The organism is Pseudoalteromonas nanhaiensis, assembly GCF_051235485.1.
Lineage (GTDB): Bacteria > Pseudomonadota > Gammaproteobacteria > Enterobacterales > Alteromonadaceae > Pseudoalteromonas > Pseudoalteromonas lipolytica_C.
The window spans coordinates 1-57,671 of the sequence record NZ_JBPNYQ010000023.1 but is presented as its reverse complement, the minus strand read 5'-3'; the positions used below and the strand labels follow the sequence as shown (position 1 = coordinate 57,671).

Below are 57,671 nucleotides of genomic sequence, written 5' to 3'. Positions count from 1 at the left end.
AGGCACCTGCCAGCTCGGTTTGCGCAACCAAACGGGCAAAATTATAAACTTGGCCTTGAGGTGTAACACCACGAAGATGGTTATCAACCACATCGGTGTATTGGTCTTCACAGACAATTAAATGCCCATTAGGTGACACGGTTAGGTTATCGCCAAAGTTGTAGAGGGTTTTACTGGTACTTTCTACAAACAACGAGATTTTACCGGGTTGCTGTGCTTCTTTATCGGTGCCTTCAAATTCTGATGGTTGATATTTCATAACCTGACCAAGTTGTTTTTTACCACCATTGGTACAGCAAAAATAAAGCTCTTTATCACCCCAATGAATACCTTCACCGCGAGCAAACAGTGCCGCGCCTTGCTTGTATCCACGTAATCGTAAGTCGTCTTTCGGGCTTTCTGGGTTATCTAGATTTACCCACTCAACCTCAAGCTCTTGATGTAGCCTCATGGCTTTATTGTTCCAGTTACGGCTATCGAATTGTGGCTGACCTTTTACCACCATAGCCTGTAGTTGCCCGCCTTTATGCAGCTTGCCATACTCTTTTGGAATAAAGCGATAAAAGACGCTATCACCCTTGTCTTCAGTTAAATAAACAATGCCTGTGCGCGGATCAACGGCAGCCGCTTCGTGGTTAAATCGACCCATGGCTTTTAACGGCTCAGGTTTAATTAAGCCTTTGCTACTTGCGGGTACTTCAAAAATATAACCATGGTCTTGGTTAAATCCATCGGCTTTAGTATCGGTGGTTTCTTCGCACGTAAGCCAGGTGCCCCATGGCGTGATACCGCCAGAACAGTTACGAATAGTGCCGACCAATGACAAGTATTCTTGCTCTTTTTGATGGGTTTTTAGGTTATAAATGATATGACTTGTGCCACCCGGTAACGCCACACCGTCACTGTTAGTATCAAAAGCCAGAGGTGTTTTATGATTGGCAATACTTGCTTCAGCTTTCGCTAAGTCTTTTGGCTTTAGCTCATGGTTTCGCACTAATGCAACACGGTCATTACCAAGCGCTAGACAGCCCATGCCATCGGCTTTATCGGGTACAGTAAAGCCATCAGACATTTTCTCACCTAGGCTTGAAACTACTTGATAACTAAAGCCCTCAGGTAAGTCGAGCAATTTATCTGGATCAGGAATTAACGGGCCAAAGCCGACAGCCGTTGTTTTTAAATCACCTAATGACACCTTTCCTATGGCACTTTTTGATAATCCTAAAAAAGCTAACGTGCCCGCCCCTACTAAAAAATCTCGACGTGAAACCATACTAACTCCAAGCTAAACCCAAGTTTATCATACAAATAAAATGGCATTATAAAGCAAAGAAACGATAAAAAGTTACATTATCACAATCTTCACGAAATTGTCATAAAGCTTGATTTTAGTGATTGAACCCGTGCAGCATTAAAAAATATTGATTTAGAGTTTGCGTAAAACGTGCTTTCTAGACGGCGCTTGCATTTAACACACGTTTTGAAAACTTACGTATAAAAGTTGAAGATGGCGACATGGTAGTCCCAATGACGGCTAACGTTTTGATGCAAATTCAGTAACTGAGACATGGCTATGTATCTGCTTACTGCTGCCTATATGTTTTTATAAATCAGTAATAACAACTAAAAAGCTTAAACTCTGTCGTTATGCACGTTCATCTTTGGGTGATTCCATTACTACATGCGTTGTAATGGTGCGTACTTGTGGGATAGAGCCGAGCACATCAGCATGAAACGCTTTATAAGACTTAAGATCTGCCGTCTCGACTCTCAGCAAATATTCAAACGAGCCAGTAACATTGTGGCACTCTTTTACTTCATCAATAAACTCAAGGGCTTGCTCGAATGCTCGCTGAGATACCGTTGAGTGCTCATTTAAACCAACCCCAACATAAGCTATAAATCCTAGGCCCACAGCCTGATTATTAATAACCGCCCGATACCCCGCAATAACCCCAAGTTTTTCTAATTCTTGCACTCTACGAAGGCATGCCGATGGCGATAAACCCACTTTATCTGCCAGCTCCGCATTGGCAATTCGACCATTGCGTTTAAGCTCATGCAATATTCTGTCGTTAATTTTATCTTTTTTCATTTTATGTTGTGAACTTTGAATACATATAACAACATTAAGCGCAAAAATTGCGCTCAATTCAACTTATAATTGCATAAAATTAAAGTGGAGAGATAGCAATGAGTTTTGAAATTATAACAGCCCTGGCGTTATTTGCCTTGGTGTCATCAATTACTCCTGGACCGAATAACTTAATGTTGATGAGCTCAGGTGCCAACTTTGGCTTTAAAAGAACCACACCACACCTACTTGGCGTGACGCTTGGCTTTATGTTGATGCTGGTTTTAGTGGGCCTTGGCATCATGCAACTATTTGATTTATTTCCACCAAGCTACTTGATATTAAAAGTGTTTTGTATTGCTTACTTACTCTATCTGGCGTTTAAAATTGCCACAAGTAGCGCTCAACAAAAAGCTAATAGTGAAAGTAAGCCGTTTACCTTTATTCAGGCTGCACTTTTTCAATGGGTGAACCCAAAAGCATGGGCAATGGCATTAAGTGCAGTAAGCTTGTATGCCCCAGACAAAAACCTCACCTCAGTGTTAGTAGTAAGCCTCGTATTTGGTTTAATTAACCTGCCATGCGTCAGCTCGTGGACTCTACTTGGCGACAAGCTTCAACACTGGCTTGCCAGCCCAAAGCGCTTAAAAGCATTTAACTACTTAATGGCAATACTATTAATCGCTTCAGTGATGTTTAGTTTGTTTTAAATGAGCAAGATTTGCTAGGAAGTATTACGTACATAGCCTTTGGCAGTCGTATTTTAAGATTTTAAGATGAGAAATTTACCCTGTGCTAAGATTTATTTATCTAGATCTTTTCAGTGCGATTCATGGCTAGTAACGTAGAGAATTACTTTTACCACGGCTTTTTCGTCTTCTTACTTATTACGGTAGTAACCTGCTCCATTATAGCTACGCGCCTGATGCGCAGTAGTTTTAATAACCGCTCAATTTACCTATTTAATCTATTCTTTTACCTCGGTGTAATTGGCTTTGCATGGCTTTGGATCCAAGATCTATTCAACCTTGCGCCGAGCTTTCGCTCTGGTGTGGTGATTTATATGATCTCCATGACATTGCTGCAATTATCTATTTATAACCACGACGAACCCTGTCGATTTAATAAGATAATTATTGCTCATGGGGCTATTTTTTCTGTATTTGCCATCCTTACTCAAAATATTAACCAACTGGCCTTAGTCGAAGCTTGTTATACATTAAGCGTGCTACCTGCACTGATTTACTACACAACAAAGCGTGCTGTATGTGAGAAAAATATAGGCAATACTGTGTTGTCGATGGCGCAATGTATCTTACTGTTAGTGCCCATTTCACAACTGAGTATCATTACCCATGAGCACAACTTAGCAACCCTTTATTCACTTACTGTAATTGCCCATGCAACCGTATTTGTTATGACAGGTCTTGGACTCATCACGACACTATTAGTTGACGAAAAGAAACGTTATTTGGAGCTGTCTTTAAAGGATCCGCTTACCGGACTTTATAACCGCCGCGGACTGCAATTTATTATCGAACAACAGCAATTATTCAGCCCGAACCAAACTTCTAGCCTTTATGCCTGCGTTGTTGATATTGATTACTTCAAGCAAATTAATGATAGATACGGTCACGATGGCGGTGATCTAGTACTCGAAGTGTTCTCTGATTTAATGAAACACCATTTAAAAAAAGAAGACTTATGTTGCCGCCTTGGTGGTGAAGAATTCTTACTGCTATTCTTTGCAGCCGACATCAGCTCAGCAAGACAATTTTTAGACAGTCTTCGTAAAACCATTGAAGCCAGTCAAATAGCTTTTCAAGAGCATCGTATATCGGTTACCGCTAGTTTTGGATTAACTAACTGGCAAGTAAATGACAGCTTTGAAAGCTTAGTGAACCGCGCAGACAAAGCGGTTTATAAAGCGAAAAATAATGGCCGTAATCGAGTCGAAATCAACACCTAAAACCAGAATAAAGAACCAAATATACTAAATGGGCAAATGCTTTTGTATTAATCTTGTAAATTCAAACTCTACCACTATAATTAGTGCGTGCTTATACTTAAATTGCAATATGTAGTGCTATGTCTTTAAAAGTATTATTAAATTTTAAATTAAACTGGTTGTTTATTTGTGCCAGCTTATGGCTTTTTGCCCTGCCGATTCAGGCTAAATATGTTGTTGCTGTTGTGGGTAAAACCAAAAACGATAGCTTCTATCAGCAAGCCTTTAAAGGGTGTGAGCAATTTGCAAAACAGCATCTCGATTTTGAATGTATTTACGATGGCCCTAAAGACTTTCAAGATATCCGCACGCAAGTATTAGTGATCACCGACCTCGTGCGCAGAAACAACATTAGTGGTTTATTAATCGCTACTACAGACTCTAATTACCTTGTTGAACGCGCTTTAAAAAAGCTTAAAGACAATAATATTCCTGTAATTACCTTTGACTCTGATTTGCTCGAAGATGATCAGCAGTATCGTTTAGCCTATGTGGGTACTAATAATTTTGATTATGGTGTGGCTTTAGGGAACGAACTAAAAAAATTCACTGACAAAGAAATTAACCAAGTCTGTATTCAATCTGGACATTCCACAACACCTAATTTGAACAAACGCATTGAAGGTGTTCGTTATGCGTTATCAGGGCAAAAAGATAAACGCTTAACTGGTGAAAATGGCTGGAGCGAGTTTGACCGCTGCCCTTTATATAGTTTAGGAAAACGTGAAGTATCACTGGGTCAGCTCGACAAACTACTTAATATTGAAAACCCACCACTATTTTTAGCTGTAGCAGGTTTTGCCCAATTTAATCCTAACTACGCAAAAGTGATTGCTAAACAGAAACAACGTATTGCCAGTAAAGAGGTGGTCATTGTTTCTGCCGATACAGAACAAATGCAATTAGAAGTATTAAAACAAGGATTATCATCGGCTAATATTGGTCAAAATCCATTTGAAATGGGACGCCTGTCTGCCGAATTGATGTATCAATACCTAACAAAAGGTGAGCGACCAGCTAAGTCTCACTACTATCTAGACTTTCATTATTGTCAGCAAAGTAATGCAGGTACATGCACAGTTAATCACTAAAACTTTGATCTCACTAAAGTGCAATTAACTCGATAAGCGCTAGACTTACCACAGCTTGATTAATTGTAAGGATTTAGCCATGACACACCTAGTTAGTGATTTAATGACGCCAGACCCATTCGCCATTAGCGCGCAAAATACCCTGCATGATGCTCATAATCTAATGAAAGAGAAAAATGTCCGCCATATTCCAGTGATCAATGAGCACGGTGGTTTAGTTGGCATGTTAACGCAAAAAATCATGATTGCTCAGGTAATGAATATCATGGCGAATTACAGCGCCAGCGCCCTTGAACGCAAAGAAAAGCAAACTAAAGTGGTTGATATTATGGCCACTGATTTTACCAGTATCTCGCCAGAGCAGCCGCTACACGAAGTTGCTAAGTTTTTTGTTGAAAATCGTCATGGCTGCATGCCTGTGGTTGATAAAGATAACAACTTAGTGGGAATTCTAACCTCATCTGACTTTGTTCGTTTAGCGGCGGCATTACTTTCTTAAGTCGTAAATTTGTATCTGCACACTGAATTTTTTACAGAAGGTGTGCAGAGTTTTCATACTCATACCTCATCACAACCACTCCACCTCAAAACAAAACAAAATTAACCCTTTAAATTCAATTGGTTAATAAAATACCATTTTAGGCACAACGTTTGCTTCAACCTAATCAAGCGCGCTTTTAAACTAAAAGCGAAAGGAAATTTATAGATAATCTCGGAGGAGTAATGAGTAATTCATCATCAAAAATCGCAGAATTTACAGCACCCGGTGTTAAAGACCAAGCTGCAGCTGACACGATTGCAATTTTAGACCAGCGTATGGTCGCTTTAATCGATTTACACCTCACTTTAAAACACATTCACTGGAATGTTGTTGGTCCTAACTTCATTGGTGTACACGAAATGCTAGACCCACAAGTAAGCGCAGTGCAAGAGATGACTGATACGATTGCAGAGCGAATTGCAACCATGGGCGGCGTACCTGTTGGCACACCGCAATCAATTGTTGATCGTCGCACTTGGCAAGACTACTCAATTGGCAAAGGCTTAGTCACTGACCATCTAACAGCGCTTGATAAAGTGTATAACGGCGTTAATAAAGATCACCGTGCAGCTATCGAAAAGCTTGCTGAGTTAGACCCAGTTTCTGAAGATATGATCACCGGCCAACTGGCTGATCTAGAACAATTCCAATGGTTTGTTCGTGCGCATATCGAATCGTCTACTGGCGAATTGAAAGGCTAAAACCCCCTAGGTCTATCCGAAGACCCCTTGCCCAGCATTTGCTGGGCTTTTTTATGCTTTGCTACAGCCAACCTTTATGTTTAAAGAACAAATAAGGTGCAAAGCCAGACAGCAACATGATGCCAATCGCAAACGGGTAACCCCATGCCCATTGCAGCTCAGGCATGCTATTAAAATTCATCCCATAAATACTGGCAACGACGGTCGGAGGTAAAAACACCACAGAGGCAATTGAGAAGGTTTTAATAATTTGGTTTTGTTCGATATTAATAAAACCCTGAGTCGAGTCCATTAAGAAATTCACCTTATCAAACAAAAATGTACAGTGAGACATAAGGGTATCAATATCGAGTACAATTTCACGTAGTGACTCGCGGTCTTCAGTTGGTGCACCTAAATGACGCAGTAAAAACGAAATATTTCGGCGCGTATCCATCAAACATAAACGCACCTTACCGTTGTTATCTTCAAGGCGCGAGATCCGGCTGACGGCTTCTTCTAAATCTGAGTCGTCCTCTTCAAGTACATAGGCACTGAGTTTTTCTAACTGGTGATGCATATCTTCAAGCATATCAGCGTGGTTTTCGACTTTTTGGTCAAACAGAGTCACTAAAAGTTGCTTGGGATTATCACACGCCACTTGCCCTTTACGAGCGCGAAGTCGTAATAAACGAAAATCGGCTAATTCATCATCGCGGATTGTCAGCAAACAGTTGTCTTTTAACAAACAAGCCACTGTCACCGTATTAAAGCGCCCTTCATTTGGTGACATAAAAAGCGCATGCACATGTAGGCCTTCGTGGTCGATAAAACAACGGGAAGATGCCTCGATTTCTTCAACATCATCAGCACCGGGTAAGGTGATATTAAGGGTGCTTGCCAGCGCTTGTCGCTCTTCTTCAGTCGGATTTATCGTGTCAATCCAGTGGGCATTTTTAATAGAAGTAACAAGAGGCGTATCTGCAGCTGGCTCAGTTTCTGTGATCACACCTTGGTCTATAGAAAAAAAACGTAACATTTGCCCTACCCTGATAAATCAATTTAAAACAAATACTATAGCTGTTCACGTTAATGAACAATGACAATGCAACGAATTAAAAGGTAAAGTAGAAAATAATTAAGACCTTACATCATTTACTTATTTCGTTTTTTGAAACGCACAATAATCATACCTATGAAGATGATGCCAAGGCCTATTAAGCAAGGTACAAAAGCGCTTTGCAGGGCAACATCAAACGCTAAAAAGTCAGGGTAACCGGTTTGCCAAAGCGTCCATTCATAACCGAGTTTTGATGCAATATGTTCACCACCGTTGCTAAGTACGATGATTGCATCATTGTTATCGGGGTTAATGCGAAGCGTGCTATTTATTGCCGGCTCATTTGCGCCATCATGACCAAAGACAAAATCTCCCGATGCTGTTGGTGCATAAAGCATGGTACCTAGCCCCCAAATTGGTGCCCCAAAGCTAATTGCCAAAGGCGCTCGCATGGAGCTGATCATTTGTGAGCTTAACTGTCCTTTTTGAGGTGATGTTAATGCGTTAACTAAAGCTATGAAATCATGGCTACTTGCCAGTAAACCTGTTGCCGCTGCCGATGCGTATTGAAAATGCCCAGCAGCTTGCCCGCTTTTATCATAAGCAGGTGCGATGCTATCTAACTCAGTTAGTACATCGTAACTAGCATCAGTCATATTGACTGGCTTAAAGACATTATCATTCATCCAAGTTGCAAAGTGTTGATTGGTTTTCTCTTCTACCAGCAGCTCCAGCATCAAATAGCCGCCCCCAGAATACTTAAAATCGCCCACAGGCTTGGTGACTTTAATTTCACGCACACCCGTTGATGATAGCGGCTTGTTTAGCGACTCAAGCAAGCTTGGTACGGTTTCATTTAGCTCAATATCAGCAAAGCCTAAACCATCACCAAGCCCCGCAGTATGCGATAACAGATGTGCAATGCTAACAGTTTGATTATCAAACTCTGATTCAGGTAACTGCCAACCCGTCAGTTGCTCATTAATCGCGTGATCTAAACGAATTTGCTGTTGCTCTGCCAGACTCATCACGCCATAGGCAGTAATAAATTTACTGAGTGATGCCACTGGGAACAGAGTATTGGCGGTTATTTCATCTTTGCTTTTTGAGTAATCTTGAAAAACCACTTGGCCATTTTCAATCAAAACATAAGCGATGTTTGCGTGTTTGTTGGCAATCAGCGCCTGACTGTTGGCAATAAATTGCTCAGTGTTGCCCGTTTCGGCGATGGGTTTTAAAAACCAACCACTAACACCACCATACACACAGATTGCAGCCCAAACAGATGACAAAAATAGTGTTAACAAAATTGTTTTAAACCAGCCCATACTCTATCCCTTGTATCTCAAAGCGACCTTAAACTACTTCGATTTGTTCAGGTTTTTTGATAAAGAACACCATTAAAATTAATAATGCTGCTGGGAATAAAAACACATTCAAATAAGCAAAAATAACCGTTAGCTGTAAGATGCACATCAGTAACAGTAGAATAGAAAACACCGTTAGCAACGACGACATTCCATGGTGTTTTGTCAGTAATAACGCGGCGGTGATCAAACCCACTAGCGCATACAAGCCTAAACTCCCAGCCGAGACCACCATGGCAATAATTGAAATACTTTCAACCACATCGCTCGATGCTTTATCGCCAGCAACGGCAAGATAAACATCGCATAACACAGTGGCATGAAAAGCCAATACCAGCACGGCTAACACGCATAACAAGATGCGAACGCCTTCAACATCGAACATATCTTTTAGTGCCTTGCGTAAACTCAGGTACACATAGATTTCAAGTGCACCAATGAGTACAAACACAAGGTCTGAAAAGTTTAAGCTTTGCAAATCGAGCTTAAGCGCTTCGCCTAAGCCAACAAGTGTTTCGCCAAATACTGAAATCCAGTACATAGGAAAAATTATGGCAAGTAACCCCGCTGCTATGCCGGGTAGTAAATAGTCACGGTTGAGCATATGCCCTCCAAAATCCTGTTGCGTTGTAAAGTTATTCGCTATCGCGTTCGTACACCAAAATATCGCCGGGTTGGCAATTAAGCTCTTCACAAATAGCTTCAAGGGTACTAAAGCGGATCGCTTTCACTTTTCCGTTTTTTAGTAATGATAAATTGGTCATAGAAATACCAATGCGCTGAGATAGCTCCTTCAGCTGCATTTTGTTCTTTGCCAATTCTATATCTAGGTTGATTCGTATTTTCATAGCCTAAAAAGCACTCAATGGATTTATGATTGTCAAACTTTATTTTATGATTATCGTAAAATAAAGAATGAAAAGCATAATTAAAACGCTTGTATTTAACTCCTTTTTAAGACTAAAAACCCAGTTAAATAAGCAGTAGGTTCATTCATTGTTGTTTTTTGTAACACTTCTCACATTTTCTTTTCGGCGCGAATCACCTAACCTGAGAAAACACATGCAAGGAGAGAACAATGAAAGACTTACAAAAATTAGTGGGTAATTTAAATAAATCAGGTGCGCTGAGTGGTTTTTTAGGAGGTGTTGCTGGCGGCGGACTAACGAGCTTAATGGGCGGAAAAACTAAAAAGAGCAGTAAAAAAGCCGTAAAATATGGTGCGCTTGCTGCTGTTGGTGGCCTTGCTTGGAAAGCCTATAAACAATACTCAGAACAAAAAGCGGCTCCAGTTCAGCAAACGAGTTCAAGTGGTTTTGATTTTACCCCCGCTACGCTGCCTGAGCAGTCATTTACTGATGCAATCGACGATAATCACAGTGATGGGCAATTATTACTCATGCGCGCTATGATTGCAGCCGCCTATGCTGATGGCCACATTGATGAAACGGAAAGACAAAAAATTTTCGCACAAGTAGAAACAATGCAATTGTCTATGCAAGAAAAGGCCATGCTGTTCGATGAGCTAAGAAAACCAATGCAACTATCAGAATTAGTTGCCGCTGTGCCAAACGCAAAAATGGGTATTGAAGTCTATGCAGCTAGTGCCAGCGCAATTGATTTAAGCCAAGCAATCTCTAAACACTACTTAGATACGCTGGCTAATCAATTATGTATTCCTAGAGAATTGGTAATGAGCATTCATAGAGAACTTGCCGAGTACCAATAAAAATGGGGCCTACTAGCCCCGTTTTTAGTATTAAGCCTTTGCTAATTAGTGCGGTTTTTTAGTGCCGTAACGCACCATATCTTTACCGTTTTCATACACATCATTGCTTACGTAACGGCCAAGTAAAAGTTGATGTTTATCATCAAGTACCGCGATAAATGGGCGGCCATCACTATTGTTGGTTGCAAGGGCTACACCGGTTACATTCTCAAGTCCTAAACCGCCATTTTCAACTAGGCGTAAAAACGTTTCTAATTCGTCTAATGTTTCAATTACATCGTTATCGTTAATCATCTCAAATACTCAGTGATTGCTAATGGGCGTAGCATAGCAGGATTAAAAATAAGGTGCGAACCAGTGCGTAAATTTGCCACCATAAATGTCGTTTTTTTGCAATATTTCGCCTATTGCCATCGTTACACTTATTGCTCTTCAAACAGCTTAGGAATCACCATGAACCGAGCCAATTATTTTGCTTTACAACCTCAATTAACAAAACATCTAATTGATCAAGAACAGTTAATTAAACAAGCAGCCGAGGCAACTTTCGGCTTAACGACTTGGGAGCTAGTGAAATTAAGAGTATCCCAGCTAAATCAATGCGCGTATTGCATTGCTATGCATACCAAACAAGCCAGAGAGTACGGTGTAACTAACAACCGTATTATTGCTTTAAGTGCTTGGCAAGACATGCCAATTTACTCACAGCACGAGCGACTAGCCTTAGCATTGTGTGAAAAATTGACACAAGCACACACCATTGATGATACTTTCTACCAGACCCTAGAAAATCAATTTACAGAGCCAGGCTTGGTTGCACTCACCATTGCTATTAACGCGATTAATAGTTGGAATCGTGTAGTGAAGATATTTAAGCCTACTGTGGAGTTTAATGAATAACCATTTAACGCTAGAACTAAAAACCCCAGAGGGCAATCTTGCCGATAGTATACAGGCTATATGGTATGCCAAAGCACACTTAGCAGGTGAACAATGGCTGGCTTGTGATGGTGCAACTGGGGTTATTTTTCCCGTTACAGGTGAAGTTTTATTGGATGATGAATCTCTTGCGCATCCCTATGCATTTCAACAAACCTCAACTCATGCTTCTAAGCTCAGCTTTTCTAAAGGTGCTCAATTTTGTGGTATTCGCTTTAACCCAACCGTATTGCCAGAGCTAAAAAGAAACGACCATCCGCTGATTGCTACGCCTTCACTGTGCGCCATAGCTGAAGGCCTGCAAGATAACGCCAGCTTAGCAGCGTTTGTTGCGCTTATTAGTCGCCACTTTACTAATAATAAAAACATAAACCAAAGTAACAAACACTCAAAACACTTAATTCGTAACCTTATTGAGTTAACACCACTTGAAACCGCTTATCAACTTGCCCCTCTCAGTCAACGCCAGCTTGAAAGGCAAGTAAAGGATCAATGCGGTGTCACCCCTAAGTATTTTGAGCGAATATACCGGGTAAAACTTGCTAAACAAGCGATTAAAGATAACCCCGAAATGAGCTTTGCAGATATTGCACTAGAATGTGGCTTTGCCGATCAGCCTCATTTAATCAAAGAATTCAAAGCAATAATGCACATCACGCCAGCAAAATACCGCAAGTTATTAAAAGACTCTCAAACTAAACAAACAAAGCTCATTTTGCGTTAATTCCTATATAACGAAGACAGCTAGAAAAGTGCCACTCAACTATTTCACTTTCTGTGCTAGACAGACTTGATACTGAGCGATTTTATTTGCGCTCGGCTTTTATCCATAGGATAGTTAACGCAAGCCTACTAAACGTGCTGTAACTAAATAGGATAATCATGAAAAAAGTTTTACTTGCCACCGGCTTAATTGCCTCGTCATTTACTGCATTTGCAGCCAATTTAACCGTTGAAGAACTGCGTATTGAAAAAGCCAGCAAAGCAATGCCAAAAGTGTTGAGCACTTTCTCTGATCAAGTAAATCATTTTGAAAAGCAGTGGCAAGCTGCCACCAGTTATCAGCAGGCAAGTGACCTTATTGATGCTTACGCCAAACAATTATGGCGCGACGCCAAAGCACGTATCATTAAAACCAACAGCTTCGACGACCGAGAGCTGTACTGGGCGCGTTTACTTTCAAGCAAAATTATTCGTACCAGCAAACCCCAGTTTGCAATGACCGATAGTGAACAAACCGCGTTATTAACAATGCTTGAAAATGGCAGTCGTGGCCGCACCGACCTTGATTACAGTAAAAAAACCGACAAACGCATTTTAATTACAGGTTTTGATCCGTTCCTTTTAGATAGAAATATTAATCAAAGTAACCCATCAGGTGTTGCGGCATTATTACTTGATGGCCAAGTGATTAATTACAATGGCATTAGCGCTGAGATCAATACGGTGATGGTGCCAGTACGCTACGAAGACTTTGACCAAGGTATTATCGAATCATTACTTGCGCCATATTACGCGCTTAACAATGTCGATATGATTGCCACTATCAGTATGGGCAGCAAAGACTTTGATCTTGAACGCTTTCCGGGTAAACGCCGCAGTGTAACGGCACCCGATAACGCCAACATAGTGTATGGCGGCACAGCCACTGCACCGAAAATTTCGAGCCTAAACGACCGCCCTCTTCCGGGCAATGAGTTTGTGACTTTTAGCTTACCAGTTAAGCAAATGCAACAAGCCAAAGGGCCATTCCCAATCAACGACAATCATAAAGTTGTGACTCTAGAGAAAGCATTTGAGCCAAAATCACTTAAAGAGTTAGAAGGTGCGATTGCGGTTAAAGGTGGCGGTGGCGGCTACTTATCTAATGAGATTTCGTACCGCAGTATTCGTCTTCGTGATGAGCTTAATTCAGACATCCCTACAGGGCATATTCATACCCCACGTATTCAACAATTTGAACCAGAAACAGAAGCTAAAATTGTTAAGCAAATTAAAGCCATGCTTGAGCAAAGCTTAGTTGCAATTTAAAGCGTGAAGCTCAGCTATAAAGCAATAGCTGAGCTTCACCCTGCAACACAGCAGTTGCGGCTTTGCTTTTTCGCTTTATAAAGCGCGTCATCCGCTATTTTAAACAAGCTATCTGAATCAAACGCCTCATTAGCAGCCTTACTGGCAACACCTATCGATAAAGTAACAAACTTAACGTCACTTCGTCCTTCATGCACAATAGCTGCAGACTCTACCGCTTTACGAAGTGTCTCAGCAACACCAAGCGCTCTCTTTGCATCGGTGTTACTAAGCACCATTACAAATTCTTCGCCGCCATATCGAGCTACAAAATAATCCTCGGGCGCTGCTATAGTCATTAAAACTTTGGCCACTTTACACAACGCTCTATCACCCTGTTCATGGCCATAATAGTCGTTATAGAGTTTGAAGTGATCAACATCAGCTACGATAAATGATACTGCGGTCTCTTCACATTGCGGATCATTAGCAAGATCTTCTAAATGCTTATCCAATGCTCGACGATTTGCCAGTAAAGTCATTGCATCTGTATTACTGATTTGCTCAAGTTTTGCATGGCGTGCAAACAGTTCAGCGCGCTGTGTTTCAATTAATGAGAACAGTTCATTAATACCTTGTCCTAACTGGTGTAATTCATTGTCACCATGGTAATTAGCACGGATACTAAAATCGTTGTTACTGATTGCCGAATATACCGACACTTTCACTTTACTAAGGGGGCGTAAAACTTGTTGATTAATGTAAAGATAAAACAATATAAACACAGAACCAGATATCATTAATCCGGTTAGCAAAGAACTATCAAATAAATTTTTATCATAGGTATGTTCTCTGGTAGGAATTGATAATACAAACAGAAGGTTAGAATATTTATCTTCAACACCAATATAGAGTTGATCATTGTAAGTGATCGGCTGAAAATCTGTATTTTTTTTGCCAAAAACTGTGGTTAAATAATCAGAGTAACGTTGTGCTTCCTCACCTTCGTAATAGCCAATATCCTCGGCAAGCCCGGGCGTTAAAGTCTCAATAAATGCTTCATCAATAAAACTCCACAACATTAAAGAGCCGGTCGGTTCGCCCAATCCATCTGACTTAGTAACATTATAAGACACAGTTAATGCAGGCTTGTTATCAATTTGTATAAAGTGAACTTTAGAAATTAATGGCTCTGATTGACTATTCAAATCACTCGGTAAAACAATCAAATCATTATCTATCAGTAGTTTTGGTGTCTCAAGAATGACTGGAGAATAGGCTTGGTACTCATTGTCAAAGCTTCCTCCTGCAATAATTACAGCTTCAGTATCGTACAAATACCAACCATTAACGTCTAATCGTTGAAGCGCATCTGCAATAATATAATCATTGTTGAACCAGTCTGCATTGCGCTCTTTGGCTGCATTATACATGACGTCCCAAGCCGAGCTGTCGAACACCATTTTCGATAAAGCATCTATTTCTTGTTGTAGTTGTGATTGAACTCGTTGAATATCAATTTTGTCGTTTTGCTTAGCCATTGCCTCGAAAGAGGGCAAAATCCAAAAATGCCTAATAATGGTCTGCGCACCTAAAATAGCAAAGCAAGCAAAGGTAAAAGCAAGAAGTAAACGTTTTTTCAGTCTCGTTCCTATAACCATAAAGCAGTACACCAACCACAAAAGAACAACTTAAGCACTACCAGTATAATCCCCTTTTGCCTGTTTGCTTGTTAGTCAGCTAATAATCTGTCAATAAAGGATAAAGTACGATGCCCCTTACTCGTATGAAATTGTAAATCTAATTTTTACATCTAAACTCTTATTATGAGGAATCGTTAGATTTACGCATGAAAGGTATTATTTTTACTGAATTTATAGATATGGTTGAACATGAGTTCTCATATGAACTAGTGGATAAAATAATCACAGAAAACTCACTGTTCACTGATGGTGCTTATACGAGTGTGGGCAACTATGATAATAAAGAATTGATCATGCTAGTCACTTCACTAAGTAAACATATTGATAAGCCTGTTGATGAGCTTGTACATGCCTATGGTAAGTACCTGTTAGGTCGCTTCTTTGTATTATTCCCACATTTTTTCAAAAACGTCAGTAACACCTTTGACTTCCTTGATACTATTGACCGTCACGTTCATATCGAAGTCAAGAAGCTATACAGTGATGCAGAGCTGCCAAGCTTTTGGACACAACGTATTAGTGATACACAAATGCAAATGTTCTATCGCTCATATAACCCTTTTGCTTGTTTAGCTGAGGGGTTAATCGAAGGAGCATGCGAACATTTTAATGAAACATTGACCGTTAAAAGTGAGATTGAACCTGATTATCAATCGGCCATTTTTACCCTAACAAAAGTAATCTAGCGTGGATGAGAACCTTTTTAAACGTCGATTAGAGCGAGAGCGCCGAGCTAGAATAGAGGCTGAAGCGCTTCTTGAGCAGAAGTCATTAGAGTTATATGAAGCGAATATGACTCTAAAAAAAGCAGCCGAAACACTAGAGCAAGAGGTTGCCAAGCGCACTGATGACTTAAACAAAGCCAAAATAGCTGCTGATACTGCAAATAATGCAAAATCAATGTTTCTAGCTAATATGAGCCACGAAATTCGCACTCCGATGAATGCTATATTAGGCATGGCTTACCTTGCCTTAGATACTGAGTTAACTGACAAACAATATGATTACATTGAGAAAATTCAATTATCAGCTAAGTCTTTACTAGGGATCATTAACGATATTTTAGACTTTTCAAAAGTCGAAGCGAATAAATTAGAATTAGAAAGTAATGATTTCAATATTAATGACCTTTTATCCACTTTGGCTAACTTAGCCAGTAGCTTGATTGAAAAACATAACATTGAGGTCATATTTGATATTGATGATAATATTCCCGAATACCTCATTGGCGATACGTTAAGGTTAAATCAGGTACTGTTAAACCTACTTAGTAATGCAATTAAATTTTCAAATAATAAAAATGTTAAGTTAACACTCTTATGTGTATCGCAAACTGATGAGAATATTCAAATTGAATTTAAAGTCACTGATCAAGGGATTGGTATGACTGAGGAGCAGGTCAAGACGATATTTAAGCCATTTTCTCAAGCTGATATTTCAACAACAAGAAAATTTGGAGGTACAGGCCTTGGCTTAGTGATCAGTAAAAAAATAGTTGAATTAATGGGTGGCAATATTCACGTTGATAGCCAGCTAAATGCTGGCAGCTGCTTTAGCTTCACCGCATCTTTTGGTAAGTCTGCTGTAAAAAGTAACTATAATACAAACGATTACAAAAACAAAAGTGCGCTAATAATTGAACAAGAACATGTAAAAGAAAGGCACCTTTTTAAATTACTCGAAAAGTTGGGCATAAAAGTTGATAGTATTTCTTATCATGATGACAAACTATTAAACATAGATCCCTGCCAAGACTATGACTTTATTTTCCTTGATTGGCATATTTTTAATGATGAACACAGCTCCCTTCTCAATAACCTAAAAAAACAACTTACTATCAATATTAAGAAAATAATTATTCTTGCCTCATTTGAAAATCAAAAAGTAAAAAGTAGCTTAACTAAGCTTGATAAAAATATTGATGAAATTTTATTAAAACCAATTATCAAAGCTAACTTATGTAAATCACTGGATCACGTCTTAGGTATTGAGAAAAAGAAAACAAACAAAATTGATACCAGCTGTTTTAAAAAACTCGCTGGTTCAAGGATTTTATTAGTTGAAGACAATCCGCTTAACCAACAAATTGCATCACAAATACTGCGCTCAAATGGCTTTATTGTTGATATTGCCGAAGATGGTATTGCGGCCATTGAAGCTGTCGAAAAAGACACATTCGATTGTATTTTGATGGACTGCCAAATGCCAAGAATGGATGGTTATACCGCAGCGAATAAAATTAAAGAGCAGCCAAAGTTTGCCCATATCCCTATTATTGCCATGACCGCCAACACCATGGAAGCCGACCTCACCAAAGCCAAAGAGTCAGGGATGCAAGGTTATATAGCCAAGCCTATAGAAGTACAAACTATGTTTGAGGTCATTGCAGAGCATTTAACTCAAAAACCACTGTGAACGCTAATCAGTAAGCTCCACGATTTGTTGTTCAACTAATGAGTTGTTCTGCTTACGAAACTCATTAGGGTTTACCCCAACAATGCTTTTAAAAACACGGTTAAAGGTAGCAAGCGAAGAAAAACCACTTTCCAATGCAATACTAAGAATACTCCAATGACTTGCTTCATCTTTTAGTAATAGCGTTTGTGCGTATTGAACTCGGTACTGATTTATAAATAAATTAAAATTAGTGGCTTTAAAATGATGGCGAATAGCGCGGCTAATCTTGTACTCAGGTACTGCTAATACTTGTGCAAAATCAGAGATTTTTAAATTACTTTGTAAGTAAAGCTGCTTGTTGATCAGTGCTTCTATACCCGTGATAATCTCAGGCTCTACCTCTTTATTTTCAGACAACTCAGTTTGTTTGTGGGCTGTGCTTGCATCTTCAGAGTTCACTACTTCAGTATCAACTGATTCAGGCACGCTACTATGAGCACGTTTTTGCAAAAACATCACTAACTGCATCGCAAGTACAATCAATAACGCAGATGAGGTAATTATAAGCGGCTCAAAGCGTTGAAATTCGCTTTCACTAAATAAAAACTTAGGCAAAATGCTGGCATTAAATACCGCTAAAAAGTAGCAACTAGCAAAAATTTTTGCCTGCAACTTTTGTGTGTCGGTTTTATCTTTGTAACCTCGTAATGCTTCCCAAAAAGACAGCACCAGAATACTTGAAGATAGCAGCACTGTTATTTCGGCCATACCTTGCTTTAATCGCCACATAAATTGGCTATCAGGGAAAACCTGCACATCAATACTTACTAAATAATGCCAAGTTTGGTTGAACATAATTAACCCCGCAATCGCGCCTGCCACTGCAATATGTACGGTAGAAATAGGTTTGTGCTCACGAAATAAAGTACGTGAAATCAGCCAAGACATATTACAGGTAGCACAGGTAAATAAGCCAATTAAATAGCTGTAAACACCTATACTTGGTGCACTGATTTTTTGCACACCAACCATGCAAAGCGAGCCACAAAATACAGCAAACAGATAATGAATGAGCTGCTTATCCTTTTTCATGCCATTTAGCAGCATTAGCCCCATACAGACAAAAACGAGCACGTAATAAGGGGAAGTATTTTGCATAACTCGGCATACCTTAAATTGGGTGTTTGATGAATTATTTACCAATCAGACAAGTTTACTGTCTCAAAATCAACATAGCAAAAAGAGTTTGTTAGTGAATGTGTCAATCCCTGTTTTAGTAGTCATAAATAAATACAGTTTTTCATTGCTCAAATTTCGAATTTGAGAAGAAATCTTGCTCTAGCCCTTTATATTTGCGGTATTAGAAAAATGTAATGGAATTGGTTATGTCTAACAGAAATAGCAAAGTCACGCCTTTGAAGGCGCTCGAATACAGTAAAAAACTTTGGTTTACTAGCCTGCTAATGGCACAAATTTGCTTTGTGGTTTACCTCATTCTTGGTTATGGAATGACAGGATTAACAACAGGCCTATCAGGTTGGAACCGACTAAATAACACCGCCTATGTTGCCAATGATGCTACCGGGAATTTAATGTATGCAGTGCATGTATTATTTGCAGTCGTGATGATCCTTGGTGGAAGCTTACAGCTCATTGAAAAATTGCGAGCAAAATACAGAACATTTCATCGTTATAATGGCCGTGTCTTTGTTGTTTTAGCTTGCTGTATTTCATTTGCGGGCATGTACTTAATGATAGTAAGGGGCACCGTTGGTAATACCTTGATGCATGCACTGACGATGTTTGGCGGCTTTGTGGTTATTGTATCAAGTATATTCGCGGTTAAAACTGCGCGGGCTCGTGACTTCAACGCGCATAAAACTTGGGCGATACGCTTATACCTTGCAGCTAATGGTGTGTTGTTTTTTAGATTAATGATATTTGCATGGTTTTTAGTATTTGGCACCTTAGGCGTTGATACCGCGACCTTCACAGGGCCAGCAGTGATTGCCGTAAGCCTTTGCTCTTATTTAGTTCCTCTTTTAATCGCTGAGCTTGTCCGCTATGCAGAGCAAACTCCCCATACATCTATCACTCTCGCTACTGCATCTTTGATGGCGTTAATATCTGTCGTATTTTTAATCGGCTTATTTGGGGTGACGCTGGCAAACTGGTACCCTGCCATCACCGCTTAACCAAGCTTTAAAGCTAAAAAAGCCACCTATATAGGTGGCTTAATACTTTTAATCTGCATTACAGTAAATTAATACAATTCAAATAACGGGCGGCCGTTTTCGTCGAACTTAACTTCCAGAACACGAGCGTGGCGGTTTGGATCGTAAAGCGGATCTTTTACAATCTCTTCAAGTGGACGCGTATCTGTTTTTGGCACCACACTTGGCTCACCTACTGCGTGCTCATAGTCACGGGCATGGTAAACACACAGTGGTGTTTCTCCATCTTCAGCAACAGTAAAACAGTTATGACCAGGGCCGAAAATTTTCTTTTCAACACTTGTTTCAAGCACTGGCATACGTGTTTTAGTCCAAGAATTACGATCAAGCAAGTCACTGTTTTCGTCAGCTTCCATATAGCCCATGCAGTAACATGCACCAGTTGCGCTTGCAGAAAAAGCAATGAAGATTTTCCCGTTATTTTTAAGCACTGCTGGGCCTTCGTTTACCCAAAAGTCGACACGTTCCCAATCATAATCAGGGGTTGTTAGCATAAACTGTGCGGTTTTTAGCTTAATTGGCGATTCCATTTCAGCTAAATAAAGATTTGATGCCGCAAATTGGCCACCAGTTTTCTCTGCCCAGCAAAAGTAACGCTTACCGTTATTTTCAAAAATGGTGGCATCTAAAGAAAAATCAGTGAACGACTTTTCATCGCCGTCAGCTGCTTGCATCATGCCAAGCTCAACCCATTCGTCATTTAATGGATCTTGACCCTTACACTCAAGTACATACGGGCGTAGTGCCCAGATATCTTGTTCTTCGCTGGCTGCAAAATAGATATACCACTTACCATCGAGGTAATGAATTTCAGGTGCCCAAATATGTCGGCTCATTGGGCCGCTGTCGTGTTTAAACCAAATATCAAAGGTCTCAGCGTCTTTTAAGCCCTCTAAAGTCGCAGACTTACGAAGTTCAATGCGATCATAGGTGGGTACAGAACCGGTAAAATAATAAAAGCCGTCGCTGTGCTTATGCACAAACGGGTCGGCACGTTGCTCTACTAGCGGGCTATTAGTGTGTAATGTCATATTGAAACCTGATCATTGATTTTTATTTGTATTATTTTATTACTTTTGTAAGAACCACAAATATAGCATTATTTTTAGCAAACGGTAAAAGGAAATGTAAGGTGCAGCAGATTTTTAGAGGTAAACTCAATATAGACAAGAAAAAGCAAGCTTAAAAACGCACAATTTAGACGACTCTAAGCTTGCTCTAGAATAAAAAGGGGGACATCACTCCACCCTTGATTTAGGTATCGCTATTGCGATTTGGCTTTATATTCTTCAGGTTTTTTCGATAACACAACATCAACGGGCATAACATCACCCGAAACTTTCTTAACGGTTAAAGTATGTGGCCCCGCTGCCAAGTCATGCTTTTCAAAAACAATGCTTTGTACTTGTCGATAATTGTTACCGTCAAAAATTGAATACGTCCCTTGTGATTGACCATCCAAGATCACTTCTACGTCACCTTGGTTTGCAGCTTTTGAAGTAGCAAAGACAATACTCGAGCCAGTAAACTGGTAACTAAAATAAGCTCCATTTACTTCGGTTATGTGCATATCTTGCTTATACTCTCCAGTATTCGTTTGGCTTACAGATTGCCAGTTCCCATTCTCACTGTATTGGATACGTGGATCATCATCGTTGACTAATTCAAGGCCTGAGTAAGTTGTATCTTGCGTTGTACCCACTGTATTACCGACTGTTTGGATCTGCACCAAGCGGTCGACTAACCAAGTGCCATTTGGATTAATCGCAACATCTAAAGTGGTAACGCCCCCGACTTGCGAAATAGCTTTCACCCGCTCGGCGACTTCTTCATTGCTGTATTTTAGGCTTCGTTTTACTTGACCCCAACCACCAAAAAGTGGGTCTTCCAGTGATGTATATGTAAAGCCATGCCACTGCACTTTAGTGCCAAGTGCTGTTGTCACTTCGCCTGATTCAGGAATGGGCGGAAGCTCATTATGCTCACCTTGGGTGTAGTTACTTTGTGGGTCATTTGGAATGAAGCTATAGTCAAATCCATCACTAATAGTGATAACAGCATTAGGATTACCACTTCGCACTGACTCAGCTAACTTATCAGCAACTGGGTAAGCATTGTTTGCAGCTAATTCTTGCTCTGACTCATCAGCTTGGTACCAACCATCAAACCACCAACCAGCAATATTATCGCCCCATTTTTTTGCTCGCTCACTAATAAACCCTTTTAAAAACCAATCTGGATAAGGCGCTTTCACTTTTGTGCCCGTCCATCTATCTCCTAAATGAGAAGGTAGATATGCAATTAGCTTGATGCCTTTTGCTTTAAGTGCAAGCGCCAAATCCAAAACAAGGTCTCGTGATGGGGTGTAATCAGCTTGATTCGAGTTAAGTTGAGTTTTACAACCTGGAGCAACCTCAACCTTTGGACAAGCAGGTGAATGTAAATCGTATATCTCACTGGTTGTAGACAAATAACCGCGATTCTGGGTCAAGGTAAAAATCACATACCTGTAACCTAGTTTTTCTGCCTTTTGTGCATAAGCGTCAACATCAAATCCATTTACATAGTTATTCCATTCATCATAATCGGTAATTTGATACCAAGCGTTATCTAGCGTCCCACCTGCCAGATAATGATGGCTAATGCCCCACTTGGCATCTTGCATCCACCTAACCTCTTTAGGTAACTCTGATGAGCAAGCGCTCAATGAAGCAAAAGCTAGAGCAATGCTTGGAACGACTTTGAGGAGTTTATTATTCATTATTTCTAAACCACTGATGATTAAAGGCTATAATATGAGTCTACACAACCGCTTTTAATTAACAAATAAATTACAAAGTTACACATCACTATTCTCTCTATGTTTTATCTGTAAGACATTAAAAATAATTACGTTTCAGATATAAAATGGCTATAAATAAACAGTATGCTGAAGTGTTTAAAATCTATTTTTTAAACAAAAAAAAGCCATGCAAATGCTCTTTACAAGAGCACTGCATGGCTTGCGACACAACTAAAAAACTCTTTTGTTATACTTCTTGCCTTAATGAAGCTATTACTTTTGGCATCTTAATTTTTACCACCCAACCAGATGCAATTATGAATATTAAGTAATAACCAAAGGTAGACCAATCTTCAAACAGGGCGTTACCTATGCCAAGCAGTAGGGAATAAATAAAGATAATACTCGCGACACAGGCAATAGCATTATCTTTAATTCCAGCTGCTATTGGCTCTATACCTGTGATGTCTCTAACTTTTTTCCATCCTCTACCGTGAATCTTAAGGCGGCTATAAAATTCAATTGTTTTCGGGCTGGGTGTTTTGCTCGTTGTAAGCAATGTCACAATTAAGCTAATAACCAAAGTTGCGCATGTGGTTATCAGCATACGAACAGCAAACCATTTAGCATCGCCTTCATCAGGTAAAATATACATCATTGCATTACCTACAATTACTGCAGATAAAAGTGCACTTATTTCTGACCAAACGTTAATGCGCCACCAATACCAACGAGCTATTAATACAACTGAAATCGGAATAATGATAACGGTAATATACTCATAGGCTCCCAAAATACTCTCCAGCTGAGTCGTGACTATTAGAGCAAACAGAGTTAGTGCTAGCATGCTGATGCGTGCAACTTTAATATAATGCGCTTTTTCACGTCCTTTCACTAAATAAGGCTCGTAAACATCGTTGACCAAGTATGACGACCCCCAGTTTAGCTGCGTATCTAAAGTACTCATGAAGGCAGCAAGTAACGACGCCACCATAATGCCTTTTAAACCTACAGGTAAAAACTCATCAATCATCATAGGATAAGATTGTTCGGCATCGGCGATCGCTGGGAAATACACTAATGACGCCACACCCACAATGATCCACGGCCAACTTCTCAATACTAAGTGACAAAACGCAAACCAGTACAAGCTCAGCATGGCATCTTTTTCGCTTCGCGCAGCTAATGTTCGCTGAAGGAAAAAGCCAAACCCTGGGGCATAGTTTAACCAGCCTATGCAAACCAAAATTAAGAAAGTGGCTGTTTTTAGATCCCACTCAAAATCAGGGATCATTTTTAACGTATCACTATTAAAGCCAGGTGACGCTTCAACTGCAGCTACGATACCTCCATGATCTTGCAAATCAACATAAACGATAACAGCTAAAACCATCGAACCAATGATAGCGAGCGCAAATTGAATTAGGTCGGTGTACACAACACCATATAAACCCGACATAGCGGTATAAACAACAGCAGCAACCGCTAATACTATAAGAATTAATGTCGTCGCAGTAATGTCGCCAAATAAAGGAATTGCAAATAAGGGCTCTGGTGAGAGCCCTAAAATTACCACTATAATTTTTGACATTGCTAACGTAACCGAAGCAATAATGATGCAGTTTACAAATACACCATCAAATATCGCTTTGAATATACGCAAAAAATCTGTGGCTAAGCTCTTATCATAACGCTGTGAGATTAATTCAATCTCTGTCAGTGCTTTAGAGCGACGCCATAAATTAGCAAAGAAAAATACAGAGATAATTACCCCGATTACGCTAACCCACCAGATCCAGTTTGCATAGATGCCCTGCTCACGCACGGCCCCTGCCACAAACAAGGGGGTGTCTGACGAAAACGTCGTTGCCACCATGGATGTGCCAGCGATGTACCAAGGTAATGATCGACCTGCAACAAAAAAATCAGCCGTACTTTCACTGGCCTTTTTTGTAAAGAGCATCCCTATAACAACGGCTGCTACTACATAAAACGCAACTATTAACCAATCAATTAAGACCATGTGAATCTCCCAATGCTTTTAATTTTTATTTAGGTAGCTATCAAATTTTTTCCATGTTTCAGTCATGTCTATAATTGTGCCGGTTTGGCGAGCTTCATCTAGCTTGATAGCCGTTAAGCCAGCCTGTAAAGCATCAACAATTGAAACTGGTAACGGTGTTCCATTTTCAAAGTAAGCAATCCAATCGGCAGCCATTTCCTCTTCAGCACCGTAGTGCATAGAAACTGAATCATCATGTATGTATGACTTATCGATAAGAGCGCCTGAGGTAATACAGTCATGTACTTTAAAGTAATTTCGTACAAAATCCCCTTCAGCCATACCAATCGTGCCAAACACACTGAAGTGACGATAATCATTCGGTACGTTCAAATTTGTATGAAAACTTAAATTTATGCCGTTTTCATACTCAATCAGCGCTGTTTGGTGATCCACCAACTCCGAGTCGTTATCAAACACTTCATCAATACCATTCCAACGTGACTTACGTTGATGATAAACAGGGTGTTTACCAAGGTGTTTGTTTTCTGGCGTAAATGTTTTACGACCACCAAAACTAACAAGTTTTTTTGGACGGCTCTTCACAAGACCTTGGTAAAGATCAAGATCATGACAACATTTCTCAAGTAAGAAGCCCCCAGACAAACCATGGTGTCTACGCCAATCACGCATAAAAAATGCACCATGTTCTGGTGGAATATGCTCAGATGCTTCAATACTTGTAATGTCACCCAATAGCTTTGAAGAAACTGCTGCAATTAAATCTTTGTATAAAGGAGCATAGCGTAAAACCATGCCTACCAGAATTTTATCGAACGCATTATGCTTAGCGATAAGTTCAAGTACGTCATAGGTTTGCTGCTCTGACATGACAATTGGCTTTTCTGCAAAAATCAGTAAACCTGCTTCAATTCCTAATCTAAGGTGCTCTAAATGCATATGATTGGGTGATCCAATCATCAACATATCTAGCTGCTCATTAGCTAACATATCCGCAAGATCATCATAAGATCGCATTGAAATACCATGGGACTCCATGTACTCAACTTTTACAGATTCCGGATCAGCAAAAGCGACCAAATTAAAGTTTGGGATTAGCTCATGCATAACTTTGGCGACATAACTCAAACGGTCACCTAAACCACAAATACCTACTTTCACAATTTTATTCCTAGCAACTGATGCACTGTTACTTACGTTAGTAACGGACGACTTACTAGGTCAATCACTTGTGACTTTGACATGAATGAGATTTTTTTAATGAAACTAAACGCAAGCAGGGTTTCAAATACAAAACATTCACATTTAAAACATGAAATTTACAAAGCAGACTGTTAACTATTGCCTAGCTATGTTTTGGTTCAATGGAGACTAAACGTTGTTTAAAAAACGTTTGATGAATAATTTATAGGCAGCTTAACGCTATAATTTTTATATAAAAATAAGAATTGGTTTATTGACCAAAACGAAATAGATGAGATATACACATACTTTTACCGCTTTTTTCAGCGATATAAAAGTGCATAAGTTAACAAAAAGTCTACACTTATGTATGACCACCAACCTCTTTTTATAAGTGATTAGACGTACCCAATGACTGAGAAAGATACCAAGTATAAAGCACCTGCTCTTGAGAAAGGCATGGCCATTATAGAATTACTGGCAAAAACTCCTGAAGGCCTTAACCTTACGCAAATTTCTGATTCATTAGGGAAATCTAAAGCTGAAATATTTCGTATGGTCGCAGTACTAAATGATTTACATTATCTTGAGTTTTTTCAGCAAGAACGTGTTTACAGACTGTCCCTAAAACTATATCGACTAACCCACCGGTACGCCCCAGTCCACCATTTAAACAACGTTGCATTTCCGATCATTCAAACGCTGTGTAGCGAAATTCAACAATCTTGTCATTTAGTCGTGTACTCCGATGGCGGCGGTTTAATACTTTCGCACCAAGATTATGACACCAACAGTAACTGCTTAACCTTACCAGTCGGAGGGCGAGGCCCGCTCACTGATAATTGTGCTGGTCATGTGTTACTTGCTTTTGCATCTTATGATAATCGCGAGCGCATGCTTAAAGCATATCAAGAGAATCACCCCGAGGTTTCACTTGATTTGATGGCACTGCGAAATATTTGGTTAAGGGTAAAAGAGCAAGGCCACGAAGCTATGCCGAGCCCTGTTTTGACAGGCGTATACGATATCGGTGTGCCTATATTTGATTACTACCATAATGCAGTGGCCGTATTATTAACATCGATACTTATGTATCGTGATGAATCTCGTAATGCTAATTTTGATGAGGTAATTAGAAAACTTAAAGACACGTCATTGTTAATCTCAAAGAAAATGGGCTTTAACGACGAGAATTGACGGATGCACAACTAATTATGCACTTACCTCACCTCCCCACTTTTAAATACTTATTTGTCTTTTGGTACGTGCTGTTTTTCTGGTGAAAAAGCGTTTTTCAGGAATATTCAGAAAACGTCTTGTTAACAGGTTTGCAACCAACTTGTTTCATTTATAAAGCATTAATCTTGGCAAAATTTTAACTAAGAAATCTAAACAACGTAATCACTAAAGCGCGTTGACGGAATTTTAGTCTTTATATATCACTGAATGGACATTTGAACATTCACGATAACAATACGCTTAGAGCGATGGGGGTCAATATGATGAAATTCACCAGAAGCCAAATAGCCTTATCTGTAGCGCTCTCTCTAATGGGAAGCACAGTAGCGGCGGAGGAGAATACACAAGCACAGGATGCTAAAAATGATGATATCGAAGTAATTGCAGTCAGCGGCGTAAGATTGAGCTTGAAAGAAGCCATCGCGACAAAACGCGGTTCGGACAAAATTCTTGATTCAATTGCTGCTGAGGATATGGGTAAATTTCCCGATGAAAACGTCGCGCAGTCGCTGCAACGTGTTCCGGGTATTTCGATAGACCGTCCTCGTGGTAGCCCAAATGGTGGCACGAATGGTAGTACAGATGGTCGCCTTGGTGGTCAATATGTACAAATCCGTGGCTTACCAGTTGACTTTACACAGGTAACACTAAACGGTCGTTCGTTATCGTCTGGCCGTAGTATTGGCCGTCAATTCTCTCTTGATGTACTTCCTTCTGAGTTAATTGGACAACTGGACGTGTATAAAACCGTTTCAGCAGACCAACTTGAAGGCGGTATTGGTGGTAACGCAGATATTAAAACGCGTAAACCGCTTGATGCTGATGAAGTAGGCTTTTCGGGTGCTTGGTCAGCCGAAGGTGTTTACAGTGAACTTGCAGATTCAACAGATCCTCGCTTGTCAGGTATCGTGAACTGGAAATCTGACGATGAAAAGTTTGGTGTACTTGTAGGTGTTACCTATTCAGAACGTCAAACGCGTGAAGATGAATACTTCTCTTGGGGTAATGTAAACTTTGGCCCAGGTACAGGAGACGGTGTTGAAATTCGTCCTGATCTTGCCACAGTTCCAGGTGGTACTAACGATGGTAGTATCGATTACCCTAACTCTCTATACCCAATTGAGCCACTAACTCAATACTATGGTGATGAGAGAACTCGTACAGGTTTAAATGCAGTTATTGAATTTCAGCCAAGCGATGAGTTGAACATTACATTCGATGGTTTATATGCAACATTCGATGTTGATGAGACAGCACTGCAACTGCCTGCTCGTTTCCAATTCCGTGGCCCACAAGATCCAAGTCAATGGGTAGCTGCCGATATTAATGATCCTAACGGTCGTGGTGTAGGTGGTATTTTCCCATTCTTAGTTACTGAAGCTGTTGTTGAAAACGATAATCTTGTTTATGCCGTTGCACCACAAACACAATTCCGAAGTGTATCAGAATTAACTAAACTTGAATCAGATACTCTAGCACTTGGTACACACGTGAACTGGGCACCAAATGAAGATTGGGTACTTGATTTTGATATCGGCTATTCAAAAGGCGAGCAAACACGTGATCTGAAGAGCGTACTACTACAAGCCTTTGCAGACGTAGTATATGACGCACGTAATCCAGATAATGGTATTCCTGATCTATATGTTACAGGCACTGATCTGAATGATCCTGACAACTACCGTGTTGCATTTGGTACTTCAAATGCCCGTGATGTAAAAGATACGTCTTTATCATTCGCTTTTGATGCCAAATACTTCTTAGACAATGACTATTTCACAAGTCTTGAAGCTGGTGTACGTTACACACAACGTGCAAAAGAGATCAAAGCATATGTAGGTAATAGCTTTACAGGTGCTAATGGTGTTCCTGCGGTACTACCAACATCTGCAATCAACTTACTTGATTTCCCTGTTGACGATTTCTTAGGTGAAGCGCCAGATGCAAATGTAATACGTAGCTTTGTTATTGGTGACCCAACTGATTTCCACAACAAGTATGGTGTTGAAAGACAGTTTGATAGCATCAGCTCATTCAAAGTTGAAGAAGACATTGCCGCGGCTTACATCAAAGCAAACATGGCCTTTGACGTTGCAGACATTCCAGTAAAAGGTAATGTTGGTGTACGTGCAGTCAAAACTGATGTAGAAGCAACGGGTGCACTACCTGTAGAAATCATCATCCGCAGTGCCGGTGACTACGATGTTGTTGGTGAAACAAGCTCAACGAGCAGTAATTACACAAATGTCTTACCTAGTTTAAGCTTAAATGCTGAATTAACTGACGAAGTGTACTTACGCTTTGGTGCAAGTAAAACTGTAACACGCCCAACGCTTTCACAGCTTTCACCGCGTTTTACATTTAGTACTACAACTCTAACAGGTTCTGCTGGTAACCCGGCCCTTGAACCGTTTGAATCTGATTCATTCGATTTATCACTTGAGTGGTACTTCAACGACACAGGTCTTCTAAGTGGTGCATTATTCCAAAAAGAGATCGATGGTTTCGTATTTAATTCAAGTGCGCCAGAAACAATCGCTGGAATTGATTGGGCATCTGTAGACCGTCCACGAAATGCGGCTTCTGCAACTATCTCTGGTGCTGAGTTAAGTTTCCAAACAACGTTTGATTTCTTACCTGCTCCATTTGATGGTCTAGGCATGTTAGCAAACTACACTTATACAGACAGTGACACTAACTTTGGTGATGGCTTTGAAGGTCAAACATTCAGCTACACAGGTCTATCGAAGAATGTATATAACTTAGTTGGTTACTATGAAAAAGGTCCAGCATCAGTTCGTTTATCTTACAACTATCGTGAGAAATACTTACTTGAGCCATCATTTGGTTTCTTCGCAGGCCCTCGTCATGTAAACGACTACCAACAGCTTGATTTAAGCTCGTCATATAAAATCAATGACAATTACTCATTGACATTCAATGTGACAAACTTAACCAATGAGCGCTTCGATCGTTACTTTAATAACGATGAGTCAATCATTGCGACAACCAACTTTACAGGTCGCCAATACTACGTAGGTATTCGCGGTACCTTCTAACTCATTATGTTGTTGTAGGTGATATACCTAAGCCAAAGCCTCCTAACGGAGGCTTTTTTTGTGAACTATTTATCTTTCGTGATGCCAATATTTAACAGCAGACATAAAAATGCTGCACCACGTTAATTGATACAGCATAAATAAACTATTTTTACTTATAGCTTAAGTTTACGTCTAAACGCGACCATGGCTAACAGCAAAGATATTAAGTAGTACACGCTACCACCAGAACCTGAATCAGAACTTGAGTTGTCAGCTTTGCCAACTACGTTAATCATGACAGTTTTAGCCTCTGAAGAAGCAAATCTGTCTTTTGCTCGGTAACTAAAGTTAACAGCATAAGTCGACTCACCCGCAGGCTCGTAGACAAACAAGCCAGTGTCCTTATCAAAACTAAGCTCGCCAGAACTTGGGCTTGTTACTAGCTCAAATTCTAACTCATCACTATCTTCATCATTGCCAATAAAACGACCATTAACTACCGTTGAGTAATAAGTTTCATAACTTAAATCTGTAGCTGTTGGTGTGGTATTTGTTAATTCAACAACAACATTGGCAAGTGCCGTCTCTTCAAGGGAATCTTGCGCGGTAAAAGTAATTGAAACAGGCTGTAAAGATTCACCACTCGGCGTGTATTTAATTTCACCCATGTTTTGATCAAGTAACTCAATATGACCATGTTGAGGCTCATTTTTTACAGTGAAAATAAGTTGCTCATCATCTGCATCAGAGGCTGGCAAATTAAGTATCAAGGGTGTATTCCAGTGTGTTTTAATCGTAGAGTTTTCAACGACCGGCGCCTGATTTGTTAAAGTAGCTGTGAACTTTGCGAGCTCAGAACGTGAACGACCTTTTACTGTATAAAACGCTAATTCATCAACACCTACAGTGCCGTTAGGCGTATATGTGAACTGCCCTGTTTTGCGGTCAATAAACGTTAATTGGCCAAGGCTAGGGCTATTTTCAAACACTACAAAATCAATATCACTCAAATTAAGATTAACGTCGATTGCTGCAAGCACATGAGATGTTACCTCGCTATCTTGCGGTGTAGCTAAAGGTGCTGCGGCTTCATTCGAGAACACCTCTATAGATTTTCCTGAAAGCAGTGAATAGTCCACACCATTGTATGTTGCACTCACAATAGAACTGCGTTGATTTGCACGCGCTACTTCATAAAGTAGTTCATCATTAATTAAGTCGTACTCTCCAAACTTATCTTCACAACTAAATAAGATGAAGCCTGCGCGTGTAGATACTATATTGTTTAATGAATTGTCACATAGTTGCGCAACTTCTGACATTTCTCCTGATTCTTTAAACGAGAATAAAAGGCCATACTGATTGGCTACATAAAGCGCTTTTTTACCATCAACAACAACACCCTCTAGCGACTTAAAACTGTCGTTTAAAGAGTAATTAGTGACACTATTATCAGTGTAATTATATTTAACTAATTGGTTACCTGTTAAAGCAAATAATTCTTTACTGCTTTGCTGTGTATCTATGCCTGCGACTATGCCAGAAACCCCACCCCAAAAGTTCTGTAAGCGAGGTGATTGCTTAAGTAGCTCACCCGTTTGCCCATTAAAAACTCGTATATAAGAGCCTTCACTGCCGGTGTGTGATGCGCCGTTACCTACAATCAGCTCTAACAGACCATCGTTATTGATGTCATTGGCTTCAATCGTTGAAATTTGGTCGCCACTTTGAAAAGGTACTGTATACAGTAAGTTTCCATTTTCTGGTGAAAATACTTGTATATTTCCAGTGTAAGTTTCTGAGCCAGCAACAATTAAATAGTTTTTGCCATCATTGAATAAATCAGCAGTAATCACATACTGGTAGTCATTCCAACCATCGGTCAAAGCAATGCTAGGTAACACCTGCTCTTTTGTTTCTATATCAATAACTTGAAGCTTATTTGTGCCATTCTCAGAAAAAATAACATCAATTCCACCTTTACCGTCAATATCAGCAAGTCCTAGCAAAAATTGTGAATAGACAGTGATCGTTTGCGACCATTGCATAGACTTATCTTCAACGGTATGAATATAAAACCCGTCATCACCTGAAGATGTGTAACCCGCTCCCCATGCAATATCTGTTTTGCCGTCAAGATTAAAATCATCCACCAAAATACTTGAAACACTGTGTTCAGGGTTATTGATTTGCCAAAACTCCTCGCCAGAACTTAAAGACAAAGCATGAATTTGCCCCCACTGACCATCGCCATATACTAGCTCTTGGGCACCGTCATTATTGATATCTGCAACTATAATTTTTGAAATATCTAAATCACTATTGGCTGTCCACACAATACTGTCAGTATTTGGACTGATTAACTCAATTGAATACCAGCCTTGGCCATTAATGACTTCATCTAAGCCATCTTGGTTAGTATCAACACTTTGTAAATGGATACCTGTTAGTTGGCTGTTCAGTGTTTTTATATAATCTATTGTATTTTCAGAGATACGATACAACTTGCCATCTTCAAGCATTAATTCGTGAACATTTTGCTCGGTAAACGAACCAACAACAAATTTGTTACCGTAATACTCAAGCTCTGAAATAACAGAAAGGTCTGACTGGTCTAGTATTAAAATCTGGCTATTGGCAATAGCAATAAGCTCGTCCTGACCATCGTTATTAATATCTCTTGCCGTAACTGATTGGCTAGAAACTACATTCTTAGTACTTTCGACTTTCATTGTTAGTAAGTTAATTTTTACTATCTGACTGCTCGTCATAAGTATTAAATAATATGTATCATCAGCAATGCTTTTTACCAATGTACTATCAGTGATGTAATCCTGAGAATCGAAACCTTCAACGACTGAATATTGATTATCTTTATACTCAATAATATTAAAATCGTTTTGTTGCACCGAAATAATTTGCTTATTACCGTTACCGAACAAGTCAACAGCATAAAGACCATTGAGACCTGTTGAATTACTTAATGAAAAACGGCGAAACACCGAGGTAAGCTCTATGTTTTCTAATTCTGATGTAGTTGATGTCGCTAAGGTTTTACTCAACGAAGTAGTCGGCGCTATATTTTGTTGTGCGCGACTTGTAAAATAAGATTCGTCATAATTAATTGGTTGCGAATTTGAATAAGTCGCATCGCCAAATTGATTATATTCAGGTGTGCTTTTAGTCGCACTGATAGCTTGCGTGCTAAGTAAAAGCATCGCTAGACATGTTAGTTTGGTCATTTCCCTATCCTTAAGGTAGTGCTTTAGCTCTCGATTAAACAATAGCTGGAGGTGAGTTCACTTTAGATGTTGGTATTAAGTTATATTTTTAATTTAAAAACCGCGCATTTTCCCTTATCAGAAACACATGGTCAAGGTAATTGTATCCTTCATGTTAAAATTGCTAAAAAATACAACACAATTCTTGCTTCACTTAGCGAACGTATTCCCTCATCAACCAATACAAAACCCCGTTATTTTCGCTCCTCGTCTCGTACTTTTACATTGAAATTAATTGCTTTGAAATTAATAACCTCACGGTCAACCCTTTGTTATGTTCCCCGCATCATCAAACACATAAATAGCATTATTAAAAACTGCCACAGCAAGCTGCTTTAGGTAGTACTGAAGTTAAAGGCACTGCTTCTGTGAATATGCAGTTTTTAGGAGCAAAGACTCAATGCGCTCTGGCATCTAGACTATTTTGCCATTGCCCACTTTGCTTATTGCTTGGGCTTTAGACATTAAAAAAGGCGTAACAGTTAATCACTATTACGCCCTTTCATATTAAGTTTTAACTAACTCAAAGTGCTAATGCTAAGATTGATTTCACCTTTTCTAAATCAATATCACCATGCTCACCTAATTTCGTTAGCTCGTTTTTCTCTAAATTAGCAACAACGGCCTCAATAGCTTGCTCGTCAAGGTCATAATCAGCTAGACGTGTTTTCACCGTCATGGCCTCAAAGAAGTCCTGTACAGCTTTAATCGTTTTATCGATTTGCTCAGCTTCGTCGCTATAATTTAGTCCGAACACTCTTTCACCAAGCTGCTGAATCTTAATTGATTTCTGCTCTTTTTGAACATGCATTAAGGCAGGTAGAACAATCGCCAAGGTTTGCGCATGATCAAGATTATAAAGTGCCGTTAATTCATGGCCAATCATATGTGTAGACCAATCTTGCGGTACACCTTGACCAATTAAACCATTCAGTGCCATCGTAGCCGACCACATCACATTAGCTCTAACATCGTAATTTTGTGGCTCGCTCAGCGCCTTTGGCCCTTCGCTAATCAAGGTTTGCAAAATACCTTCTGCAAAACGGTCTTGTAATGGTGCATTAACAGGGTACGTTAAGTATTGCTCAATAACGTGAACAAACGCATCAACCACACCATTACTTACCTGACGTGCAGGCAACGAAAACGTGTATTCAGGATCAAGTACAGCAAAAACAGGTTGTACTGTTGGTGACGAAAAAGCGCGCTTTTGTGACGTCTCTTTTTTAGTTACCACTGAGTTACCATTACTCTCAGAGCCTGTTGCTGGTAAGGTTAATACCGCACCGATTGGTAAAGGATTGCTAAACTCTGCCCCTTTAACAAGGATATCCCACGGCTCCCCAGCATAGTTATAGGCTGCAGCAACAAACTTAGCGCCATCAATAACACTGCCACCACCAACAGCTAAAATAAAGTTAACATGGTGCTCTTTTGCCGTTGTAACCGCTTGCATCAGTGTTTCGTAAGTTGGGTTTGGCTCAACGCCACCAAACTCTATAACGTCAACATCGGCTAGTGCACTCATAGCTTGGTCGTATACGCCGTTTTTCTTTATTGAGCCACCACCGTAGAGTAACAACACCTTTGCATCGGTTGGTAAGCGTGATGAAATTTCGCTAATTTGACCTTTACCAAATAAAATTTCTGTTTGATTTTTATAAATAAAGTTTAGCATCGATTTGCCTCCTAAATTTTTGATAGGTAATACTTTTACAAATTTACTTTGCTAACATTTTTAATAGTTTTTCAGCTAACAACGTATCTGAAAATGGGTTTTGCCCCGTAATGAGTTCGCGGTCAACAACCACGTTAGGCTGCCACTCGCTGGCAAATGCCATATTTCCACCAGCGTTATCCATTGCCATAGCCGGATAGAACTTAAGCTTTTTACCTTCTAAACTGCTTTCAAACACTCGCTCTTCTGGATCAGAAAATATTGTCATTTTATAGCCATCATAAATCCAATTACTTGCTGACGCCGTCTGCCCAGTTTGGATTGCACTGTAATACGCCTTCGGCTCAGTTTGTGCCGATAATAAGGTAATTGGGCCGTGGCAAATTGCCGCCGTAGGTTTACCGTGTTGATTAAAGTGGCGCAAAATTTCACCGACTTCAGGGTTGTTTGCTAAATCAATCAACGGAGCATGACCACCAGGGATAAACACTGCATCATATTGGCTCAAACCGCCTGCCAAAATCTCTCTCAAACTAGCGGTATCATTAATATTGGGTAACGATGCAATAAATTTTTGGATCTCTCTCATTTTTTGCTCATCACCAGCAAAGTAATCTACGCTGATTGATTTTTTATCAACCTGCGGAGCATTCCCCTTTGGCGTTGCTAACACAAGCTCATAGCCCGCATCTGCGAGAGCTTTTGCAGGTACACCAAACTCGTTAAGGTAATAACCTGTCTCAATGCTGTGCCCACCAGCAAGTTCCATGGTTGTCTCGCTTGATAAAATGACTAATACCTCGCCTTCACTTGCCACAGCAAATAATGACATAGTCGAAGCTGCTACGAATGTTAAACACTGCAAAACCTTGTTCATGATTTATCCTCTTATTTGAATGCATCTAGAATAGGCTGTTTGCGCGCTTGTGTGAATTCGGATAAATTAAGGGAAGCAATCAGAAAATTTATGGCTCGCCTATTTTATGTCTTACCTCACACAGCTAAAAACCTTTGTGGAAGTTTATCGCTGCAAAAATATAACAAAAGCAGCAGCTAACCTCGGTTTGTCGCAACCTTCGGTTTCGGCCCATATTCAAGCCATGGAATCAGTCGTTGGTAAAGCATTGTTTGAACGCAAAGCTCGCGGAGTTACTCCGACCGCCGCTGCGCACGATTTAGCACTGCAAGTGTCTGGTCACATTGATATTTTAGAGCAAAAAATTATGTCAATCCGCGCCCGCTCAAGTGCCGTATATGGCACTGTAAATATCGCAGGGCCTGCCGAATATATTAGTAGTGTGTCAGGGCCACAAATCGCCAACCTATTGCAATCTGGCAATGTAAACCTTGTTCTGCATATTGGTAATAAGGTGAGTATTTTTGATGCCTTGCAATCTGGTGCAGCAGATATCGCTATTGCCGCCTCCGAACCCGATCCTTCACTTTTTGATAGCTTAGTGCTTGATAGAGAAAAGCTTATTTTAGTAATGAACCGCCTTCACGGACGAGAAATTAAAGATAGCACTATCACCGCAGACCTTCTCTCAAGCTACAATGTTGTCGCTTATGATGAAGAGCTGCCTCTAATTAGGCAATACTTTGAGTCTGTGTTCAACGCAAAATGCCACTCAAATGTGATAGCTATTTGCCCTGACATTCGTGCAATTAGCAATATTATTCGCTCAGGTATTGGCTACTCTGTGTTGCCTGATTACCTATGCCGCGATCAGATAAAAGCTGGAGAACTTGTACAACTGGGCCCTGTAGGCCCAGAAAACATAATTTACTTAGTATGGAACAAAGGCGCGTTAAAGCATCCTCGCATTGCATTTGCCAAAGATGTTATTTCAGCCTTTGCGAATATTAATTACTTTGCAAACTAAGCAAAGCTTGATTTGACTCTAATAGCTTTACTCGCGGGGCAAGGGCATTTAAAGCGATTAAGTGAAGCATTTCAGTAACGGTTGTACACGCATCCGTTAAGACTTCCACGTCGTATTCTTTTGCTTGCTCAGATATTGCCGTATGAGTCACACAGTTTTGAGTCATCATACCTGCGATCAAAAGTTTTTTAATACCATGCTGCTTTAAAATATCATCGAGATTTGTTTGATAAAAACTATCTGCATAGTGTTTTACAACCACAGGGGCTTCTGGTGCTGCTTTTAAAATATCAGGATGAATATTGACCCCTATCGTATCTTGGTTAAAAAAAGGAGCCAAGCCTTGTCGTGATTCAGCAATATGTTGAATATGGATAGGTAAAATGCCACATTCTGTTGCTTGTTTTATTACCTCAACAAGCTGATCTTTTACTTGTTTAGCCTGCCATAGAGGAAATGCGCCACCTGCAAAATAATCATTCTGTAAATCGATAATCAATAAAGCTGTATTTGTCATTGTGAGAACCTTTTGGAGTTGTGTTGTGGCACAGTTTGCTTAATTTTTAACGCAGCAAACAGTGACCCAAATACCATTTATCGATAATATTGGGCCAAAGTATCTGATAAGGCTTTACCTTGAACGTTGCTGTATTAGCATTTCCAAATATCAGCCCATTTCATCTTGCAGCACCATGTATGGTGTTTGGTGAGGGTGCTCGCTCGGCAGGCATCAAAGAATTTAACTTAGCAGTGTGCAGCGAAAGTAAAGCTGTAATGCCTTCAAGCTCGGGGTTTGATATTCAAGCGCGTCACTCAATTTCAAAGTTTGATCAGGCAGATATTATAATTATTCCGTCTTGGCCATTCCCTGAAACAATTCCCTCTAAAGAATTAACAACCAGCTTGCTAACAGCGCATCAGCGTGGCGCTATTATTGTAGGACTTTGCTTAGGAGCTTATGCGTTAGCGCACATTGGGCTTTTAGATAATATTGAAGCAACCACTCATTGGGCCTATAGCAATGACTTCAAAGCACGTTTTCCTAAAGTGAAGCTTAACAATCAAGTGCTTTACCTTAAACATAACCAGCTTTATACATCGGCAGGAACCGCAGCAGCCATTGATTGCTGTTTACACTTAGTACGTCAGTACTTAGGTAGTAAGCAGAGCAATGCCATAGCAAGGGTAATGGTAACAGCTCCCTATCGAACAGGCGGGCAATCGCAGTTCGTCGCTTTACCAGTACCAAACAATGTTGCAGACGAGCGCTTAGCGTCATTACTTGAACAAATACAAAAAAATCTGTGTGCCACACACACAATAGATGAACTTGCAAAACAAATGCATATGAGCCGACGTACCTTCACCCGCCATTTTCAGTCTCTTACAGGGCAAAGCCTAGGACAATGGCTTTTGAATCAGCGTTTAAACTATGCACAGCAATTACTAGAAGCAACCGATTTATCATTAGAGCACTTGTCAGAAAAATGTGGTTTTGGCTCTGCTGTTACTTTAAGGCATCACTTTCGCAAGCAATTTGGCTTATCACCTAGAGATTGGCGTAATGCATTTCGCCAAGCTTGATAGAAGATAACTTATTTAATTATTAATGATTTTGACTACCCTAAAAGGGTATTTAAAAGCGCTCAAATCTATTCAAGCGATTGCCTACATATGGTAAATAAACTTAGCTCTATAAACATATAAAACCGCGCAAAAATGCGCGGTTTTATAACTATGTACACCAACACAACCGCTAACAGACACTAATCAAATGTAACGGTTACTTCATTTGAGCATACATCTGCCGATTGACAAACCTGATAAGAGTACGAGCTTTCTGTTGCTCTACGTTCAAAATCTAGGTATTTGCCCGTATTTTCTGTAGTACTGATCAGCTCGCCATTACGATAAATGTTAACGCTATCGGCACTACTTCCTTCCCAACCAAGCTGCACACGCATGTAGCCAAGGCGTGTTTTATTGGCGCGCACTAATTCAAGTTCAATTACATCAGAGCTCACTGACAGTTGTTGGGTTACAGTATCGGTATATCCTTCACTATCGGTCACTGTTAAGGCCACAGAGTAAGTTCCTGATTCTGCATAAGTATAAGTTGGGCTAGCATCAGAGCTTGTTGCGCCATCACCAAAGTCCCACATCCAACTGACAATATCACCATTTACATCAGAACTCGCATCTGAAAACTGAACATTTAAGCCATCTGCAGTAAATGTAAATCCAGCTTGTGGTGGTTGAGGAGAGACTTCTCCAATCCCAGTTAAGTTTAATGACCAAGCATTGAGAGTACCTGTATCAGAGCTGGCATTATCAGACACAAAGAGAGTCCAGTCACCTGTGGCAACTTCACCATTGAAAGCCGCCGAATTATAGGTTTCATTGATGTCATCAGCACTACCACCCGACCTATTATGTAAGGTTACCATCGTACCTGATGGAGATGTTAAGGTAACAATTAAATCGCCAATCCAAGTATGTGTTATATCTACAAAGGTATTTGTATCAAAAACGGTGATGTCATCATTAATGGTAATAGTAGATGTAATACCCTGTGAGTTAGTATCAGGAATAGCCATCGGGGTGTCATTTTGATAGCTAAACTCGGTTAAACCTTGCGGCAATACATATAATCCGACAACTTCTTGTTGCTCCAAATCACCCGATACAGCGTTTATAGCTACACTGTAATCTCCCCATGTGGTTTGTTCAGTTGTAGGAACGGTTAAAGTAACAGACTCGCCGGGCTGAGCTGTATTTGATGATAACACAGCACCGCTAATAGGGCTGTCTACCGATAATTCAACCACACCTTGCCATTGTGCAATGGAGCCAATACTCAACTCGTAGCTTGCATTCTCACCTGCTACAATTTCTTGATTCCGTGGTGCAACAGACAATCTAAAACTAGGCTCAGGGTCTGCATCGAGTAGTGCCTGATGAACATTTAAACGGGTGCCAGCAACTGTCAACCCAGCTAAATTTGCATTAGCATCACCGCTACTCATTAGTAACTGTTTTAATTCTAGCGCTGTTAAATTAGGATTAATTGATAGCACGAGTGCTGCAGCCCCAGCAACATGTGGTGTAGCCATTGAAGTACCAGAATAAGAAGCATAACCGCCCCCAGGTACTGTTGATAAAATTGCACTACCTGGCGCTCCCATATCAACGCTTGTTAAGCCCCACTGCGAGTCCCAGGCCATTTCATCTGTATGCGTTGTATTTGCCACTGCCAAAATTGAATCATGTTCATAACTAGATGGGTAATGAGGGTTTACATCATTGTCGACGCCATCGTTACCTGCCGCTGCGACAAATAAAATATCTGCATTTTCACTGGCTGTAATAGAATCAGCTAATGCTTGGCTGTAGCCGCCTCCTCCCCAACTATTATTCGTTACCCTAATATTATGACCGGCATTTTTAAGGGCTACAAAATAGTCAACACACTCAATTGCATCTGACGTAGAACCCGTTCCCGCTGAGCTCAAAAACTTACAACCTGCGATAGATACTTCATGATTTACACCCACAACTCCTTGCGTATTATTACCAGATGCACCTAACGTACCTGATACATGCGATCCGTGCCCCTGATCATCCATAGGATCACCATTTCCTGTAATCGCATTTATGCCATAAACATCATCAATGTAGCCATTACCATCATTATCGATACCATCCCCAGCTATCTCGCCAGGGTTTACCCACATATTTGCTTGTAAGTCAGGATGATTATAATCTACACCAGTATCAATAACCCCAACGATTATCTCACTTGAACCTGTGGTTATGTCCCATGCTTCAACTGCATCGATATCAGCATCAGCAACTCCCCCTGTTTGCCCAGTGTTATTCATCCCCCAAAGTTCAGCAAAACGAGTATCATCAGGAATACCTAATACCCGTAACTGATAATCAGGCTCTGCATATTCTACTGCTGGATGCTTAGATAAGGCTTCTAATGCAACTTTTTGGTTTACTTCTGAAAGCTTAAAGTTTGCTAACCGACCACCCAAAATGTGTTTGTAACGGTCATCGATACCATCTGAATTTAAGTCTCTTATTTTTGCTTTAACTAAAGAGCGTGCTTGTGCTCGAACTGCTGCAGACGTTCCTTTTTTGAATACTACCAATATGCTATTTTCATCCACACTTTTTGCCGGTTTATTAGGCTGAGCGCTTGCATGTGCACCAACCGTAAGGAGTGGAATAATAGCCAGTGTTAAAGCTGATAATTTTGTTTTCATAGTGCTATTCCATAAACAGACGCTGTGAAAACACAGCGTAGAGTATTTCTTCTCTGAAACACCGATACACAATCTTGTGGCAACAAAACCTTTTTAGTGACTGTTTAAAAAATACGCAAATCTAAACGAAGAGAACTTAAAATTTTCATTCTTTTTTGTGATCTAAAATGAAATTAAATCTAGAGTTTCAAGCTTTTTTGTTAGCTTTAACTTGCCGAAACTCATGTCATCTTTCTCATTCTTTTTTTGTACGAGATCCAATTTTCATAAAGGTCCCAAGCAAAAGTAAGCCTAAGCAATTGACTTAAATAGATTAAAAAAATCACAAAAACATTCCATTTATCACTTCGTAAAGTAAACATAAAGTTAATACTCTCGGTTGCGAAATTATCTTCTTTCATTCGCTACAAGCGAAACGACGTTTTGAAGTAGCCATTTTCACAGCCGTTTTTGGGCTTCTCTGTATTCGATATACAAACAAAGGTTCTTTTTTCTATACGAATGATGCCATACGCAATCACGGAAGTTTTGGTGTTTCACCACCAAGTAAATAGCACAAACATTTTGGATTCGCGCACACCTGTTAAGTAGCAAAATTACAAGCCGGCAACCTCGTAAAAACGCTTTGTGTATCGCGGCTAAAAATATTTTATTGATTAAGGAGATTAGCGTGAAACTATCTAAATCGATTTTAACCTGCGCAATAGCAATGGCTTTATCTTCTGCTGCGTATGCTCAAAATACAGATAAACCAAGTTCAACATCTGCGTTGACAAATGTAGAGCGTATTACTGCACAAGGTAACCTGCTCGTCATTTCTCAAACGTCTATCCAAGGCTTAGGAAATGCAGCAAGTACATTACAACAAGGTAATTCAAATCAAGTTGAGATAATTACCACGGGTGATGGCAATGAGACCGATGCCGTTCAAATGGGTAATGGGAATCTTATTCTTGTAACAACTTACGGTGATAACAACCAACAGTCTTATACGCAAGATGGTGAGCAAAATGGAGCTCTAACTGAAGTAATAGGTGATAGCAACCAGCTTTCAGTAGTTCAAAATGGTGCAAGTTTTTTTGGTATTACAAATGAAGTAATCAATATCATAAATGGCGATGAAAATGACATTACTGTAACACAAGATGGCGATGGAAATTGGTTTTATAACTACAGCATGCAAGGTAGTGCTAATGAAGTAACTGCTGAGCAGTATGGTATTTGGCATGAAGCAAAACTATATGCCATCTATGGTGATGAAAATACCATAGAAATAGAACAAGACGGTTTTTGGAACCAGCTCACTGTTAACAACATCACTGGCAACATGAATGAACTTACCAGTGAGCAAATTGGCTCTTACAATGAAATTAGTATCACTGAACTCTATGGTGATGAAAATGAAATCAGTATTGAACAAAATGGTGATGAAAACCAAGTAAGCATTGATTCAATCAACGGCAATGAAAACAATATTGAAGTTGAGCAAAGAGGAAATAACAACGAATTCAATTCAGGTGTGTTCACAGGTAATGATAACGAAGTTGATAGTATTCAATATGGTGATGACAACATAGCAACCACGGAGTTAATTGGTGACGAAAATGACATGTTGTCTGTTCAAAATGGCAATAACAATACCACTTACTTTGGGGTTATCGGCAATAATAACGAATTTATATCACTTCAAGTAGGAAGCGATAATATTGCTCATGCCGTTAACTTTAATGGTTCAAATAATGACATTGAAATGGTGCAAACAGGGGATCTAAATACCGCAATAATTGAGTCATCTTATCCAAATACCAGCATTGCTAGTAATGCGAATGAAATTGTTATATCACAAGATGGCTATGCTAACGAAGCTACCCTTAGCTTGAGCTCTATTATGGAAAGCTCGAATAACCAAGTTGATTTAGCTCAAAATGGAGAGCTTAACGCAATTGATCTTATGATTGAGGGTCTTGGTAATAGTATTGATATTGCGCAAGAAGGTAACTTTAACTTAGTTGCAGGTATTAGTGAGGGTGCTTTTATTGTTTCAGGAGACGAAAACTCTGTTTCAATCAGCCAAGTAGGTGAAGGTAACCTAGTTGAAGGGTCTATCATGGGAAGTGGTAACGTTATATCAGTTACTCAGATTGGTGACTTCAATTCAGCAACTGTCATTCAACAGTAATAGAGTATAAGGAGGGGCCCTCCCCTCCTTAGATGCGATTATGAAAAATATCAACTACTTAACTTTAACCATTATTTTGCTTTTTTCAGTATTCCAACGCTGTGATGCTAATGAAGTAGAAATTAACGGTTTAGTGCTTGATCGTAGCATCAGTCGCTTTGGTCATCAGTTTTACTATGGCTTTTCGCAATTGTGGCTAGACCTACCTAACAGCTCTGATACTCATGTTGTAATTAAAGAAACGGTACTTCCTCGCGCCGGAACTCGACTTGAAGTTTTACTTAATAACGAACTAATTTATGTCACTTTTATGGGACGTAGAGGCGGCCCTCTAAAAGAGAGAGTAGAAAGCGCAATGTTTGCGGCAATGGATGCAATTGCGCGTGCACGCTTTAAACAAACATCTCCAGATTTAGCACCCAGTGGATGGTAATAACAATGAAAAAAATAATTTTCGCGACCTTATTTTTAACCTCCCCATTAATGCTCGCTACTGAGCTAGTTTACAAGCCCATTAATCCATCGTTTGGCGGTAATCCATTAAACGCAAACATGCTTTTATCTAAGGCTCAGGCTCAAAATAAACACAAAGCACCTATTGATGAGAAAAGCTACGCAGAAAATTTTCAGGATTCTTTAGAGCGAACTTATCTAAACAGAATGGTCCGTGAAATCACTGATATCGCTTTTGGTGATGATGTTGAAGAGAGTATCTTTAACCAAGACTCTACCTTTGTTAGTGGTGACTATGAGATTCAAATAATCACCAGTTCATCTGATGCTATCACGGTGCAAATCACCAACTTAATTGATGGCACTATCACAATTATTGAAGTGCCGAGGTTCGGATAATGATACGCATACTAACATTACTACTCTCTTTAGTATTTTTGACTGCTTGCTCAACATTCAAAGCAACACTGCCTCCGGCACAACAAATTGCTACAGAAATAACACTAACAGACACCTTTGCTGAACTAAAAGCATTGCCAAAACCAAAAGGAGCCATTCCTGTTTCTGTTTATTCATTTCGAGATCAAACAGGTCAGTATAAACCTCAAGAAAATGTAAGCTCCTTCTCAACGGCTGTCACTCAAGGCGCTAACTCTATTCTTATGCAAGCGTTACATGAAACTGACTGGTTTATTCCTGTTGAACGTGAAGGACTACAAAATCTACTCACCGAACGTAAAATTATTCGCGCAGCTATAACCGACAACGAAAATGTAACACCTGAATTACCACCACTAACAACTGCAAAAATAATTTTAGAGGGAGGTATTATCAGTTACGACACAAATATCAAAACAGGTGGCTTAGGAGCTGAGTATTTTGGAATTGGTGCATCAGAAATTTATCGTGAAGATATTATTTCTATTTACATGCGTGCAGTTGATGTGCGAACTGGTCAAGTGCTGCTGTCAGTGGCTACAAGCAAGAAAGTTCTCTCTAAAGAAATGCGAGCAGGTTTTTTCCGCTACATCAGTTACAAGCGCTTGCTTGAGGCTGAAGCAGGATACAGTGATAACGAACCTATGCATATTTGCGTCTCTCAAGCTATTGAAAAAGCATTAACTTTGCTCATAAATAAAGGAATAAACAAGGGTCTTTGGTCACCTCAGATTATTTAGTAACAACTCTTGCTCACCTAGTTACAATGGATGCAGCGGGCATAAAGCGCTGCGCCCAATTTGCCAATTCGATACGATTACGTGACTTCGTTTTGCGAAATGCGCTGTAGATATGTGTTTTAACTGTGTGGCAACTAATATTCAAGGTGTTTGCAATATCCTCATTTTTTGCTCCCTTTGCCAGCAAAGAGATCACTGACTTTTCGCGAGCAGTTAACACATTTAAACTTACCAAATCGGTCTGCGGTGTTTTTACAAAATTGGGCACTTGCTGAACGAGTTCTGATAAAGTTTTAGACATTGTTTTTCGACAAAACCAAAGCTCACCAGACAAAATCCGTCTCACTCCTTTAAAGGTATTTTCAGGCTCATCATTTTTATAAATAATGCCTTTTATATTTGCCAATAATGCTGTTTGTTCGTGTACTTTAGTCGGCATGGCATTGTATAAAGCAACATGATTACTTTTCGCCAAATCGATAATTTCTTCGTTTAACAATTCTGAACAACTGCTATAAGCCGCATCAACTAAAAATAATGCAAAATTAGCACGACTGTCGATAGCAGGTAATCGGCTATCAACCTTAACCTTTGGGGTGACAGTCTCTAACACTTTAAGTAACAACAAAAAATCATCGTTGTATAAATCTGTGTGATATTTAGTAAGTACAAATAAAGATTTACTGATCATTACTTCATCCTTTGAAGTACCCAGAAGAGGGATAAAAATAGTGTACCTATTTTTCTTAATTGAGCAAGAATCTCTGAGAGAAAACAAGATTTTCAATAACATTACATTAACTTTAAAAAGTTTTAATAAGAAAAATAAACTAGTCGCAAATCAAAACTTTTAGCAATGAGTGAGCTTATGTATACTTCCAGCTTCTGAAAAATGACCTTACAAAGGGTTAATAATGAAAAAGCTTTCTAAAGTACAATTAAAACAACAAGCCCTTGTATTAAATGTTGCCGATGCTCTTGAAGAGCAAGGCCGCGCTGAGCTTGAAGGCATGTTGCAATGCTGGTTCGATGTGGAATACCACTTATTTCCAGGCTCATTGCTTTTATGTTTTCAATTTGAAAATCAACAAACTCTTGATGCTGCCACACCAGAATTATTAAAGTGGCAAAAGCGCCTGAGTGGCGCAATGCTGAAAAAGGGCGTGATTTTAAAAGACATGCGCAGGCATTTAGTATTTACCCTAAAAGGGCCAGACGATTAAGCAGCAACTGCTGCAATAATCGTAGGCCTAAGCTCTGTTGTAAATAACTGACGTTTAGTTAAAATTTATAATTTAAGCTCAACTTGTAATTTACCGGCTCCCCTGGCTGAGTCCAAATAGCAGAGTACGAATTAGAATAATATTTTTTATCCAGCAAATTATTTACATTAAATTGCAAGCTTAAGTCATTAGTCACATTGTATTTTGCAAACATATTTACCAAAGTGTAAGAAGGTAAGTAATAGGTAGGATCAATGGTTTCTCCAAGCCTCTCGCCAACATATTGTACAGCAAGCCCAACAGTTGCATCTAAATCTATTAAGTCGTTTAGCTCTCTCTTAATTTGAGCATTTGCACTGTGTTTAGGGATATTAAGTAACGGACTGCCTTTTGGCAGCTTTACCCACCAATCTGGGTTGACTGTATCGTTTGCTGTTTTAGCGTCTGTGTAAGTATAAGCAAAATCAAATAATACATTGCTTGTAATGTTGCCATGTAAATCTAGCTCAATGCCATCACTTGTTACTTCACCTAGCGCAGTAGATACACCAGCTTGTAGGTCTGTAGTTAGCATATTGCTCTTTTCGGCACTAAATACTGTAAAACTTCCACTTACACTATCGGTAGTAAACTTAATACCCGCTTCGAAAGATGTTGTTTCTTCAGGCTCAAATGCATCTCCTTTACTATCGTAACCGCTGTTAGGTCTGAAGCCTTCAGAGTAACTTGTGTAGTATTGGAGGCTGTCTGAGTAGACATAAACTAGACCGACACGCGGGCTAAATGTGCTTTGATCACTTTTAGACTGTTGCTGATTAATATGATTATCTATTTGTTGATCAAACCAATCAAAACGACCACCTACTTGAACTTTCCACTGCTCAGTTAGGTCTAGTTGATCTTGAATATACACTCCATAACTATGTTGTACTTCAGTACTGTTGAATAAAAGAGACCCTTCAGGCGCTGCTTTTCCATACACTGGATTATACATGTTAATTGCGTAACGGGTGTCTTCAAGTGTTGGACGATATCGATACCACAGTTTATCAAAATCGAACTTGCTGGCATCTGCTCCGATTAATAAGTGATGTGTCAAACCTGCAAGCTCAACACTACCGCTAAGTTCTATTCGCGCTGAAAGGTACTCAGTTTGAAAGTCGCGCTGATTATGCTGCCTACTTAATGTTTCGCCATCTTTGAAATAAATTTGTCTACTTGGAGCAAGTTCGGCATCACTCGACTCACTTAAAAATTTTGAGTCACTGTAACTAAAACCATTCAAAAGAGACCACTGTCCAATTTGCTTCTCAAATGTAAGTTGATGAGAAATAGCGTCAACTTCTGTAGGTTTATCACTTGGTTCACCTAAAAAAGTGTCAATTGGTAACGCATCTATTTTTCCCTCAATGGCGACAATGCCACGATCGAAGGTTGTACTTTGATCTACATACTCAAGCTCATAATTCAACTTTGATGTATCTGAAATTAACCATAAAATTGAAGGCGTAACGACCGTTTTGCTTGACTCATGATGATCTCGAAAACTTTCACCCTCTTCAACAGCACCATTAACTCTAAAAGCAACATTGTCTGAAACAGCATTGGTGTAGTCAGCCTCTGCGCGGTAATTCTGCCAACTCCCTGCTGTTACTTTTATATAACCCTGCTTTGCAAACTGTGGTTTTTTAGTGATTATATTAATTGTTCCCCCTGGCTCAGAACGACCATAAAGCGCAGAGCCAGGTCCTTTCATCACTTCTACGTATTCGATATTACTTGTATCACGTGTACCACTGAAGCTTCTGCCAGATGAGTAGCCGTTAATTAAGAAACCTGATGGAATACTCTCATCGCCAACTAACCCGCGTATTGCAAAGCTTTCCCACAAACCACCAAAATCATTTTGCTCAGCAATACTTGGAGTTAGATCAAAAATATCGGTCAAAGTGTTCACTGCCGCATCATCGAGGTTTTCAGCAGAAATAAATTCAACACTCTGTGGTTGCTCACTCATAGGAACATCACCACGAAACGCTTGCCTAACACCTGAAACTGATATTTTTTCTATGTTCGGTGATGCTGTTTTGGCATAAACAGCTGGAGTCAAAATTGTGCTAATAGCAATTGAAAGTACAGAACAGTGGAATCGGTTAATTATAGTCATTTTATCTCTTGGGTATAAATACAGCTTAATCGGTTAAGTCTTTAAAGGCGATAAGTAATGGTAACAATTATCATTTATATTATAATAACTAAATGTAACCCAAAGTGCTACCTTAATTAAAGCTGAAATGTCTTTGTACGATTAGTGAGAAAACATACAGGTTAGAAGAGATACTCTAAGTCGATTAAACAGGTGTTTTAAGAAAAGTTACTAACGCATTTTTCTATGCTTTGAATGTGTTAACTTTGATTGTTCAAAATTTGGAGGCAATACATTTTTCTTGTGAGATAAGTTATAGCCCATGGTGATAAACCTAACCAGAAACAAACTTTTATTAATAATCACTAAAAACCAAAGAATGCACCGAGGCACATAGCAAAAGATTGTTTACCATAATTAATCTGTACGCTATATGTACTCGGTGATTGAAGTAATTAAAGTGAAATAACTTTTACGATTAAGCGTTACAGTTTACACACTGCCAACGCCCGCGTACTTAACACCAGATAACAACGCCATATCTTTGTGCCACGTTGCTAGGTCATTAGCATTAAACTTAGCTAAAGAGTCATGCCCACATGCCCTAGCCATTACCGACATTAACTCAGTTGAGGCTTCAAAAAAGTTCTTTAATTGATTTGCCGACTTTTCAATATTTAAGCGCTGACGTAAGTCTTGCTTTTGTGTGGCAATCCCTGCTGGGCAGTTATTGGTATTACACATACGCGCAGCAACACAGCCGATTGCTTGCATAGCACTATTTGAAATCGCCACCCCATCAGCACCAAGAGCGAGCGCTTTTACAAAATCAATGGGTAAACGTAAACCACCTGTAATGATCAACGTAACATCACTTGCACCTTGTTCGTCTAAGTACTTTCTTGCTCTGGCAAGTGCAGGAATAGTCGGTACACTAATATGATCCCTAAAGATCTCAGGAGCTGCACCAGTACCACCACCACGACCATCAAGAATGATGTAATCGGCACTCGCATCGAGCGCAAATTGAATATCTTCCTCAATATGATTAGCACTTAATTTAAACCCGATTGGGATACCGCCAGTTACCTCGCGAACTCTATCAGCAAATTTTTTGAAATCAGCCGCACTGTGTAAGTCTTTAAATGTTGGGGGTGAAATCGCCGAAGTACCCGCTTCAATCCCTCTAACCTCAGAGATTTTGCCAACATTCTTATTGCCCGGTAAATGCCCCCCCGTGCCTGTTTTTGCGCCTTGTCCGCCCTTAAAATGAAAGGCCTGCACGTTTTTTAATTTATCTTCGCTATAACCAAAACCCGCGCTTGCTAACTCATAAAAATAGCGTGAATTGGCTTGCTGCTCTTCAGGAAGCATACCGCCTTCACCCGAGCAAATACCCGTTCCGGCAAGCTCTGCTCCTTTTGCTAACGATACTTTAGCTTCTTCTGATAAAGCACCAAAACTCATATCTGAAACAAACAGCGGAATAGCCAGCTTTAATGGCTTTTTCGCTCGAGGACCAATCACAAGTTCGGTATTAACGGCTACATCTTCCATTAACGGTTGCGTTGCCATTTGTGCCACCATTAGTTGTAAATCATCCCACTTAGGTAATTGATATCGCGGCACACCCATCGACACCATAGGGCCATGATGACCAAGCTTTGATAACCCTTCACGTGCCAGTTGATGAATAAGCTCAACGGTGGGCTCCTCTTTGGTTGCAGTAGCTACAGGCGAATCAGAGGCTTGAATTTGTACGCCCGGCCCTTCTTGACCAACTTGGCTTTGATCAAATTGCTTGTGACTACCATCACAAAATGGCGCATTAGCGGTGTGCTTACATTGGCATAAATAGGCATCGCCCGACTCTTCTGCTGTAAATGCTTTGGGTTTGAAATCGGTTCCGGCATGTGAGCCATCACAAAATGGCTGGTTTTTAGACCGCCCACAGGCACAAAAATAGTATTCTTGCCCCTGCTCTAAGGTGACTTTTTTCGGCGAAACGGCTGCAATTATGGGTTTACTCATTATTATTCCCTCACGGTTGCTACATTACATTGCTATGTTCAAGTTACTGGGATTGAGGTAAGTATTAATTTAAGGCTTACTTGCTTTACAAAGGGTAGTTCAGCTCAGTTAAATAACGAGCTTTTAAGCGCCTTGGAGTTTACTTAACTATCGATAACCGACTATATAACCGCAACAAGCAGCCAAGATATCAGCCATTTCATATTTTAAGGTAAGAGGTAAATCGGTTTATGAGCCGCAGTGTGGGTAATTTTCACATAGAGGATAAGAGGCGCTGCGCTTTAGAGGAAAGAACTAAATACTCTTTTGGTTTATCTCATTCACTTCTCATTCTCTTCTCTCTGTGCAAAAAAACAAATTGAACCACAGAGTTCACCGAGCCGCTTCGCGCTACACAGAGAAAAACAGCATTTAAAAATAATAGTCACAAAGAGGATAAGAAGTGCTGCGCTTTAGAGGAAAAATAAAATACTCTTTTGGTTTATCTCATTCACTTCTCTTTGTGCATCAAAAATAAATTGAACCATAGAGTTCACCGAGGCGCTTCGCGCTACACAGAGATAAACCGTAAATTACGCGGGGTAAACCCGCTGCTACCGGTTCAATTGTTGGGTTTCACTCCGTTCTACCCGACCTACCAGCAAATAGCTCCTTTCCCGTTTACTCTAGAAACTCGCCAAATCATTCCATCCCCTTTAGCTTCACATGCTCAACCAGCTCGGGGAAAAACGCTAAAAACACCGCGTCTAATTGCTGATAATGACGAGCAATATCGTCAGCCGCTCCTGCAAAGTTGTTAGCAAAACGAATACGCTTGGCGATGTTATCAAGGGCAAGGCCGACTCCATCGAGTGTTTCATATTCTTTAAACCAATCATTATTAGTCATACTGGTCACAACTTGCTGCATGCGTGAAGGCATAATGGCTTGGCGCGCATTTAAAAGCCCATAGCTGTGCTGTTTGAATTCAGCTAATGGCTGATCATTAAAGCGATGCCAATGGTGAATAAGAAAGTGATCAAACGCCACATCAATCGCGACACTTGCAAAGCGTTTACGTGCTGGCGAAAAATACTGCTTAGCCTCTTTTACAAGGGGATGTGAGTCGGTAAACCTATCAACCAAATAATGATTTTCAAGGCCATTTTTAACCGCGTCAGTTAACTGCGCTGAATAACGACGCCCACCAAAATCCCCAAGCAGATTTCCAAAGTGTGAATCAGCCGTCGGTTGTGCTAAGTAAAGGTGGGCCAAGTAGTTCAACGCATTCTCTAAATTAAGTCATTTTATGCATTGTAAAAGAATACAGGTGAAAGGGTCTAGGGGCGCGAGTTAGCAAAATTTTAGAAGCGATTTTATATCGCGTAATTCACTGAATAATCACAAAGAGTGATAAGAGACGCTACGCTTTAGAGGAAAGTAACTAATAGTTTTATTGGGTTACTCATTTACTTCTCATTGTCTTCTCTTTGTGCAAAAGAATATTGAACCACAGAGTACATCGAGGCGCTTCGCGCTACACTGAGAAAAACAGCATTTAAAAAAAATAGTCACAAAGAGGATAAGAGACGCTGCGCTTTAGAGGAAAAAAATACTCTTTTGGTCTATCTCATTCACTTTTCATTCTCTCCTCTTTGTGCAAAAAACAAATTGAACCACAGAGTTCGGCGTAAAAACGCCTACACTCTTATCTCGCATATCTCGCAAACTTTCCCCTGTAACTCGCTAACTTGTTGGGCTTCGCTTCGCTCCACCCAACATACAATAAGAGCTATCCTTTACTCCCCAGCAAACTTTAACATTCGCGTTTGGTCGGTAAGTTCAATATCCACCAGCTCATATGGGGCTTTGGCTGCTTTGGTGACCGTAAAAGGCATGGTGAAACTATCATAGCTATCAATCTGTTTTGCTACTTCAACCGTTGCTAGTTTGATGCGCTCACCTTTATCGCCTTTGCCAGTTAAGGTTGCACGAATGGCGTAGCGACCTGAATCGGTCACTTGCACCGGCACCTTGGCTTGGTATTTATTATTGCCAAGCGCAGTTACTTTGGCTTTATCCATACTGATGGTTTGTGAGCTATGCACAAACGGCATTTTTATAGAGCGTTTTACCGTTTGACCATTCACTTTAGTGTCTACGCTGGCCTCAAGCTCATAGTAACCATTTATTGCACCTAAGGTTTCAAGCGGGTAATTAAATACGGCTTCACCATTTTCGTAACGTACATCTAGCTTTTCGCCATCAGGACTTGAAAGCGTTAACTTCACATCACTATCTTTAAAGCGCTTTTTACCCATACTTAGCTGCATAGCGACACGTTGTTGCTGATCTTTCACTTTAAACTGCGATTTAGCATGTAAAGCATTGCTCGAGCCTTTTTCGATCACATGCAGCAAGTAGGTGTCGTTGTCGTTAAGCGCTTGGCTTGTTCTTAACATTGCTTTGCCATTTACCTGACCAAGCTTTAATCCAACGCTGCCATCGCTAAACCCTGCATTTTCCATTTGTTCTTGTGCAACCATAGTTTGCATTGGCATTTGTCTAAAGTTGTCATCACGCACCGACAACTTATCTAGCTGTAAGCCATGAGGCTTAAATACTTCGCCGTTATCAAAACGTGCTTTTGGCGCAATGCGAATAAAGTTATCAGCTTGGTTTACAAATACAGGCACGCCGCGTTTAAGCTCTTTACCCGAAACTTTCTGCCAATACTCAACGCTGTCTTTTTCTAGTGTTTCAAGTTGAGCGCTCAATGCTGGTTGAACTTGAGGAAACTGATAAACCGTTTGTTCATTAGCCTGTGCAGCGTTGCTAACAAGCATAATTGCAGCAGCGAGTGTGGTTAACTTATTAATCATAGCGGGCTCCTAAATTCGATTTTTAAGCATGTCTGGCAAACCAAAGCAGTTGCGTCGGCTTTGCTGATGACTCAAAGGTTCACGGCCTTTAGTTCGTGATTTATCGGTAAACCACACCACCCCAGCTAACGACTGAGAACTGCAATTTAAGAAGCCATCTGAACAGCTGTCTAACCAGTTTTGTGTTACTTCAAGGCCCACTTGATTTTGATAACCACCGCAATAGCTGTCGCTATCCCATACCGCTGATTCAACATCACTGCCGACCACGGTCTCGAATCGAGACGGTAAACTTGGGCGGTTTGGTGTGCCATACAACCACTGTGCGTTATACGACGCCATCCAAGATACCTGCTGTTGCTTTACTGCATCGCTGCCATAACCTAACAGCCAACCTAAACTTTGCTCGAACGAATTACCCGCAATAACTGCATCAGCCAACGGCGTACCACCACTTGAAGGAGCCAGAGCAATGGTACGCGTGACTTTGCTAATAATATTTGGATAACGGCTATCCCATGTTGGGTTAGATAAAATCCAACGCACTACATTACCGCCATTAGAATGGGTGATCAGAGTTAAATCAGTGATGTTTTTATTATTGATAAATGTAGTGAGCTGCCCTGCTAAACAGCCAGATGCCGCATCTGCCCACATATACTGATCAAAATCACAATTAATGACCGTGTAATTACTACTGTTTGGTAAACCTTGGCGAACCGTGTCGACAAAACTGCCTGTCCAATAGTCATTATACGCATCGCTTTGCTGGCCTGTACCGTGCACAAATGCGACTCCTTGCGCAGCAAAAGCACTGTGGCTGATACCCGCTGCCAACATTAAAGCTGGCACTAGTGAGAGTGTTTTTATTTTCATGTGTGTTCCTGTTGATTGTAATTATATCTATCAGGTTGGAGGAGTGACCTCCGACCAAAAACATAGACCAAACAGGTACGAAAGCAAGAATAAATTTACAATAATTTAACTTTTGGGTATTTTTTAAGTACAAATTATTAGTTTTTGGAGAAAAACGTGGGAGTGAGGTTCTAACGTCATCGTGTTGGTTTTGAATTGTAAGGAATATCGGAAAAGGCCTGACCACTTTATTTAAGAACTGAATTGAGAAGATCAAATCAGACTCACCCATATTTGGCTTATGTTAGATTTATGGAATAGCAATAAACAGTTTTTATCGCTTAAAAAATACTGAGCACCTAAAAAATTATCTCTACTCTGCATTTTTGAGAATCTCCTACCCCTCCCAAAAGTATAGCTTGGTGGCTAAAGACTTTCTCGCCAATACTTAAAGCTGATCAATATTACCCATGCATAGCTTAAAAAGAACAACTGTTTACAGCTAAAAGTCAGAGATAAAAAACTAAACCATACTTACAGAGTCACTTTCACCGATACTTAAATCGTCGACAATGTCATTTCATAGTCAAAAACACTTTAGCATCCAATGAAAGTAATACTTTTTCGTATCAACCTTTGTTTCATAATATATTCTAAGGAACCTTAATAATTTTAATACTTTTAATACTTTTTATTTTTATTGAGATATGCAGATCGAAATATGTACCATCTTCAGAGACGGAGGATAAGATGAAATTTGAACACTCAGGAACGAGTCAAGCTCCTAAGAAAAATAAACCACTTATTTTCGATTATGGATGCCTGACTATTTATGGAAAAAAAAACAAAGTCAGCCCAGCTACATTTCGAGTTTTTGAATTTCTTTATCGAAATTTTGGAAAAACAGTTAGTAGATTAGAACTACTAAGGATTGGTTGGCCAGAACAGCAAGCAGTGCTTGGGAATGTTAATGTTTCAATTTATCAATTGCGCATGATCTTGAATGATACCAACTACATAATTGAAAATATAAGAGGTGTCGGTTTCAAGTTAATCTATCTGGAAGGGAATAAAATTGAAAATAATAAATAAAAATATAGACGAATCTATTGTGAACTTAATACTCGCTATAGACTCATTGCCACGGCTCAAATTTGCGAAAAATAACCGGTTATGTATTTCTGAACTCTCCAGCAAACTTCTGCTTGCAGGCCTCGATAATGCTTCACTTGAAGATAAGGTAAATTTTATTAAGTTAAGCTCCATTTTTCTTAATGATGCTATACATCATAAAGAAATTGATGAAAAAACATTAAATAAAGAGGAAATTGATTACATTATACGTGTATCAAAAAATTAAAAATGAGTACCATTAAAAAAAATAAATTAAGAATTTTCACACATACTTTTGTTATTTCTCTATTGACATTAACGCTTTATTGCGTCGACAGCAATTTTTTCATTTTTAGCCTAACATTGTTAATTTTTCTCGTTGCTTTTTTCCTTCTTTCAAAATTAGAAAAATATAGACAGGGCTTATACTTTTCATCATTTATTTTTGAGTCACACATTACATCAGAATCAATTATTGAAAGAGGTTTACCTTTCTATATTTACTATTGGGATAATAAAAAAAAGCCGATTCACTTAAACTTCAAAGCACTAAAAGATACTCAGAAAGCGAGCTAAAACCAATTAGTGATTTCTTAATGACTTTGTTCTAGTTGCTTCGCGCGAAATAAATTTCACGTCTACGGGTAAGCATCCCTGTTCGTTTGTTGGGCTTTAATCTGATAGCTGAAAACTGACGGCTTTATATGACGCACAACCTAACATAAAACTTATGACTTAAAGGTTAAAACTCATTTACTCTTTATCCTAGCAACTCGCTAACTTGTTGGGTTTCGCTTCGCGAAACCCAACCTACAAGCTCCTTTGTTATTCAGCATTAAAAACGCCTCCTACAACTCGGCATTTTTGCGTGAATACATTTTATGTAAGTTCAGCAGTTTATCTTTGAGGCGCTGAGAATAGGTGACGAAATTTGTCAGCGTACCGGCATCTTTTCGGTTGGTATCAGCAAGTAGCATTAATAACTTACGCTGCGCCTGATTCAGATGCAGTTGCAATAACCTAGCTGCTTTATCTATTTCGTCATTTTTAGGTTGTTCTAAATTCTCGCTGGTATGGGTGAACAAGGTCAGCGTATCACTCGAAAGTTCGCGGATCATAATCAAAATATCGCTCTCTAATTCAATAAATTGTTCATTCATAATCCGCTTGCTTTCAAACAGATCAATGATGGAATCATGAATTTGGAACAAATAATCAAAACGGTTAATTTGCAGCATTAACTCTCGTGACTGCTCTTCATCATTGATTTTACTAACAATAGTAGTGAAATAAGTGATGTATTCCTTCTCAACAAAGCTGACATATTCTAAGCGTTTTTGTGCTGTATCTTGAATACCTTTGTAGTTGGTCTCTAAGCTCAGCGTGACCTGATTATAGTTTTCTTTTAAGAAGTTAAGCAGTTGTTGGTTACCTGATTCTAACTTATCGACGACATGCTGAAACTCTTCGTCTTCTTGGTAGGTGGGCAATTCAAGGCGTTCAAAGTCCATTTTTCCTTCACCAAGCAGAAAATCAACAAAGCGCGTAAAAGGGTTAACAAAAACAATAAAAACTAAACTAGCAACCACATTAAAAATAAAGTGGATGTTTGCCAGTGCGACAGCGGGATCAAGCGTAATTTCACTTAACTTATCACCAAACAATAAAATGAAAGGCAGAAACAAAAGCACCCCACCCACATTAAACAACAGGTGGCTCAACGCTGCTTTCTTTGCTGCGATATCCATACCAAACACCGAGATCATTGCAGTTGCTGTGGTACCAATATTCGCCCCCATAATAATGGGTACCGCGTTCTCAAGCCCCAAAATACCTTGCTGAGTAAAAACAATGGCAAGCCCTGTAGTCACCGAACTCGACTGCACCATAGCAGTAAATACACAGCCCACTAAAATCGCTAAAAGTGGGTTTTGCGGCTGCGTTAAAATCTCAATTAATGCAGGGTTGTTTTGTAATGGCGCAAGTGATGAAGAAATAAGGTTAAGGCTAAAAAACACAAAACCGAAATAGAAAATCGCCTTACCAAAAATAGAAAAGCGATTGCGAGTCAGCGACAGAAAAAAGCCAATAATAATGATCACAGGAGCAAATACAGTCAGCTTAAAAGCCACCAGCTGAGCCGTTATAGTAGTGCCCACATTTGAACCAAAAATAATACCGACACTATTTTTAAACGTTAACACACCCGCATTAACCAGGCTTATGGTGATAACCGACGTCGCAGAACTCGATTGAATAAAGGCCGTCACCACAGCACCAATTAGCACCCCAAAAATAGGAATGTTAGTCGCGCGACTTAACGATTTACGAAAGCGCTCCCCCTGTAGTGGTCAACTAATTTTGGCCACAGTTTTAGAATCTTGGTATCTAACCTCTGATTCATTTGGCGCTAAACCAG

General features: G+C 39.8%; 47 protein-coding genes and 1 pseudogene (1 of these 48 running past the window's edge). 23 read left to right on the top strand and 25 right to left on the bottom strand.

The window, feature by feature from the left end; all coding sequences use genetic code 11:
* Together ACSFVZ_RS16790 and ACSFVZ_RS16785 are read right to left on the bottom strand one after the other, a co-directional pair.
* Positions 1-1,273 carry the 5' portion of an alkaline phosphatase PhoX gene (locus tag ACSFVZ_RS16790; protein ID WP_435559265.1) on the bottom strand. It extends 95 nt beyond the left edge of the window, so the window shows 1,273 of its 1,368 coding nt (coding positions 1-1,273); its start codon is at positions 1,271-1,273; its stop codon lies beyond the left edge, outside the window.
* A gap of 372 nt (positions 1,274-1,645) precedes the next feature.
* Entirely contained in the window at positions 1,646-2,095 is a 450-nt protein-coding gene (locus ACSFVZ_RS16785) for an Lrp/AsnC family transcriptional regulator (RefSeq protein ID WP_138556612.1), read from the bottom strand.
* Positions 2,096-2,193: 98 nt separating this feature from the next.
* Here ACSFVZ_RS16785 and ACSFVZ_RS16780 point away from each other — a divergent pair, with 98 nt between their 5' ends.
* The 5 genes from ACSFVZ_RS16780 to dps all read left to right on the top strand — a co-directional run bounded on the left by ACSFVZ_RS16780 (position 2,194) and on the right by dps (position 6,415).
* Entirely contained in the window at positions 2,194-2,784 is a 591-nt protein-coding gene (locus tag ACSFVZ_RS16780; RefSeq protein WP_435559264.1) for a LysE family translocator, read from the top strand.
* Between the two features lie 122 nt (positions 2,785-2,906).
* Entirely contained in the window at positions 2,907-4,043 is a 1,137-nt protein-coding gene (locus tag ACSFVZ_RS16775) for a GGDEF domain-containing protein (RefSeq protein WP_253038775.1), read from the top strand.
* Between the two features lie 119 nt (positions 4,044-4,162).
* Positions 4,163-5,173, top strand: a complete 1,011-nt coding sequence (locus tag ACSFVZ_RS16770; RefSeq protein WP_295509774.1) for a substrate-binding domain-containing protein — start codon at positions 4,163-4,165, stop codon at positions 5,171-5,173.
* 79 nt (positions 5,174-5,252) lie between these two features.
* Positions 5,253-5,672 carry a CBS domain-containing protein gene (locus tag ACSFVZ_RS16765; protein WP_054551886.1) on the top strand — a complete coding sequence of 140 codons (420 nt, stop codon included), beginning with the start codon at positions 5,253-5,255 and terminating at the stop codon, positions 5,670-5,672.
* Between the two features lie 224 nt (positions 5,673-5,896).
* Positions 5,897-6,415: a DNA starvation/stationary phase protection protein Dps gene (gene dps / locus ACSFVZ_RS16760; RefSeq protein ID WP_135925754.1), complete on the top strand. Its 519-nt coding sequence runs from the start codon at positions 5,897-5,899 to the stop codon at positions 6,413-6,415.
* A gap of 61 nt (positions 6,416-6,476) precedes the next feature.
* Here the strand turns inward: dps and corA are convergent, their stop codons facing one another.
* The 4 genes from corA to ACSFVZ_RS16740 form a co-directional block, all read right to left on the bottom strand.
* Positions 6,477-7,433, bottom strand: coding sequence for a magnesium/cobalt transporter CorA (gene corA / locus ACSFVZ_RS16755; RefSeq protein WP_135925755.1), 957 nt, complete (start codon positions 7,431-7,433; stop codon positions 6,477-6,479).
* Positions 7,434-7,549: 116 nt separating this feature from the next.
* Complete coding sequence (locus ACSFVZ_RS16750; protein WP_435559263.1) at positions 7,550-8,782, bottom strand: serine hydrolase domain-containing protein; 1,233 nt, start codon at positions 8,780-8,782, stop codon at positions 7,550-7,552.
* Between the two features lie 28 nt (positions 8,783-8,810).
* Positions 8,811-9,425 (bottom strand): hypothetical protein, encoded by a 615-nt coding sequence (locus ACSFVZ_RS16745; RefSeq protein ID WP_435559262.1) that lies wholly within the window; start codon positions 9,423-9,425, stop codon positions 8,811-8,813.
* 31 nt (positions 9,426-9,456) lie between these two features.
* On the bottom strand, positions 9,457-9,669 hold the full coding sequence (locus ACSFVZ_RS16740; RefSeq protein ID WP_130050899.1) for a helix-turn-helix domain-containing protein: 213 nt from the start codon (positions 9,667-9,669) through the stop codon (positions 9,457-9,459).
* A gap of 230 nt (positions 9,670-9,899) precedes the next feature.
* On the opposite strand from ACSFVZ_RS16740, the gene ACSFVZ_RS16735 reads away from it, so the two are divergent.
* Positions 9,900-10,550 carry a tellurite resistance TerB family protein gene (locus tag ACSFVZ_RS16735; RefSeq protein ID WP_435559261.1) on the top strand — a complete coding sequence of 217 codons (651 nt, stop codon included), beginning with the start codon at positions 9,900-9,902 and terminating at the stop codon, positions 10,548-10,550.
* A 45-nt stretch (positions 10,551-10,595) separates the two neighbouring features.
* On the opposite strand, the gene ACSFVZ_RS16730 is transcribed toward ACSFVZ_RS16735, so the two are convergent.
* Positions 10,596-10,844 (bottom strand): hypothetical protein, encoded by a 249-nt coding sequence (locus ACSFVZ_RS16730; RefSeq protein WP_135925759.1) that lies wholly within the window; start codon positions 10,842-10,844, stop codon positions 10,596-10,598.
* Between the two features lie 159 nt (positions 10,845-11,003).
* Here ACSFVZ_RS16730 and ACSFVZ_RS16725 point away from each other — a divergent pair, with 159 nt between their 5' ends.
* From ACSFVZ_RS16725 to ACSFVZ_RS16715, 3 genes are all read left to right on the top strand, one after another.
* On the top strand, positions 11,004-11,450 hold the full coding sequence (locus ACSFVZ_RS16725) for a carboxymuconolactone decarboxylase family protein (protein ID WP_253038780.1): 447 nt from the start codon (positions 11,004-11,006) through the stop codon (positions 11,448-11,450).
* Positions 11,443-12,213: an AraC family transcriptional regulator gene (locus tag ACSFVZ_RS16720; RefSeq protein ID WP_435559260.1), complete on the top strand. Its 771-nt coding sequence runs from the start codon at positions 11,443-11,445 to the stop codon at positions 12,211-12,213. The genes ACSFVZ_RS16725 and ACSFVZ_RS16720 overlap by 8 nt, the downstream gene beginning before the upstream one ends.
* A 158-nt stretch (positions 12,214-12,371) precedes the next feature.
* Positions 12,372-13,520, top strand: a complete 1,149-nt coding sequence (locus tag ACSFVZ_RS16715; protein WP_435559259.1) for a PA0049 C-terminal domain-containing protein — start codon at positions 12,372-12,374, stop codon at positions 13,518-13,520.
* A 35-nt stretch (positions 13,521-13,555) separates the two neighbouring features.
* Here ACSFVZ_RS16715 and ACSFVZ_RS16710 read toward each other — a convergent pair whose 3' ends face one another.
* The gene (locus ACSFVZ_RS16710) at positions 13,556-15,160 is read right to left on the bottom strand and encodes a sensor domain-containing diguanylate cyclase (protein ID WP_135925763.1); all 1,605 of its coding nucleotides are present in this window, start codon (positions 15,158-15,160) and stop codon (positions 13,556-13,558) included.
* A 188-nt stretch (positions 15,161-15,348) separates the two neighbouring features.
* On the opposite strand from ACSFVZ_RS16710, the gene ACSFVZ_RS16705 reads away from it, so the two are divergent.
* Together ACSFVZ_RS16705 and ACSFVZ_RS16700 are read left to right on the top strand one after the other, a co-directional pair.
* Positions 15,349-15,888 carry a heme NO-binding domain-containing protein gene (locus ACSFVZ_RS16705; RefSeq protein WP_199526785.1) on the top strand — a complete coding sequence of 180 codons (540 nt, stop codon included), beginning with the start codon at positions 15,349-15,351 and terminating at the stop codon, positions 15,886-15,888.
* 1 nt (position 15,889) lies between these two features.
* On the top strand, positions 15,890-17,617 hold the full coding sequence (locus ACSFVZ_RS16700; protein ID WP_435559258.1) for a response regulator: 1,728 nt from the start codon (positions 15,890-15,892) through the stop codon (positions 17,615-17,617).
* 3 nt (positions 17,618-17,620) lie between these two features.
* Here ACSFVZ_RS16700 and ACSFVZ_RS16695 read toward each other — a convergent pair whose 3' ends face one another.
* Positions 17,621-18,757 (bottom strand): helix-turn-helix domain-containing protein, encoded by a 1,137-nt coding sequence (locus tag ACSFVZ_RS16695; protein ID WP_435559257.1) that lies wholly within the window; start codon positions 18,755-18,757, stop codon positions 17,621-17,623.
* Positions 18,758-18,984: 227 nt separating this feature from the next.
* On the opposite strand from ACSFVZ_RS16695, the gene ACSFVZ_RS16690 reads away from it, so the two are divergent.
* Complete coding sequence (locus ACSFVZ_RS16690) at positions 18,985-19,794, top strand: DUF2306 domain-containing protein (RefSeq protein ID WP_235382644.1); 810 nt, start codon at positions 18,985-18,987, stop codon at positions 19,792-19,794.
* A 68-nt stretch (positions 19,795-19,862) separates the two neighbouring features.
* On the opposite strand, the gene ACSFVZ_RS16685 is transcribed toward ACSFVZ_RS16690, so the two are convergent.
* The 4 genes from ACSFVZ_RS16685 to ACSFVZ_RS16670 all read right to left on the bottom strand — a co-directional run bounded on the left by ACSFVZ_RS16685 (position 19,863) and on the right by ACSFVZ_RS16670 (position 25,799).
* Positions 19,863-20,864: a family 43 glycosylhydrolase gene (locus ACSFVZ_RS16685; RefSeq protein WP_235382645.1), complete on the bottom strand. Its 1,002-nt coding sequence runs from the start codon at positions 20,862-20,864 to the stop codon at positions 19,863-19,865.
* A 233-nt stretch (positions 20,865-21,097) separates the two neighbouring features.
* Positions 21,098-22,594 (bottom strand): hypothetical protein, encoded by a 1,497-nt coding sequence (locus ACSFVZ_RS16680; RefSeq protein WP_235382646.1) that lies wholly within the window; start codon positions 22,592-22,594, stop codon positions 21,098-21,100.
* Positions 22,595-22,862: 268 nt separating this feature from the next.
* A complete protein-coding gene (locus ACSFVZ_RS16675; RefSeq protein WP_199526781.1) occupies positions 22,863-24,638 on the bottom strand; it encodes a sodium:solute symporter family protein in 1,776 nt (591 codons plus the stop codon).
* A gap of 18 nt (positions 24,639-24,656) precedes the next feature.
* On the bottom strand, positions 24,657-25,799 hold the full coding sequence (locus ACSFVZ_RS16670) for a Gfo/Idh/MocA family protein (protein WP_135925770.1): 1,143 nt from the start codon (positions 25,797-25,799) through the stop codon (positions 24,657-24,659).
* Between the two features lie 432 nt (positions 25,800-26,231).
* Here ACSFVZ_RS16670 and ACSFVZ_RS16665 point away from each other — a divergent pair, with 432 nt between their 5' ends.
* Positions 26,232-27,017, top strand: coding sequence for an IclR family transcriptional regulator (locus tag ACSFVZ_RS16665; RefSeq protein ID WP_135925771.1), 786 nt, complete (start codon positions 26,232-26,234; stop codon positions 27,015-27,017).
* A gap of 302 nt (positions 27,018-27,319) precedes the next feature.
* Positions 27,320-30,118 (top strand): TonB-dependent receptor, encoded by a 2,799-nt coding sequence (locus ACSFVZ_RS16660; protein WP_435559256.1) that lies wholly within the window; start codon positions 27,320-27,322, stop codon positions 30,116-30,118.
* 155 nt (positions 30,119-30,273) lie between these two features.
* Here the strand turns inward: ACSFVZ_RS16660 and ACSFVZ_RS16655 are convergent, their stop codons facing one another.
* The 3 genes from ACSFVZ_RS16655 to ACSFVZ_RS16645 form a co-directional block, all read right to left on the bottom strand.
* Positions 30,274-33,342 (bottom strand): Ig-like domain-containing protein, encoded by a 3,069-nt coding sequence (locus ACSFVZ_RS16655; RefSeq protein WP_435559255.1) that lies wholly within the window; start codon positions 33,340-33,342, stop codon positions 30,274-30,276.
* A gap of 562 nt (positions 33,343-33,904) precedes the next feature.
* Positions 33,905-35,059 (bottom strand): iron-containing alcohol dehydrogenase, encoded by a 1,155-nt coding sequence (locus tag ACSFVZ_RS16650; RefSeq protein WP_135925774.1) that lies wholly within the window; start codon positions 35,057-35,059, stop codon positions 33,905-33,907.
* A 43-nt stretch (positions 35,060-35,102) separates the two neighbouring features.
* Entirely contained in the window at positions 35,103-35,936 is an 834-nt protein-coding gene (locus tag ACSFVZ_RS16645) for a type 1 glutamine amidotransferase domain-containing protein (protein WP_435559254.1), read from the bottom strand.
* Between the two features lie 106 nt (positions 35,937-36,042).
* Between ACSFVZ_RS16645 and ACSFVZ_RS16640 the strand changes: the two genes are divergently transcribed.
* The gene (locus tag ACSFVZ_RS16640) at positions 36,043-36,942 is read left to right on the top strand and encodes a LysR family transcriptional regulator (RefSeq protein WP_135925776.1); all 900 of its coding nucleotides are present in this window, start codon (positions 36,043-36,045) and stop codon (positions 36,940-36,942) included.
* Here the strand turns inward: ACSFVZ_RS16640 and ACSFVZ_RS16635 are convergent.
* Positions 36,923-37,459, bottom strand: coding sequence for a cysteine hydrolase family protein (locus ACSFVZ_RS16635; RefSeq protein WP_135925777.1), 537 nt, complete (start codon positions 37,457-37,459; stop codon positions 36,923-36,925). The genes ACSFVZ_RS16640 and ACSFVZ_RS16635 overlap by 20 nt on opposite strands.
* 119 nt (positions 37,460-37,578) lie before the next feature.
* Here ACSFVZ_RS16635 and ACSFVZ_RS16630 point away from each other — a divergent pair, with 119 nt between their 5' ends.
* The gene (locus tag ACSFVZ_RS16630; RefSeq protein ID WP_435559253.1) at positions 37,579-38,526 is read left to right on the top strand and encodes a GlxA family transcriptional regulator; all 948 of its coding nucleotides are present in this window, start codon (positions 37,579-37,581) and stop codon (positions 38,524-38,526) included.
* A gap of 182 nt (positions 38,527-38,708) precedes the next feature.
* Here the strand turns inward: ACSFVZ_RS16630 and ACSFVZ_RS16625 are convergent, their stop codons facing one another.
* Positions 38,709-41,213, bottom strand: coding sequence for a S8 family serine peptidase (locus ACSFVZ_RS16625; RefSeq protein ID WP_435559252.1), 2,505 nt, complete (start codon positions 41,211-41,213; stop codon positions 38,709-38,711).
* Positions 41,214-41,883: 670 nt separating this feature from the next.
* On the opposite strand from ACSFVZ_RS16625, the gene ACSFVZ_RS16620 reads away from it, so the two are divergent.
* The 4 genes from ACSFVZ_RS16620 to ACSFVZ_RS16605 are packed head-to-tail and all read left to right on the top strand — an operon-like array spanning position 41,884 to position 45,023.
* Positions 41,884-43,392, top strand: coding sequence for an autotransporter outer membrane beta-barrel domain-containing protein (locus tag ACSFVZ_RS16620; protein WP_435559251.1), 1,509 nt, complete (start codon positions 41,884-41,886; stop codon positions 43,390-43,392).
* 40 nt (positions 43,393-43,432) lie between these two features.
* The gene (locus ACSFVZ_RS16615; RefSeq protein ID WP_435559250.1) at positions 43,433-43,825 is read left to right on the top strand and encodes a CsgE family curli-type amyloid fiber assembly protein; all 393 of its coding nucleotides are present in this window, start codon (positions 43,433-43,435) and stop codon (positions 43,823-43,825) included.
* 5 nt (positions 43,826-43,830) lie between these two features.
* Positions 43,831-44,244, top strand: a complete 414-nt coding sequence (locus ACSFVZ_RS16610) for a curli assembly protein CsgF (RefSeq protein WP_235382655.1) — start codon at positions 43,831-43,833, stop codon at positions 44,242-44,244.
* Positions 44,244-45,023 carry a CsgG/HfaB family protein gene (locus tag ACSFVZ_RS16605; RefSeq protein ID WP_435559249.1) on the top strand — a complete coding sequence of 260 codons (780 nt, stop codon included), beginning with the start codon at positions 44,244-44,246 and terminating at the stop codon, positions 45,021-45,023. The genes ACSFVZ_RS16610 and ACSFVZ_RS16605 overlap by 1 nt, the downstream gene beginning before the upstream one ends.
* A gap of 13 nt (positions 45,024-45,036) precedes the next feature.
* Here the strand turns inward: ACSFVZ_RS16605 and ACSFVZ_RS16600 are convergent, their stop codons facing one another.
* Complete coding sequence (locus ACSFVZ_RS16600) at positions 45,037-45,714, bottom strand: response regulator transcription factor (protein ID WP_235404479.1); 678 nt, start codon at positions 45,712-45,714, stop codon at positions 45,037-45,039.
* Between the two features lie 223 nt (positions 45,715-45,937).
* Between ACSFVZ_RS16600 and ACSFVZ_RS16595 the strand changes: the two genes are divergently transcribed.
* Entirely contained in the window at positions 45,938-46,246 is a 309-nt protein-coding gene (locus ACSFVZ_RS16595; RefSeq protein WP_054560743.1) for a hypothetical protein, read from the top strand.
* A gap of 58 nt (positions 46,247-46,304) precedes the next feature.
* On the opposite strand, the gene ACSFVZ_RS16590 is transcribed toward ACSFVZ_RS16595, so the two are convergent.
* The 5 genes from ACSFVZ_RS16590 to ACSFVZ_RS16570 all read right to left on the bottom strand — a co-directional run bounded on the left by ACSFVZ_RS16590 (position 46,305) and on the right by ACSFVZ_RS16570 (position 54,160).
* On the bottom strand, positions 46,305-48,413 hold the full coding sequence (locus ACSFVZ_RS16590; RefSeq protein WP_138556637.1) for a TonB-dependent siderophore receptor: 2,109 nt from the start codon (positions 48,411-48,413) through the stop codon (positions 46,305-46,307).
* 471 nt (positions 48,414-48,884) lie between these two features.
* Positions 48,885-50,423, bottom strand: a complete 1,539-nt coding sequence (locus ACSFVZ_RS16585; protein ID WP_135925786.1) for a glutamate synthase-related protein — start codon at positions 50,421-50,423, stop codon at positions 48,885-48,887.
* A gap of 681 nt (positions 50,424-51,104) precedes the next feature.
* Positions 51,105-51,686 carry an acyl carrier protein phosphodiesterase gene (locus ACSFVZ_RS16580; RefSeq protein ID WP_235404646.1) on the bottom strand — a complete coding sequence of 194 codons (582 nt, stop codon included), beginning with the start codon at positions 51,684-51,686 and terminating at the stop codon, positions 51,105-51,107.
* Positions 51,687-52,201: 515 nt separating this feature from the next.
* On the bottom strand, positions 52,202-53,284 hold the full coding sequence (locus ACSFVZ_RS16575) for a DUF4785 domain-containing protein (RefSeq protein WP_435559248.1): 1,083 nt from the start codon (positions 53,282-53,284) through the stop codon (positions 52,202-52,204).
* A 9-nt stretch (positions 53,285-53,293) separates the two neighbouring features.
* Entirely contained in the window at positions 53,294-54,160 is an 867-nt protein-coding gene (locus ACSFVZ_RS16570; protein ID WP_199526767.1) for a hypothetical protein, read from the bottom strand.
* Between the two features lie 729 nt (positions 54,161-54,889).
* Here ACSFVZ_RS16570 and ACSFVZ_RS16565 point away from each other — a divergent pair.
* Together ACSFVZ_RS16565 and ACSFVZ_RS16560 are read left to right on the top strand one after the other, a co-directional pair.
* Positions 54,890-55,231: a winged helix-turn-helix domain-containing protein gene (locus tag ACSFVZ_RS16565; protein ID WP_435559247.1), complete on the top strand. Its 342-nt coding sequence runs from the start codon at positions 54,890-54,892 to the stop codon at positions 55,229-55,231.
* Entirely contained in the window at positions 55,215-55,499 is a 285-nt protein-coding gene (locus ACSFVZ_RS16560; protein ID WP_295512457.1) for a hypothetical protein, read from the top strand. The genes ACSFVZ_RS16565 and ACSFVZ_RS16560 overlap by 17 nt, the downstream gene beginning before the upstream one ends.
* A gap of 601 nt (positions 55,500-56,100) precedes the next feature.
* On the opposite strand, the pseudogene ACSFVZ_RS16555 reads toward ACSFVZ_RS16560, so the two are convergent.
* A pseudogene (locus tag ACSFVZ_RS16555) lies at positions 56,101-57,588 on the bottom strand (Na/Pi cotransporter family protein); the annotation flags it as partial.
* Positions 57,589-57,671 lie beyond the last annotated feature (83 nt).

What these genes read in the sequence shown, in the direction of transcription:
- ACSFVZ_RS16710 (WP_135925763.1), bottom strand. Translation starts at nt 15,160, where the DNA reads ATGGTTATAGGAACGAGACTGAAAAAACGTTTACTTCTTGCTTTTACC.
- ACSFVZ_RS16590 (WP_138556637.1), bottom strand. Translation starts at nt 48,413, where the DNA reads ATGACTATAATTAACCGATTCCACTGTTCTGTACTTTCAATTGCTATT.
- ACSFVZ_RS16585 (WP_135925786.1), bottom strand. Translation starts at nt 50,423, where the DNA reads ATGAGTAAACCCATAATTGCAGCCGTTTCGCCGAAAAAAGTCACCTTA.
- ACSFVZ_RS16785 (WP_138556612.1), bottom strand. Translation starts at nt 2,095, where the DNA reads ATGAAAAAAGATAAAATTAACGACAGAATATTGCATGAGCTTAAACGC.
- ACSFVZ_RS16770 (WP_295509774.1), top strand. Translation starts at nt 4,163, where the DNA reads ATGTCTTTAAAAGTATTATTAAATTTTAAATTAAACTGGTTGTTTATT.
- ACSFVZ_RS16680 (WP_235382646.1), bottom strand. Translation starts at nt 22,594, where the DNA reads ATGAATAATAAACTCCTCAAAGTCGTTCCAAGCATTGCTCTAGCTTTT.
- ACSFVZ_RS16635 (WP_135925777.1), bottom strand. Translation starts at nt 37,459, where the DNA reads ATGACAAATACAGCTTTATTGATTATCGATTTACAGAATGATTATTTT.
- ACSFVZ_RS16695 (WP_435559257.1), bottom strand. Translation starts at nt 18,757, where the DNA reads ATGCAAAATACTTCCCCTTATTACGTGCTCGTTTTTGTCTGTATGGGG.
- corA (WP_135925755.1), bottom strand. Translation starts at nt 7,433, where the DNA reads ATGTTACGTTTTTTTTCTATAGACCAAGGTGTGATCACAGAAACTGAG.
- ACSFVZ_RS16650 (WP_135925774.1), bottom strand. Translation starts at nt 35,059, where the DNA reads ATGCTAAACTTTATTTATAAAAATCAAACAGAAATTTTATTTGGTAAA.
- dps (WP_135925754.1), top strand. Translation starts at nt 5,897, where the DNA reads ATGAGTAATTCATCATCAAAAATCGCAGAATTTACAGCACCCGGTGTT.
- ACSFVZ_RS16690 (WP_235382644.1), top strand. Translation starts at nt 18,985, where the DNA reads ATGTCTAACAGAAATAGCAAAGTCACGCCTTTGAAGGCGCTCGAATAC.
- ACSFVZ_RS16725 (WP_253038780.1), top strand. Translation starts at nt 11,004, where the DNA reads ATGAACCGAGCCAATTATTTTGCTTTACAACCTCAATTAACAAAACAT.
- ACSFVZ_RS16765 (WP_054551886.1), top strand. Translation starts at nt 5,253, where the DNA reads ATGACACACCTAGTTAGTGATTTAATGACGCCAGACCCATTCGCCATT.
- ACSFVZ_RS16645 (WP_435559254.1), bottom strand. Translation starts at nt 35,936, where the DNA reads ATGAACAAGGTTTTGCAGTGTTTAACATTCGTAGCAGCTTCGACTATG.
- ACSFVZ_RS16665 (WP_135925771.1), top strand. Translation starts at nt 26,232, where the DNA reads ATGACTGAGAAAGATACCAAGTATAAAGCACCTGCTCTTGAGAAAGGC.
- ACSFVZ_RS16730 (WP_135925759.1), bottom strand. Translation starts at nt 10,844, where the DNA reads ATGATTAACGATAACGATGTAATTGAAACATTAGACGAATTAGAAACG.
- ACSFVZ_RS16655 (WP_435559255.1), bottom strand. Translation starts at nt 33,342, where the DNA reads ATGACCAAACTAACATGTCTAGCGATGCTTTTACTTAGCACGCAAGCT.
- ACSFVZ_RS16780 (WP_435559264.1), top strand. Translation starts at nt 2,194, where the DNA reads ATGAGTTTTGAAATTATAACAGCCCTGGCGTTATTTGCCTTGGTGTCA.
- ACSFVZ_RS16600 (WP_235404479.1), bottom strand. Translation starts at nt 45,714, where the DNA reads ATGATCAGTAAATCTTTATTTGTACTTACTAAATATCACACAGATTTA.
- ACSFVZ_RS16775 (WP_253038775.1), top strand. Translation starts at nt 2,907, where the DNA reads ATGGCTAGTAACGTAGAGAATTACTTTTACCACGGCTTTTTCGTCTTC.
- ACSFVZ_RS16595 (WP_054560743.1), top strand. Translation starts at nt 45,938, where the DNA reads ATGAAAAAGCTTTCTAAAGTACAATTAAAACAACAAGCCCTTGTATTA.
- ACSFVZ_RS16715 (WP_435559259.1), top strand. Translation starts at nt 12,372, where the DNA reads ATGAAAAAAGTTTTACTTGCCACCGGCTTAATTGCCTCGTCATTTACT.
- ACSFVZ_RS16735 (WP_435559261.1), top strand. Translation starts at nt 9,900, where the DNA reads ATGAAAGACTTACAAAAATTAGTGGGTAATTTAAATAAATCAGGTGCG.
- ACSFVZ_RS16745 (WP_435559262.1), bottom strand. Translation starts at nt 9,425, where the DNA reads ATGCTCAACCGTGACTATTTACTACCCGGCATAGCAGCGGGGTTACTT.
- ACSFVZ_RS16610 (WP_235382655.1), top strand. Translation starts at nt 43,831, where the DNA reads ATGAAAAAAATAATTTTCGCGACCTTATTTTTAACCTCCCCATTAATG.
- ACSFVZ_RS16575 (WP_435559248.1), bottom strand. Translation starts at nt 53,284, where the DNA reads ATGATTAATAAGTTAACCACACTCGCTGCTGCAATTATGCTTGTTAGC.
- ACSFVZ_RS16565 (WP_435559247.1), top strand. Translation starts at nt 54,890, where the DNA reads ATGAAATTTGAACACTCAGGAACGAGTCAAGCTCCTAAGAAAAATAAA.
- ACSFVZ_RS16685 (WP_235382645.1), bottom strand. Translation starts at nt 20,864, where the DNA reads ATGACATTACACACTAATAGCCCGCTAGTAGAGCAACGTGCCGACCCG.
- ACSFVZ_RS16720 (WP_435559260.1), top strand. Translation starts at nt 11,443, where the DNA reads ATGAATAACCATTTAACGCTAGAACTAAAAACCCCAGAGGGCAATCTT.
- ACSFVZ_RS16570 (WP_199526767.1), bottom strand. Translation starts at nt 54,160, where the DNA reads ATGAAAATAAAAACACTCTCACTAGTGCCAGCTTTAATGTTGGCAGCG.
- ACSFVZ_RS16740 (WP_130050899.1), bottom strand. Translation starts at nt 9,669, where the DNA reads ATGAAAATACGAATCAACCTAGATATAGAATTGGCAAAGAACAAAATG.
- ACSFVZ_RS16660 (WP_435559256.1), top strand. Translation starts at nt 27,320, where the DNA reads ATGATGAAATTCACCAGAAGCCAAATAGCCTTATCTGTAGCGCTCTCT.
- ACSFVZ_RS16625 (WP_435559252.1), bottom strand. Translation starts at nt 41,213, where the DNA reads ATGAAAACAAAATTATCAGCTTTAACACTGGCTATTATTCCACTCCTT.
- ACSFVZ_RS16640 (WP_135925776.1), top strand. Translation starts at nt 36,043, where the DNA reads ATGTCTTACCTCACACAGCTAAAAACCTTTGTGGAAGTTTATCGCTGC.
- ACSFVZ_RS16675 (WP_199526781.1), bottom strand. Translation starts at nt 24,638, where the DNA reads ATGGTCTTAATTGATTGGTTAATAGTTGCGTTTTATGTAGTAGCAGCC.
- ACSFVZ_RS16750 (WP_435559263.1), bottom strand. Translation starts at nt 8,782, where the DNA reads ATGGGCTGGTTTAAAACAATTTTGTTAACACTATTTTTGTCATCTGTT.
- ACSFVZ_RS16615 (WP_435559250.1), top strand. Translation starts at nt 43,433, where the DNA reads ATGAAAAATATCAACTACTTAACTTTAACCATTATTTTGCTTTTTTCA.
- ACSFVZ_RS16705 (WP_199526785.1), top strand. Translation starts at nt 15,349, where the DNA reads ATGAAAGGTATTATTTTTACTGAATTTATAGATATGGTTGAACATGAG.
- ACSFVZ_RS16605 (WP_435559249.1), top strand. Translation starts at nt 44,244, where the DNA reads ATGATACGCATACTAACATTACTACTCTCTTTAGTATTTTTGACTGCT.